Annotated in this window: 49 protein-coding genes, 1 other RNA gene and 1 riboswitch; of the genes, 23 read left to right on the top strand and 27 right to left on the bottom strand. The window is 55.4% G+C overall.

From position 1 onward, the window contains the following. Positions 1 to 97: 97 nt before the first annotated feature. The 3 genes from GGR28_RS17300 (at position 98) to GGR28_RS17290 (ending at position 1,856) form a co-directional block, all read left to right on the top strand. Positions 98 to 898, top strand: coding sequence for a class I SAM-dependent methyltransferase (locus GGR28_RS17300; RefSeq protein ID WP_183497089.1), 801 nt, complete (start codon positions 98 to 100; stop codon positions 896 to 898). A gap of 52 nt (positions 899 to 950) precedes the next feature. Continuing rightward, positions 951 to 1,514, top strand: coding sequence for a DUF4256 domain-containing protein (locus GGR28_RS17295; protein WP_183497088.1), 564 nt, complete (start codon positions 951 to 953; stop codon positions 1,512 to 1,514). An 87-nt stretch (positions 1,515 to 1,601) separates the two neighbouring features. After that, on the top strand, positions 1,602 to 1,856 hold the full coding sequence (locus GGR28_RS17290; RefSeq protein ID WP_183497087.1) for a nucleotidyltransferase domain-containing protein: 255 nt from the start codon (positions 1,602 to 1,604) through the stop codon (positions 1,854 to 1,856). A gap of 318 nt (positions 1,857 to 2,174) precedes the next feature. Here GGR28_RS17290 and GGR28_RS17285 read toward each other — a convergent pair whose 3' ends face one another. From GGR28_RS17285 to GGR28_RS17270, 4 genes are all read right to left on the bottom strand, one after another. Then, positions 2,175 to 2,351 carry a DUF1059 domain-containing protein gene (locus tag GGR28_RS17285; RefSeq protein WP_183497086.1) on the bottom strand — a complete coding sequence of 59 codons (177 nt, stop codon included), beginning with the start codon at positions 2,349 to 2,351 and terminating at the stop codon, positions 2,175 to 2,177. Between the two features lie 598 nt (positions 2,352 to 2,949). Continuing rightward, positions 2,950 to 3,870, bottom strand: coding sequence for a hypothetical protein (locus GGR28_RS17280; RefSeq protein WP_183497085.1), 921 nt, complete (start codon positions 3,868 to 3,870; stop codon positions 2,950 to 2,952). 121 nt (positions 3,871 to 3,991) lie between these two features. Beyond that, entirely contained in the window at positions 3,992 to 4,525 is a 534-nt protein-coding gene (locus GGR28_RS17275; RefSeq protein WP_183497084.1) for a hypothetical protein, read from the bottom strand. 361 nt (positions 4,526 to 4,886) lie between these two features. Beyond that, entirely contained in the window at positions 4,887 to 5,768 is an 882-nt protein-coding gene (locus GGR28_RS17270) for an NmrA/HSCARG family protein (RefSeq protein WP_183497083.1), read from the bottom strand. A 453-nt stretch (positions 5,769 to 6,221) separates the two neighbouring features. Between GGR28_RS17270 and GGR28_RS17265 the strand changes: the two genes are divergently transcribed. Continuing rightward, positions 6,222 to 6,980: a CPBP family intramembrane glutamic endopeptidase gene (locus GGR28_RS17265; protein ID WP_183497082.1), complete on the top strand. Its 759-nt coding sequence runs from the start codon at positions 6,222 to 6,224 to the stop codon at positions 6,978 to 6,980. 123 nt (positions 6,981 to 7,103) lie between these two features. On the opposite strand, the gene GGR28_RS17260 is transcribed toward GGR28_RS17265, so the two are convergent. The 3 genes from GGR28_RS17260 to GGR28_RS17250 all read right to left on the bottom strand — a co-directional run bounded on the left by GGR28_RS17260 (position 7,104) and on the right by GGR28_RS17250 (position 9,252). Continuing rightward, positions 7,104 to 7,418 (bottom strand): HepT-like ribonuclease domain-containing protein, encoded by a 315-nt coding sequence (locus tag GGR28_RS17260; RefSeq protein WP_183497081.1) that lies wholly within the window; start codon positions 7,416 to 7,418, stop codon positions 7,104 to 7,106. Continuing rightward, on the bottom strand, positions 7,390 to 7,710 hold the full coding sequence (locus GGR28_RS17255) for a nucleotidyltransferase family protein (protein ID WP_183497080.1): 321 nt from the start codon (positions 7,708 to 7,710) through the stop codon (positions 7,390 to 7,392). Before GGR28_RS17255 ends, GGR28_RS17260 begins: the two co-directional genes overlap by 29 nt. 405 nt (positions 7,711 to 8,115) lie before the next feature. Next, the gene (locus GGR28_RS17250) at positions 8,116 to 9,252 is read right to left on the bottom strand and encodes an ATP-binding protein (RefSeq protein WP_183497079.1); all 1,137 of its coding nucleotides are present in this window, start codon (positions 9,250 to 9,252) and stop codon (positions 8,116 to 8,118) included. 529 nt (positions 9,253 to 9,781) lie between these two features. Between GGR28_RS17250 and GGR28_RS17245 the strand changes: the two genes are divergently transcribed. Then, positions 9,782 to 11,011, top strand: a complete 1,230-nt coding sequence (locus tag GGR28_RS17245; RefSeq protein WP_183497078.1) for an adenylate/guanylate cyclase domain-containing protein — start codon at positions 9,782 to 9,784, stop codon at positions 11,009 to 11,011. 28 nt (positions 11,012 to 11,039) lie between these two features. On the opposite strand, the gene GGR28_RS19530 is transcribed toward GGR28_RS17245, so the two are convergent. The 7 genes from GGR28_RS19530 to GGR28_RS17215 form a co-directional block, all read right to left on the bottom strand. Next, a complete protein-coding gene (locus GGR28_RS19530; protein ID WP_454557395.1) occupies positions 11,040 to 11,156 on the bottom strand; it encodes a transposase-like zinc-binding domain-containing protein in 117 nt (38 codons plus the stop codon). 144 nt (positions 11,157 to 11,300) lie between these two features. After that, positions 11,301 to 11,837, bottom strand: coding sequence for a hypothetical protein (locus tag GGR28_RS17240; protein WP_183497077.1), 537 nt, complete (start codon positions 11,835 to 11,837; stop codon positions 11,301 to 11,303). 110 nt (positions 11,838 to 11,947) lie between these two features. Next, positions 11,948 to 12,199: a DUF6364 family protein gene (locus GGR28_RS17235; RefSeq protein ID WP_183497076.1), complete on the bottom strand. Its 252-nt coding sequence runs from the start codon at positions 12,197 to 12,199 to the stop codon at positions 11,948 to 11,950. Between the two features lie 365 nt (positions 12,200 to 12,564). Next, on the bottom strand, positions 12,565 to 12,888 hold the full coding sequence (locus tag GGR28_RS17230; protein ID WP_183497075.1) for an HNH endonuclease: 324 nt from the start codon (positions 12,886 to 12,888) through the stop codon (positions 12,565 to 12,567). A 17-nt stretch (positions 12,889 to 12,905) separates the two neighbouring features. Next, positions 12,906 to 13,802 (bottom strand): restriction endonuclease, encoded by an 897-nt coding sequence (locus tag GGR28_RS17225; protein ID WP_183497074.1) that lies wholly within the window; start codon positions 13,800 to 13,802, stop codon positions 12,906 to 12,908. 118 nt (positions 13,803 to 13,920) lie between these two features. Next, the gene (locus tag GGR28_RS17220) at positions 13,921 to 14,874 is read right to left on the bottom strand and encodes an MrcB family domain-containing protein (protein WP_183497073.1); all 954 of its coding nucleotides are present in this window, start codon (positions 14,872 to 14,874) and stop codon (positions 13,921 to 13,923) included. Between the two features lie 239 nt (positions 14,875 to 15,113). Further along, on the bottom strand, positions 15,114 to 16,355 hold the full coding sequence (locus GGR28_RS17215; RefSeq protein ID WP_183497072.1) for a hypothetical protein: 1,242 nt from the start codon (positions 16,353 to 16,355) through the stop codon (positions 15,114 to 15,116). Positions 16,356 to 16,876: 521 nt separating this feature from the next. On the opposite strand from GGR28_RS17215, the gene ahr reads away from it, so the two are divergent. From ahr to GGR28_RS17180, 7 genes are all read left to right on the top strand, one after another. Continuing rightward, a complete protein-coding gene (gene ahr, locus GGR28_RS17210; RefSeq protein ID WP_183497071.1) occupies positions 16,877 to 17,902 on the top strand; it encodes an NADPH-dependent aldehyde reductase Ahr in 1,026 nt (341 codons plus the stop codon). Between the two features lie 170 nt (positions 17,903 to 18,072). Further along, complete coding sequence (locus GGR28_RS17205) at positions 18,073 to 18,795, top strand: DUF2490 domain-containing protein (protein ID WP_183497070.1); 723 nt, start codon at positions 18,073 to 18,075, stop codon at positions 18,793 to 18,795. 12 nt (positions 18,796 to 18,807) lie between these two features. After that, positions 18,808 to 19,827: an inorganic phosphate transporter gene (locus GGR28_RS17200; protein ID WP_183497069.1), complete on the top strand. Its 1,020-nt coding sequence runs from the start codon at positions 18,808 to 18,810 to the stop codon at positions 19,825 to 19,827. Positions 19,828 to 20,033: 206 nt separating this feature from the next. Then, entirely contained in the window at positions 20,034 to 22,835 is a 2,802-nt protein-coding gene (locus tag GGR28_RS17195) for an ATP-binding protein (RefSeq protein ID WP_183497068.1), read from the top strand. A gap of 157 nt (positions 22,836 to 22,992) precedes the next feature. After that, a complete protein-coding gene (locus GGR28_RS17190; RefSeq protein ID WP_183497067.1) occupies positions 22,993 to 24,606 on the top strand; it encodes a nuclear transport factor 2 family protein in 1,614 nt (537 codons plus the stop codon). Between the two features lie 194 nt (positions 24,607 to 24,800). Then, the gene (locus GGR28_RS17185; protein WP_183497066.1) at positions 24,801 to 29,918 is read left to right on the top strand and encodes a thrombospondin type 3 repeat-containing protein; all 5,118 of its coding nucleotides are present in this window, start codon (positions 24,801 to 24,803) and stop codon (positions 29,916 to 29,918) included. A 171-nt stretch (positions 29,919 to 30,089) separates the two neighbouring features. Further along, positions 30,090 to 30,671 (top strand): YdeI/OmpD-associated family protein, encoded by a 582-nt coding sequence (locus GGR28_RS17180; RefSeq protein WP_183497065.1) that lies wholly within the window; start codon positions 30,090 to 30,092, stop codon positions 30,669 to 30,671. Between the two features lie 6 nt (positions 30,672 to 30,677). Here GGR28_RS17180 and GGR28_RS17175 read toward each other — a convergent pair whose 3' ends face one another. Continuing rightward, positions 30,678 to 31,826: a 5-(carboxyamino)imidazole ribonucleotide synthase gene (locus GGR28_RS17175; protein ID WP_183497064.1), complete on the bottom strand. Its 1,149-nt coding sequence runs from the start codon at positions 31,824 to 31,826 to the stop codon at positions 30,678 to 30,680. A gap of 71 nt (positions 31,827 to 31,897) precedes the next feature. On the opposite strand from GGR28_RS17175, the gene GGR28_RS17170 reads away from it, so the two are divergent. Both GGR28_RS17170 and GGR28_RS17165 read left to right on the top strand, forming a co-directional pair. Continuing rightward, on the top strand, positions 31,898 to 32,494 hold the full coding sequence (locus GGR28_RS17170; protein WP_183497063.1) for a Uma2 family endonuclease: 597 nt from the start codon (positions 31,898 to 31,900) through the stop codon (positions 32,492 to 32,494). Between the two features lie 200 nt (positions 32,495 to 32,694). Further along, on the top strand, positions 32,695 to 33,294 hold the full coding sequence (locus GGR28_RS17165; RefSeq protein ID WP_183497062.1) for a Uma2 family endonuclease: 600 nt from the start codon (positions 32,695 to 32,697) through the stop codon (positions 33,292 to 33,294). 144 nt (positions 33,295 to 33,438) lie between these two features. On the opposite strand, the gene GGR28_RS17160 is transcribed toward GGR28_RS17165, so the two are convergent. From GGR28_RS17160 to GGR28_RS17145, 4 genes are all read right to left on the bottom strand, one after another. After that, positions 33,439 to 35,700, bottom strand: coding sequence for a sodium-translocating pyrophosphatase (locus tag GGR28_RS17160; protein ID WP_183497061.1), 2,262 nt, complete (start codon positions 35,698 to 35,700; stop codon positions 33,439 to 33,441). Between the two features lie 161 nt (positions 35,701 to 35,861). Beyond that, a complete protein-coding gene (locus GGR28_RS17155) occupies positions 35,862 to 37,937 on the bottom strand; it encodes an alkaline phosphatase D family protein (protein ID WP_183497060.1) in 2,076 nt (691 codons plus the stop codon). Between the two features lie 31 nt (positions 37,938 to 37,968). After that, positions 37,969 to 40,005 (bottom strand): alkaline phosphatase D family protein, encoded by a 2,037-nt coding sequence (locus tag GGR28_RS17150; protein ID WP_183497059.1) that lies wholly within the window; start codon positions 40,003 to 40,005, stop codon positions 37,969 to 37,971. A gap of 292 nt (positions 40,006 to 40,297) precedes the next feature. Continuing rightward, a complete protein-coding gene (locus tag GGR28_RS17145) occupies positions 40,298 to 40,927 on the bottom strand; it encodes a transposase (protein WP_183497058.1) in 630 nt (209 codons plus the stop codon). 283 nt (positions 40,928 to 41,210) lie between these two features. After that, positions 41,211 to 41,325, top strand: a riboswitch (SAM riboswitch). Between the two features lie 9 nt (positions 41,326 to 41,334). Here GGR28_RS17145 and GGR28_RS17140 point away from each other — a divergent pair. The 3 genes from GGR28_RS17140 to GGR28_RS17130 all read left to right on the top strand — a co-directional run bounded on the left by GGR28_RS17140 (position 41,335) and on the right by GGR28_RS17130 (position 45,419). After that, positions 41,335 to 42,873, top strand: a complete 1,539-nt coding sequence (locus GGR28_RS17140; RefSeq protein WP_183497057.1) for a pyridoxal phosphate-dependent decarboxylase family protein — start codon at positions 41,335 to 41,337, stop codon at positions 42,871 to 42,873. A 71-nt stretch (positions 42,874 to 42,944) separates the two neighbouring features. Beyond that, the gene (locus tag GGR28_RS17135) at positions 42,945 to 44,234 is read left to right on the top strand and encodes an O-acetylhomoserine aminocarboxypropyltransferase/cysteine synthase family protein (RefSeq protein ID WP_183497056.1); all 1,290 of its coding nucleotides are present in this window, start codon (positions 42,945 to 42,947) and stop codon (positions 44,232 to 44,234) included. A gap of 84 nt (positions 44,235 to 44,318) precedes the next feature. After that, positions 44,319 to 45,419 (top strand): homoserine O-acetyltransferase family protein, encoded by a 1,101-nt coding sequence (locus GGR28_RS17130; RefSeq protein ID WP_183497055.1) that lies wholly within the window; start codon positions 44,319 to 44,321, stop codon positions 45,417 to 45,419. Between the two features lie 3 nt (positions 45,420 to 45,422). Here the strand turns inward: GGR28_RS17130 and GGR28_RS17125 are convergent, their stop codons facing one another. Together GGR28_RS17125 and GGR28_RS17120 are read right to left on the bottom strand one after the other, a co-directional pair. Next, a complete protein-coding gene (locus GGR28_RS17125) occupies positions 45,423 to 46,142 on the bottom strand; it encodes a glycoside hydrolase family 25 protein (protein WP_183497054.1) in 720 nt (239 codons plus the stop codon). 58 nt (positions 46,143 to 46,200) lie between these two features. Then, positions 46,201 to 46,776, bottom strand: a complete 576-nt coding sequence (locus tag GGR28_RS17120; RefSeq protein ID WP_183497053.1) for a hypothetical protein — start codon at positions 46,774 to 46,776, stop codon at positions 46,201 to 46,203. Positions 46,777 to 46,942: 166 nt separating this feature from the next. On the opposite strand from GGR28_RS17120, the gene GGR28_RS17115 reads away from it, so the two are divergent. Together GGR28_RS17115 and gatA are read left to right on the top strand one after the other, a co-directional pair. Next, positions 46,943 to 48,265: an MATE family efflux transporter gene (locus GGR28_RS17115; protein ID WP_183497052.1), complete on the top strand. Its 1,323-nt coding sequence runs from the start codon at positions 46,943 to 46,945 to the stop codon at positions 48,263 to 48,265. A gap of 143 nt (positions 48,266 to 48,408) precedes the next feature. Then, positions 48,409 to 49,827 carry an Asp-tRNA(Asn)/Glu-tRNA(Gln) amidotransferase subunit GatA gene (gene gatA / locus GGR28_RS17110; protein WP_183497051.1) on the top strand — a complete coding sequence of 473 codons (1,419 nt, stop codon included), beginning with the start codon at positions 48,409 to 48,411 and terminating at the stop codon, positions 49,825 to 49,827. A 48-nt stretch (positions 49,828 to 49,875) separates the two neighbouring features. Here the strand turns inward: gatA and GGR28_RS17105 are convergent, their stop codons facing one another. Beyond that, positions 49,876 to 50,586, bottom strand: a complete 711-nt coding sequence (locus GGR28_RS17105) for an OmpA family protein (protein ID WP_183497050.1) — start codon at positions 50,584 to 50,586, stop codon at positions 49,876 to 49,878. Positions 50,587 to 50,658: 72 nt separating this feature from the next. Beyond that, positions 50,659 to 52,155, bottom strand: a complete 1,497-nt coding sequence (crtD, locus tag GGR28_RS17100) for a 1-hydroxycarotenoid 3,4-desaturase CrtD (RefSeq protein WP_183497049.1) — start codon at positions 52,153 to 52,155, stop codon at positions 50,659 to 50,661. 43 nt (positions 52,156 to 52,198) lie between these two features. On the opposite strand from crtD, the gene rnpB reads away from it, so the two are divergent. After that, positions 52,199 to 52,594, top strand: an RNA gene (rnpB, locus tag GGR28_RS17095) — RNase P RNA component class A. A 147-nt stretch (positions 52,595 to 52,741) separates the two neighbouring features. On the opposite strand, the gene GGR28_RS17090 is transcribed toward rnpB, so the two are convergent. Continuing rightward, positions 52,742 to 52,942 (bottom strand): hypothetical protein, encoded by a 201-nt coding sequence (locus GGR28_RS17090; RefSeq protein ID WP_183497048.1) that lies wholly within the window; start codon positions 52,940 to 52,942, stop codon positions 52,742 to 52,744. On the opposite strand from GGR28_RS17090, the gene GGR28_RS17085 reads away from it, so the two are divergent. Then, positions 52,941 to 54,533 (top strand): sulfatase, encoded by a 1,593-nt coding sequence (locus GGR28_RS17085; RefSeq protein ID WP_183497047.1) that lies wholly within the window; start codon positions 52,941 to 52,943, stop codon positions 54,531 to 54,533. The two genes, GGR28_RS17090 and GGR28_RS17085, sit on opposite strands and share 2 nt — an antisense overlap. Positions 54,534 to 54,564: 31 nt before the next feature. Here the strand turns inward: GGR28_RS17085 and GGR28_RS17080 are convergent, their stop codons facing one another. From GGR28_RS17080 to GGR28_RS17070, 3 genes are all read right to left on the bottom strand, one after another. Beyond that, positions 54,565 to 54,972: a cupin domain-containing protein gene (locus GGR28_RS17080; RefSeq protein ID WP_183497046.1), complete on the bottom strand. Its 408-nt coding sequence runs from the start codon at positions 54,970 to 54,972 to the stop codon at positions 54,565 to 54,567. A gap of 97 nt (positions 54,973 to 55,069) precedes the next feature. Continuing rightward, positions 55,070 to 55,960: an ROK family protein gene (locus GGR28_RS17075; protein WP_183497045.1), complete on the bottom strand. Its 891-nt coding sequence runs from the start codon at positions 55,958 to 55,960 to the stop codon at positions 55,070 to 55,072. Between the two features lie 52 nt (positions 55,961 to 56,012). Then, the gene (locus GGR28_RS17070; protein ID WP_183497044.1) at positions 56,013 to 56,222 is read right to left on the bottom strand and encodes a hypothetical protein; all 210 of its coding nucleotides are present in this window, start codon (positions 56,220 to 56,222) and stop codon (positions 56,013 to 56,015) included. Between the two features lie 53 nt (positions 56,223 to 56,275). Here GGR28_RS17070 and bcp point away from each other — a divergent pair, with 53 nt between their 5' ends. Both bcp and GGR28_RS17060 read left to right on the top strand, forming a co-directional pair. After that, positions 56,276 to 56,734: a thioredoxin-dependent thiol peroxidase gene (gene bcp, locus GGR28_RS17065; protein WP_183497043.1), complete on the top strand. Its 459-nt coding sequence runs from the start codon at positions 56,276 to 56,278 to the stop codon at positions 56,732 to 56,734. A 1-nt stretch (position 56,735) separates the two neighbouring features. Next, positions 56,736 to 57,362, top strand: a complete 627-nt coding sequence (locus GGR28_RS17060; protein ID WP_183497042.1) for a LysE family translocator — start codon at positions 56,736 to 56,738, stop codon at positions 57,360 to 57,362. Positions 57,363 to 57,671 lie beyond the last annotated feature (309 nt).

Here is a 57,671-nt window from a genome sequence, read left to right as displayed (position 1 = left end):
CATTAGCATATTCGCCCAGCAAAAGTATATAAGTCACCAGGAGTTATTAGAGAGATTAGCGATTTATCGGAGTGAACTACTACGTACAAACAGTGAATTGGTCAGTGACCTAAAGCAGGTTGAAAGAGAATGGGCGGGGATTGGGATTGGCCCAAGAAAATTCGCTATACTAGCCAGGGATATTGTACGCATGAAGCAGACCCACGATTTGCCTAACTCCTTGGTGCTCAAAAATATAACAAAAGTATACGGGAATTATATACCCGCCGAGGAGATCACCGAAAATGACGTGGAGGTCATTGCAGCCAACTATCAGCTAATAGACCTGATCACCGTAGACGTATTAGGCGAAAAGCCGCCGTACGTACTAAATAAAAATACGCAACTATTCAAAGAATTGGACTTTTACGGGATTGAGTCTTCCGATAGAATAGCGGAAATTGGGGCGGGAGATGGGACATTCAGCCTAATCCTGGCAATACTCAACAAAGATTTACGGATAGCGGTAAATGAGCTGGATAAGAAGTACCTGGAGTACATAAACCGCAAACTATCGGCATCACAGGCGTCGCTCGACGGGGAGAAGATATCCGTAGTCAGGGGGTCAAAGAAATCAGTCGAGTTGACGGAAGGATCCTACGACAAAATAATCGTCCGAAATTCATTCCACCACTTCAAGCGACAAGATGCGATGTTGCAGTCGATACAGGATGCGCTGACGCCAGAGGGCATACTCTACGTAAACGAACCGGTGCAGGAGACGGATCCGTACGAAGAAGTGTGTAATGAATTGATGAAGCGGCGCGATGTTATAGCGGCCATAGAAGCAAACGGCTTTAAATTGGCCGGCGAAGAGCGGGTTGGGGACAGGGTGTTGATGAAGTATACAAAGTCGTAGAAAACACCCCGTACTTTGGAGCTATCGAGATCACCAGACTAAAAACCGGCACATGGCAACTAACTTTCAGCTATCCTCCGATGAGAAAGCTGCCCTACTCAGCAGTCTCGAGCAGCGTTTCGGGGAAAACCTTAGCCGACATGAAGAATTGCAGTGGTCCGAGGTGAGAGACCGCCTCGAAGCGAACCCTAAAAAACTGTGGTCGTTGCACGAAATGGAGCAGACGGGGGGAGAACCGGACGTCGTGGGCCGGGATACGGAGACGGGGGAATATATCTTTTGTGACTGTGCGGCGGAAAGCCCGGTGGGCCGCCGGAGCTGTTGCTACGACCGGGCCGCCCTGGAATCGCGCAGAGCCAATCCACCGGACACCACAGCCGTCGATCTGGCCACCGCCATGGGCATCGAACTGCTGACCGAAGACCAGTACCGGGAGCTCCAGCAACACGGTCCCTTCGACACTAAGACCTCCAGCTGGCTGAAGACCCCCGACGCCGTCAGAAAGCTTGGCGGTGCCCTCTTCGGCGATCACCGTTTCGGGCGGGAATTCGTGTACCACAACGGCGCGCAGTCGTACTACGCGGCGCGGGGGTTTCGGGGGATGCTGCGGGTGTGAATGCGTAGCGTCGACTTCAGTCGACTGGCTGTTGTACTGCACCTTATTATCAGCTTAGATCAACGAAGATTCCGTAAATTGTGAGAGATGGAAAGCCAGTTTAGCATAAGGGACAAGATCAAAGCGTGCATCAATCAGCTTGAGCCAAGGGCGGAGATAATCCTCTATGGCTCAAGGGCCAGGGGGCAGGAAGGGGAAGAATCCGACTGGGATCTTCTGATAATCGTCCCCCACGATGCCGACTTGAACGAAGAGCAGCGGTTTTGGCACAAGCTGTTTGATTTAGAAGTTGAGCATGGATTGGCAATTTCTACACTGGTAAAGTCGAAGGAGGAATGGTAAGGTCAGTTTCGGGCTACGCCGCTCTACGAAAGTATTGTCAGTGAAGGCGTGATTTTATGAACAGCTCCGATAGAGAAGCCTATACCAGGTACAGATTGGAGAAAGCTCGGGAGACAATTGAAGTTGCGGAACTCCTGATTGAAAACGAGATTGGTATTATATAGAATTGAGGCAGGGACGCTAGACGCCTACGCTTTAACGTACATCCTTTATCACCTCCTTGGAACAAAAGCTATTTCAACTTCAGGCCGAAAGGGGCTACATCTCTGTAACCAGCCTTGGGATATAACTATTGGACATTCATGAGGAGACTCCGCCTCACTCTTCCGTCATTACCGCTTTTATCTTCTCTACCACTTCGGGGGTGATCTCTTCCAGCCCATGCACTTCCTTTGCATGGGCAGCGGCTTGTCGCAGGGCTTCGGATTCTGTTCTGGCTTTGATTACTCCGTCGCAGTCAAATCCTACATCTCGACAACGAATTACTTTTTCCATTATTGATGTATTGAGGGTGGTGAATCAGGGGGTCAGCGGGGCAGAACAGCCCTATTGGTGGTTCAAGAACCAATAAAAAGCCGAGTTTGTGTCCTGCTGAACTAAGCCGTTATTGTTCATCTGCATGTTACCAGTGTGCTCAGATAAATGACACTACTGCAATATAAGAGTTAAAACTTACACTTGGAACTATCAGCACCATGCTTTCCGGATCCTGATTAAGTTTTGGACCAAAATCCCCATGTTCGTCGCTAATTCCGCTACCACGTCAGGGAATAGTATTATCGGGAAGCGGAGGAGACCGTTATAGAAAGTGTAGCAACGGTCCTTAACGTTTCTTCCGATATACTGGGATAACGTTCAATTATATCACTTTCAGACCATCGTCCGCCAACCGTTCCACAATAAATTCTACCGATAATTGTGACCCCTTGATGATTGGATTACCCAGTAAGCTTTTAGGATTTGATTCGAGGTATTCCTTCCAGTCTACCGTGCGTCTACTCATTTGTAGAAAAAAGCCTTTGGCTTCAAAGTTGATTGGAGTAGCGTCGACTTCAGTCGACCAGTTGTGGGGGGCGTCATATTTCGCCCGCACTTAGTAGTATTCTATCGCTCTGACGACCTTATAGAATCTTTTATCATTATAGTTTATGTACTGTTCTACCCAGTTTCCATAGTCGTCGTAGGTGTATTTAATACTTTCTTTGAATTGAATACTTCCGTCTGCGTTATATTCAATGGTCTGCGTCTCGTTTCCCTGCTCGAACAGCGTAACAATCATGCCGGTAACTACGCCTTGTTCCAGAGATTGCCAGGTCTCTTTGACCTTGATGATGGATTCATCGTTGTATTCAGTAACCGTAACCTCACCCGAATCATTAAAGTCGAATTCACCAAGATACAGTGGCAGTCCGTAGTCGTTACGTACGGACACTTCGACGCCTAAGGTATCATGTCCTGCCTGAACCACCTGGTACACCGTATCCTCTACAGTATAGTACCTTCCGACATATATGGTATCTCCGTCTTCTATTTCTAGTCTGGAGATCAAGTAGTCATCCTCGTAGTTGTAAATTTCGTGTGAGTAGGGATTGCCTTCGAATACCAGTTGATTATCCGCATTGTATTTGTACACTATGTATTTAGTGGCACTACTGTCTAACAAGGGTTCGCCATACTCGTCAAATTTAAACAAATGCTTACTTCGTACACCATTATCGCTCAATACGATGTCATCTTCTACGAGTTGACCATCGTAGGCAAATGTCCTGGTATAATCCTTGTGCCAAGAATATTTGTGCCCCGGCTGCTGAATGGTGTAGTCTTGATCCGTCTGATATGATTTGTAGACAATCGTTTTAACCGGGCCCTTTAAGTTTTCATCAATGTGCAACGATGTATATCCGTACTCCTCGTTCGTTAAGTTGCCCACGCCAGATCGTTCATCCTGACAGGCAGTAGCTCCAATTACGGATAGGAGTATAAGGAGAGTAAAGGTGTTCTTGAGGCTGGTCATTAAGTGGGTTAGGGTTCGTTAGGTGGATTAGAGTTGGTGGCATGGGCGGTAGGCCGATATAAAGTCGTTCCTGGTTACGGGTCTGAACAATACTTGATACTCACACGACGTAATCTACAGCTTACTTTTTATTGACTTCAAAGTGATTCAGCCACATCTTCTCCGAACTGAACGATCCGTCTTCGTTTCTGTCGAGGAATATGGCATTCTCCGCCTTATTTAGATACATGGTGTCCGGAATGAAGTCATTGTCATATGGAACTTGTGAAAAAATGATGGTGTCCCCCCTGAAGCTATACTTCCCGTGGTGTGTTTGGCTAAATCCGGCAAATCCATTGATGTGGTTCTCGACCCTACCATTCTCCCGAAATATCAGTTGATAATGGAACAGGTCATCTTTGAGGGTCGCGGAGAGAACGGCCTTAGACTTGAAGGTTTCCGAATTTAGTGCATACAGCGCTACCATGGCAAAGCCGACTGCCAGATGGCTGTATTTTTTTATTTTGCTCGTTTTCGTTTTTCGTTTGCACAGGGTCACGCAAAAATCTAGTAATGAAATAATGTATCCGATAGCGATCGGTAGTAGAGCGAAGCCAGATAGAAAAAGGTAGAAAAGCATTCCGCCGAACAGGCTCGTTGTCATCCAGGCTATCATGGTTACAGATGTTACGATGGCGAGTCCTTCGGAGAATGTGATTAGTCTTAAGTTGATGAGTGAAGGGGTTTTTATTTATCTCGTCTGGGGTACGCATTTGAGATCGTTGAAGGACGGATACTTAACGTACTTGATGCAACGGTCACGGTGCAAATTGTCCGGTACAGTTGAACTATGGGACAAAAACACGCTTTTGGGTACACATAGTCGGAGTTAAGTGTCAAAACTATTGGATCAACGCTTAGTACACGAGCAATAACGGATATCAGCTACGACTCAGAAATATTGTATTTAATGAATTTAAATAGAGGTCAACCTGCATGGCCACACCGGCTAAAACTGCAGCTTTTACCCCTTTATTCTAACGTACGTTCTGTTTAATCCAGGCATCCAGGGACGTAAATTCTCCAGTGGCCACCTCCTTTGCTGATTGGATACGACTATCCGAATTCGGCCCCATATAGGTATGCGCCTCGAAATAGGCTAACATTTGCTCAAATTCTCTCGCCCCTTCAAAGTAGGATGCGAATTCTTCTCCCGGCACCTTATTGAAGGTATAGTCCTTCCCGTTGGCCCGAAAGGCATCCAGCACATCGTTGAAGCTGTTGCGCTCCGCAGCCAGCGATAAGTAGCTGCCCTTACCCACTTTTTCGGGGTTAAGGAACGCACCCGCGACCACTTTGCCCAGATCGCTGACATCTCCCATGTGGATGACTCGCTTGGTTGGGTCGATGGGTAGCGTCCACCCGGTAGAGCCATCCGGTTGTGGTTGTGGGCTCATCATCCCGGTCAGGTTCTGATAGTAGAAGGGCGCCTCCACGAAAGTGTAGTATTCGAACCCGGCAGCCTTGACGTGCTCGTCTACCTCGGCCTTGCCGGTGAAGTGCGGGACCTCAAATTTCCCGGAGCTTATTTCTTCAACGTTGGGTAGCGTAGACCAAACAAAATGGCTCACTCCCGCCTCCTTGGCCGCCCGAACGGCTGTCTTGCCCTCAGCCGGTTCGTCCGCCCCTTCCCAGAAGTTGGTGACCACGAAAACACCGTGCGCATCCCTAAAGGCGCTGGTTAACGACTCCCGGTCAGTTAAATCCCCGTGTACGACTTCATCGGCTTGGCCCTCATATTCATCCGGGTGTCGGGTAATGGCCCTTACTCGAAAGGTGCCATCCTTAACCAGAGCGTCTACTACGCCCTTTCCCTGTTGGCCGGTCGCACCGACCACTGCGATTGTTTTCTTGTCCACGTTTATTTTGATTTATGGTTCACGGCATAACAAAAACAAACAAGATGAACGGCAGTCACCTATAAGCTTCCCCTTAATTTACGGCTTTTCAACCATTGATTGGCGAAAAAATGGCTGTGTATTGGCCATGAGTGGGGGACCATCTGGCTTGGTTTATCGGGTTGGCTGTGTTTGAGTTCGATGCCGTGGACACCCGCCCCGTGCTGCAGTTGGTGACTGATCAACTCCGGCCCGTTCTCGCTCCGGTAGTGCTCCTGCCCTGGCTCCCTACGGCATCGCCCTCAGTCAGGGCGAAGACCACTGGGTGGCCCTGGGGAGTTCCTTTGAGGGTAATAATGTCCATGTGGTTATTGGGCGCGCATTCAGCAGTGGATAGTGGCGTTTCGCCACGGCAGCTAGGGTAGCGGAGGTTCATTTTTCAGCTTGTAACTTGTATTACCCATCACTGCCGCCATGAACCACGACCTTTCCATCATCAGGCCGCCGTGGAGCAGTCTGTTCGGATCGGCCTGGGCTTTCGGTATCGTTTTGATCTTCGCATTTGGAATCCCCCGGTTCGGCCTCGTCTTGTCCGCCAACGTGACGGGGCAGTACGGACTGGTCTCCCTGTTTTTCGTCGCCATGTGGTGTACGCCCTGGGTGTTCCTTACTCGGTCGGGGCGGGACAGGATGGAGATGAAGTGGCCCGCCCGCCCCGCATGGCTGCTATCCGGCTTCGTCCTCGGGGGCGGGATGTGTTTTCTGGCGTACCTGGTGGCGACCCTGCTATACGGCGACTCGGTGGAAAACTGGTTTGTATACATTTCGGAATCCTACGCGAACGTCCCCTCCGAACTCGCGGCGCCCGATCGGCTCGTCTATTTCCTGATCTACGCGGTAGTGGGTATGACGTTCAGTCCGATTGGAGAGGAATTCTTCTACCGGGGGGTGGTGCACGAGTGCATCGCCAGCCAGTGGACCGATACGTCGGCCGCCCTGGTCGACAGCCTGGCGTTCTCCGTCACCCACCTGGCGCACTTCGGCCTTCTCTACACCGCCGGGCAGTGGCGGTTCGCGTGGCTGCCCGCCGCCGTCTGGATGGGGTTGCTCTTCCTTACCTGCCTGTTGTTCTTCGCCGTGCGACGGAAGGCCGGCAGCATATTCGGCGCCGTTGCCTGCCACGCCGGCTTCAACCTCGCGATGGCCTATTTCATCTTCTTTCACGTGCTGTAGGCTCCGTTTTCTGCTGTACGGTATGCGTCCGAGCAACCTTACGTAGTTGTCCCTAAAAAAGTATGGCCATCCCCTGCTACTAAGTCCGCGCGGCGTCTTAATCAGTTTTATTTTTTATACTTTCTATTTCCCTCTTTGTATCGGCAAATATTTTTGCACAATCGTCCAACTGATTTCATCTGATACAGCATCATAGCCGTGAATTATACGGTTTCTGGTATCGACAATTTGCCTGCTATTGCTAATTTTTACGTTGGGATTTAACCTAAGGATACGACTCATTGCCTCCCCGATTATCTCAATATTCCGTTCTACTGCCCGCTTGGTTTTTATGTCTTTCTGAAATTCGGTAAAGGATAAACCGACCGGCACAAATTCATTCACCTCCGCAATGGCTTTGCCAATGTCATCAAGCCACACGTTTATTCTCTTTTGCATAGACCACCCTTTTTTCTTGGTTGACTACCTTTTCGAATAGCGGATTCTTCACGGCTTTCGCCTCTAATAGATCAATTCCACGATCCAAAATCCGTTCAATTTCAAATTTAAGCTCGAAATAATGTTCCGCATAATCCATGGGATCATTAGCCTCGATAGAGACGATTAAGTCTACATCACTCTCATCCGTAAACTTATCCGTAAGTATGGAGCCGAACGCGTATAGTTCCTCCACTTGGTGTGCCCTGCACGCTTGAGTCAGTTGGTTTATGTGAGTTTGCAGCAGTTGCATGGTGGTGCAGTTTATACTTCGCGCGGCCACAGAAAGTGAATTCTGACTTGCCCTTTTACCGCCTTGCCACGTTGCGAAGCCTCGCCGACACTACGGTGTCGCCTGCGTTTCGCGCCTCGCCAGCCAAAAAAATTGCTGCGTCAGCTTTTCACTCCTAGTGACCGCGTGAAGTATAGATGAAGATAGGGCTTTTTGCTCTTGGAGATTGGGGGTGGGTTATGGGAACGGGTTGAACTTACGTTGCCGGCAACTGGAGACCGTTGAAAAAAGTGTGGCAGAAAACATTGCCATTTAACATAGCACCTTTTCAAAACGACCACACCCCGGACATCAATGGCTTTCACCAACCCTAAATTCACCAGCCCCGGTTGACGCTATGCGCGGTGTTGTGCACATTTTCTTGCCCTATGTTAACCAGTCCAAATAATTTCCTGGGGTGATTACCTCAAACGCTGAATCTGGATAGTTTTTCTCCCATCCCCCAGGAATCCTTACTTTCTTTCTGGTGTTCCACTTAAACTCATAGGCATGCAACTTTCCCCCTCGATCCTCTATCCAATCAATCTCCTGCTGATCGTAAGTGCGCCAGAAATAATTGTATACTAGCATATTTGTATAATTCTGATGCTTAACCCGTTCACTCACCATGTAATTCTCCCATAATATTCCGAGATCATTCCTGAGATTTACAGAATTCAGGTTGCCGATCAGAACGTTCCTAACTCCATTGTCTAAAAAGTAATAGCGACTGCTCTTAGTGACTTCTTTTCTTAGGTTTCTGCTGAATCCGCTGACCTTATAAATGATGAAAACCTTAGTCAGTAGATCTAAGTACTTGTCGACCGTATTTCGGCTTACTTGCAGAGAATTTGACAATTCCGGTATGCTTACTTCACTACCGACCTGAAATCCAATCAATCGAAGTAAATCAATAATTTTATTTGAGTTCCGTATTGTTTCAAACGTCAGTATGTCTTTGAGTAAATAGGAATTCAGCAATTCCTTTAAATACCTAATCTTGTCTTCCTCATTCTGAATTTGTAGCAGCTCCGGATAGTTTCCGTAGACCAGCCTGGTGTGGAGGTTATCTTTCTTTTCGAGAATTGACTCTTGATTTAATAGCTCACCTTCCGATATACCAAACAACTTGAAGGTGGTCTTTCTTCCGGTCAGTGGCTCTCCCGTGTAATTCTCGACATCGAACGCTGATGACCCCGTAATCATAACTTTCAATCCGGGAATCTCGTCAACCATCAACTTGAGAGCATTTCCGATATCCGGAATCTTCTGGGCCTCGTCGATGATTAGAAAGCGCTTATCCCCGATAATTCTTGATAGGGCCTTTACACTTCTGCGTTGAAACAACTCCCGAGTAGCGATGTCTTCCCCATTCAATAAAACATAGTCTTCAGTGGTCTGCGATAACAATGTTCGGATGAGCACCGTCTTACCCACTCGACGGGGTCCTAGAATCACAACCACTTTGTTTGGTTTCAAGTATGCTTTAATCTGATCTTCGATCAAGCGGGGGATGAGGTCCATTATTCTTTTGGACCAAATTTACGTTATTTCGTTCACGTAGTTGAACGAATTTACGTTAAATCCTTCATCCTAGTATCCGTTTTCCTGTTGCACAGAGCAGGGGCGTTAAGGGAACCGGGGCATTCAATAGTAGAACTGGACAAGCACAACCATATGGGCGAGGGGGCGGCGGCGTGGCATGGACCGAAACCGACCAACCAAAGGGCGGGAGCTTTCGGGACATTTTCGCTGCACTAATCATTTGCTGAGTTTCCATTTTACCCTAACTTAATCAACTATACGCATTGCACATTAGCCCAAGTTGACGCAGTCAAACATCTTATACTTCGCGCGGCCACAGAAAGTGAATTCTGACTTGCCCTTTTACCGCCTTGCCACGTTGCGAAGCCTCGCCGACACTACGGTGTCGCCTGCGTTTCGCGCCTCGCCAGCTAAAAAAATTGCTGCGCCAGCTTTTCACTCCTAGTGACCGCGTGAAGTATAGCCCCAATTGATATGCAATCAATAATCTAAAAAAAGGAGAATTAAAATGTCAATTGATGATAAAAATGAGGCTCAATTCTTTTACAGAATGGTTGATATGGGCACTAATGAAAACCTTTCTATTACTGAAATCAGGTATCTCCGAGTAACGAATATAGCATCGATTTTAGGTGCAATATTTAATGCAATTTGGATGCTTATTTCATTTAACCTCACTGAGGCTCCGATAATTTACGGAAGCAATGCATTATTGGGATTGATGTTTCTAATTGTGTTAATCTTCAACAATAATGGTTGGCGGATTCTGGCTACCGTATGGCTTACTATTACATCATATATATCGGTTCTCTTATTTCTTTTTTTGTTGGGATATTCATCTGGTGTTGCGTTCATTTGTTTCTTAATCATCATCCTGCCCTACATGACTTTCCCCCGAAAGGCAAGGAAATTGGCCCATGGTTTTAGTGTACTGGCTTGTTTAACGTTGATTGTTACTGTATTACTTCAATCAAATATTAATGCTCATTATGACGAAGTAGATCCCTATTTATCACAAGTAGTCAATATCAGTATAACTGGATTCATTTGCCTCGCACTTATTTGGAGTATGTCTGTACTAATTGATAGATCGGAGGAGTCCTTAATGGTTGAACAGAAAAAAACGGACGACCTTCTACATAATATTCTTCCAGTAAATGTAGCGAAGGATTTAAAAGAAACCGGCAGAACCATTCCCCAAAGGCACGAGAATGTAACTATTCTATTCACTGACTTCAAAGACTTTACGGAGTTAGTAGCATCCATTTCGGAGATTACTCTGGTCAATGAGCTTAATGACATTTTTGGACGCTTCGATGAAATCGTTGAAGCGGCAGGGGTTGAAAAAATTGAAACAATTGGTGATGCATATCTGGCTGCATGTGGCCTTGGGGAAGGAATAACTGAAGAAAATGCTATTAATTGCATTACCGCTGCACAAGAGATGATTCACTACCTTGAGGAAAGAAATTCGAACCATGAAATAAAGTGGAGGATGCGAGTTGGGATACATTCCGGACCTATTGTGGCTGGAGTAGTAGGAAAGAAGAAATTCAGGTATGACCTCTTTGGCGATACAATCAATACGGCAAGTAGGATGGAGTCATCAGGAGAACCTGGCGAAATAAATATTTCTGGACTGACGTATCAACTTGTCAAAAATGACATTGATTGCGAATACAGAGGAAAAATTCATGCCAAGGGAAAAGGAGAAATGGAAATGTACTTTGTAAAATAGGGAGTGTATCAGATGTAAGAATGGTTGCCTAGTTTCGATGCCAGAAGAAGTAGCCAATGGCCGTGCATTTGTGGTTCTGTCTGCCGTAGAGGGTTCGTCCGTTCTTGACTATCTTCCCACCCTGGCAGTCCGGGCAGATGAGCATTCTTTTAGTGTTTCGTCACCTATCAAGATAGTGACTCGGCTCGGCTGTCTTTTTCAGCTTACCCCATCCTTAATGGTGCACTCCCTTTTGTTTTTGCAATACTCCCGTTGACCCTAAAACTATGTTGTGGCTAACATTTATTGGTTATCTGTCCCATCCATCTATAAAATAGGACTTTTCCGTCAACTTCTTTTCTGTTTCATCATCTGACGACTTGAACCAAAGTTCAAATCTTGCTGGATAATATTTCTCAAAGGTTCCTTCGTCGACAACCGTGTTACCCGTGAATAATTTAAAGTCCTCAGATGGTCCTGTTACTATGTTCCTAGTTCTATTTGTCAGTTTCCATTCCGAAAGCCTCCGGTTTTCCGTAACTTCGAAAGCCTTAATGTAAATTTCTCCTTTCTCCGTCGGCTTATGCCACATATAAAAATCATACCCACTATATCCAGTTCCGATAATTTCAATTTTGGCTGATTCAACTTTTATGGTTTTGAGCGAGTCAATCTCTTTATTACTGAGATACTCAGTCGGCTTTTGATAGTCTTCGTCTTCTGAAAAGTCAATGTTATAAAGCTTACTGTCCTGCCCTTCATAATACGAATTAGAACCCCAAAAGAGCCCAATGACAAGGAGGACTAAGAGCCCTACTGATATCGATATTATTTTTAGGATTTTCATTATTTCAGCTTAGCCACAACGACTGGGGCAGTCACGCAACCGGGGCGTCAGTAATGCGGAGTGATCAGGTCAACGGTCAAGCACCACATTCGTATCTACGAAGAGCTGGGTCATCGATACTTCTTCGACAGGTAGTCCCCGTATTGCTCCTTGTGATTATAGTCTTCGGGCAAATCAAGTATTCCGCTAAGTTCATTGACTAGCGGTGTCAACCCATCCTTTTGCTTTTTCCCCGCTGGGGTAGTCACCAAACTGAGGTACCGCTCGATCATTTTTGACAGACTGATGTCTCTGTCTCGCGCGTATGCTTTGGCACGCTCTATCATGGAGCCCTCTAGACTTAGCGTTAGCTTCTTATCCATGATCGGTTAGTTTACGTAGAGAACTACAACTTCTTTAGTTGTGCAGTTCACACGTTATTGGATGCTGCCGCGCTTGCTCACCTACGGTTCTGCGGTTTTTTTTGGAATGCCTTTACTATCGGGCGGTCGGCCAACAATGGGGGCGCCACGGTAGGCCGACTACCACCAGCCAAACGGATCAAGGGCTTTCCTTTTCGGCCGATCAAGCGCCCTCGACACCCATCAGCCTCGACGCCGGCGGAGACGAGACCGTTGCAAAAAGTGTGGTATAAAACATTGCTGCTTTTTATAGCACCTTTATGCAATACTCCCGTATATACCAAGTTTAGAAAAGCTGCATTACAAAATTTTTGAAACCCTCCAATCTACCTCTCATAAGGTGGATTCATGATTGCCCTTTTTACCACACCAGCAACAGAATCCTCCGTAATCCCTCTTTTCCTGCAGTAGTCACTTTTTAGCCAATCTTCCAAGCGTTTTGCTCCTTTACTAGCATTACATGATATACAGCATAAAGCTATATTATCTATTCCATTTAGTCTAATATCATTCAAAATGTGCTCCCATGATGGTTGCATTTTTCTAGATATTTCGTCCTGAGTAAAGGATACACCACAATAAACACAATTTACATCTCTTTCTATTACCCTATTTTCGACTTCTATTGAAATGCCCCATCGATTTGCCATATTACTTAATTGCTAACTTACTCCCCCTCGAAGAAATCATTATCGAGTTCCTTTACTTCGTACACCGTTTTAATTTGCACCCCTACATTATATTGATGCATAAGATCTACCAGTTTGGCTCCGTCAATTAAAATGATTGTATGGTGAGCTTCTCGTGCTTTTTTGACGGCATAATCGTCAAAAGTTGACGTGGTAATAAAGACACCTTTGCTCGTATCTCCACTCATCGCTCCAATGAAATTTCTGATATCCTTTTCTCGAACCTTATTTTCATTGTACCGCTTTGCCTGAGTATAAATTTTTTCAAGCCCTAGTTTGTCTTCATTTATTATGCCATCAATTCCACCATCACCTGACTTTGAGGTTTCAATAAAATCGCCATATCCCATTCTTTTCAGAAGGATAAGAATTACTTTTTCAAAGTAATAAGGATCAATTTCTTTCAGCTTTTCTAAGAGCTCAGTTTTAACTTCCGTTTCAATATCTGAAAATCCAGAATCAATTAAATCTTGGGGTGACGCGTTCTCAACATTTACTTTCTCAAGTACGAGTTCATCCTCCTTTTTGCTTTTTACAGATTCTCTATGCTTGATGAAATCTAGGTCGTTTTGGAGTTCCTCTAATGATAATTTACCTTTAATCAGAACTACCTTTCCTTTCTCCGTAATTTGCACCATCCCCCGTTGAGGGTAGGTAACAAATTTGGCCATTTTCAAGTATGATTTGCCCCAGAGAATTCTATCCAGCAAAACATTAGCACCCGAGCTTGTCTTTTGATTGAGCAACTCTTGGGATAAATCTGAATAATAATTATCACGGATTTGCAAAGCTAGCTCTCTACTTTTCAGAGACTCTACCCTACTAAGGGTTTCCAGTATAGGGATGAATGTTTCATGGTATTTGGGTAATTGCATATTGTTTTTTCTAATGAAAAACTCGGGGTCGCCACCGCAGGACGGCTGCACAAGCCAATCTCTGCATTTTTGACCAATCCAAAATCCCTTTTTGAGTCTTTACCGACACCCACCAGTCTCACCGCCGGTTTGACGATGGCGTAATGTTTGCCGCACAACTGATAATGTCACTTAGAGCGCTAATCACGCTTGGATTTTGAGTTCGGTGTATCATTCGGTGACAATTTGAGCAAAGCACAGAGAAATCAAAATTGGGATCTAGTAAGATTTTCTCACCCTCAAGATCACTAATTGGAATTAGGTGATGGGCCTCAATAAAATCCTTGCCTAGTTGTCCATATTTTTCCTCAAAATTAAAATGACAGGCTTCACACGTATATCCTTTAACTTTTTTGACCTCCTGAACTAACTTTTGATTTCGCTCAATTCTGAAGTGCAACCTTAGATTGCCAGCGTCCTCCGTATAATTTTTTTCCTCATCTTGATCTGTAGATGTTGTATCACTGTATACTAGGTATTCGTACATTTCTAACATTTCAAACAGGTCCACTTTGATTTCATTTAGCGATACCTTTCTATTTGCATCATAGTATTTGGCACATATATTGCCATGCTCATAATTTTTTACAGTTGAAGTTTCTCCATATAATTCTATATCTGTTATGCCAAATTTTTCTGGTAATTCGCCCAACTGTTTTCTAAAATCCTCGGCTCGCCATCTGAGTTCATCACTAGCCGTAAGGTTATGGTATGCCATGACGTTTGTCATACCCTGATTTAAGGAGAGGTAAAAGCCAGACATGTCTCTACGGAATAAGAAAACGGGATAGTACCCCTTTTGGGGCGTTTCGGTAATAATTCGGTCTAATATTGCTATCCAAGGGCAGTGAGTCCAATTCCCTTTTCCTGATGAGCCTTTGACAACATACCTGTCATTAAAATCAATTAGCTCATGCAATACTTCGGGGTAAACTGATCTAAATTTCTTAGCCAGCCAATGGCCCGAAAACCTTTGATTAGCGGACGACTCATAGTTGTATAAAATTTCTTCAAAGAATGGGAGCGTAGCCATATAGCATCGTTTATTTTAAAAATGGTGGGCAATCTAGCACATGGCATGAATCTACGCATTGTAATCTGCCATTTGCTTTTGTTATTATTAGCGTTATTTCATCGAACGGGGGCGCCACCGTAGGCCGGCTTCAACAACAAGCATCCGGATCTCGACAAACTTCAGGTCACCTTTTAAAGGCTTCATCGACACCCAAAAGCATCACCGCCGGCTTGAGGATGGCGCAGTGTTGGGCGATTTTAATATATTTCAATGGTTTCGTAATAATCTGTAAGCACGATTGAAAATTTTACCTTAAGCCTTGCCTCTCTTATAAAATACCTTTCCCAAACCGTCCTAGATTCACTAATTGATTGCCCTAAAACGAATAAAAGTATTTCATCACAATCTTGATACTTTGCTAGGAAAAGTTCGCTATCGCGAATCAGTTTTTTCATACATTCAACATTTAAATTCATTTCTGTCTTGATTCCATACCTGCAAATACCATCAGTTCCGAAATAATCTAATATATCATTCTCTATCACTTTACAACCAGGTAAGTGATCTAGGAGAATGTCGACTATCTCGTGTTTAAGCGTCTCATTAATGTCGCTCGAAGTTATCATTGAAGTGGATCGATAATCATGAAAACCTTTAATATTCATTTGAGCACTTAGCTCCATAAAGTATTTGACAATCCGGTCTTTAGCACTAACAATTCTCTTATATGTCTCAAAACTAACATACACGTTGTGAGCTATATCATTTCTATACTGCTTGAAATTTTCTAATTCTTTTCGAACTTTTAATTGGCTTGAAGAATTGATATTCGCAAATCGTTCTAGATTCGAAAGTTCTAAAAAAATATCAAGCTCGCTTGCTGGAATTGACATCAATTTATTCTTAGTCAATTGTTTAATAAATTTTTTTACATCTTCATTCGTCCTAACAGATACATCCCTAAAAGTGGTGAATAAAATCTCTATAAGGTCGTTGAAAAATGCTAAGTGCAAGAATTCTTCATGGTTCTTGTATTCACCATTTACACTTTGAGGCAAAAAGTTATCCATCCAATTATAGCCAGCTTTTTCTAACATGAAAATATGAATGAATTTTCTAAGGAAGTTTTCAACATCATATACATGCTGGTAACACTCGACGCTATAACTCTTAGATAAATCATCGCCAACTTTTATAATTTTTGCCTTCGCCGTAAGCTTTTGAAGGCAACCCACTACATCATTTGAGAAATTTTTGTACTCATTTCTATCTATACCTTTTCCGCGAAAACTAATCAATGAAAGTGTTTTGCTTACCTCAACGTAATCTATGATTACTAAAGTTGACCTCACCTTTTTTCCATAGTAGAGTGCAGAGTAATCTTTAGTCACAAAGAACTTAGGGTGCATGTTTAGCATATCGCACAATATTCTCTTCTTTAGTTCTAAATCAACAGTACTATCAACAGATACTAGGAATTGACTGTGGTAACTCATCATATATAATTAAAATTTGAATAGTGAAGAAGGTTACCAGATATGACTATTATTGAAATTGTGTGTCTCCAGGCGAATGGTGCCTTCTGATTCTAAAGATGCACTCCAATTTACAAGATTGCAATATTAGTAAGACTTATATTTATCTGTATGGGAACTTTCTTTTCGGACCGCCCTCATCGCGGCATTTCGCCCAACAATAGCACAAATGAATTTCGTATTTCTACCCTATATCCGATCCGCCCATTGATGTATATAATCCCACCGCCCGCCAAAACTACGCAATTCCCCCACACATGCAAACCCAAACCATATGTTCCCCCCGCTCCTTGCCGTGGATACCCTGTTATCTCCCCAAATTAGGAGCCTGAATTTGCCCCAACCCATCAACCCAAAACTGGATCGCCGAACAACCAACACCGACTACACCAACCGCCCCGCAAATCCTAGCCCACCCCCACCCCCACTACCCCAAAAACGTAGGAACATCTTTCCACCCCTCCCGTTTCCCCAATAAAACACCTATGTCAAAAGTAAAAGCCTGGGCCGCCAGTGCGCCCAAGGGAAAACTGGAACCGTTTGAGTACGATGCCGGCCCCCTCGGTCCGGAGGAAGTAGAAGTGGAGATTGAGTACTGTGGCGTATGCCACTCCGACCTGTCCATGCTCGACAACGAGTGGGGCATCACCACTTACCCCTTCGTTCCCGGTCACGAGGCCATCGGCAAGGTGGTCGCGATGGGGGATATTGCCAGGGAAAAAGGACTGAAGATGGGCCAGCGCGTCGGCGTGGGCTGGACGGTCAGCAGCTGCCTCCACTGCGAATACTGCCTGCAAGGTGATCAGCAGATGTGTACTTCGGTACAACCCACCATCGTGGGCCACCACGGCGCCTTCGCCCAGTCCGTACGCACCCACTGGGTATGGGCGGTACCCATTCCGGAGGGCGTTGAACCCGATTCGGCCGGTCCGCTCCTGTGCGGCGGCATCACCGTGTTCGCTCCCCTGCTGGACAACGCCATTTCACCGACCGATAAGGTGGGGGTCTTCGGCATCGGTGGCTTAGGACATATGGCCCTGAAGTTCCTGAAAGCCTGGGGGTGCGAAACCACGGCCTTCACCTCCTCCCCCTCCAAGCACGAGGAGGCCCGCTCGTTCGGGGCCAGCCACGTCGCGTCCAGCGTCGACTCGGAGGAAATGAAAAAACATGCGGCCAAATTCGACTTCATCGTCATTTCCGCCAACGCCTCCCTCGACTGGGACGCCATCATCGCCATGCTGAAGCCCGGGGGCAAGTTGCACATCGTGGGTGCCGTACTCGAGCCCATTCCGGTGCACGTGATGTCCCTCATGTTGAGCAAACGGTCCATTTCCAGTTCCCCCACCGGCAACCGGAGCCAGATGGACAAGATGATGCAGTTCGCCGCCCACCACCAGGTCGCTCCCCAGGTAGAGCATTTCCCGATGAGCAAGGTGAACGAAGCCATGGAGCACCTGCGGGCCGGCAAGGCCAGCTACCGCATCGTACTGGAGGCGGACTACCAGAAGTAGGCCACCGTTACTCCGACTTGAACTTACGTAAGGGTCTCTCGCAGGGGAGGCCCTTTTCTTTTGTTGGTATAGCCGGTTCTTGCCGTTGGATGGGACGCACAAAGGATGCCGATTAATTTTTCCGCAGCGGGGATTTCCCCCCTCAGTATCTTTGCGCACCAATTTCTGATATGCCCCTACTCCGGCTGTTGTTGCTGCTGCTTTTATTACTGAACACGCACCCGGCCCACTCCCAGAAAAACGTCGATTCCCAGCACCTACTCTGGCTCCGCTACAACCTCCGCGTCCCACTGAACGAGACCCATGCCCTCCGACAGGAAGTCGAGGAACGCACCTACTGGTTTCCCTGGCGACAGCACCAGCTGATCTCCCGCACGGTGGTGGAGCGCAAGCTCGGTAAGGGCTGGAACGCGGGACTCGGCCTCACCGCTTTCCGCCAATCCCTTCCCCACGATCCGCTGGTGCCGGTGGCTAGCGTACGCAACGAACTGCGGCCCATGGTTGAAATAGCCGGCTACCAGGCCTTTTCGGAGAAGGTCGGCCTCCACCACCGCTACTGGGGCGAACTGCGCTACTTCGAAGCCCCTGAGGGTGGTTTCGCCTTTTCGAACTACCGCTTCCGCTACCGGGCGGAATTGCGCTACCTGCCCACGACCAAGCTGCAGGTCCGCGCCTTCGAGGAGATCCTGCTGAATGCCGGCAAGCAGATCGCGCTCAACGTCTTCGACCAGAACCGCTACGGGGCAAGCGTGCAGTATTTCCCCACCAAGCGGGTAGGTTTCGAGCTGGGCTACCTCAACTGGTTCCAGCAGCGGCCGTCGGGACAGGAGTTCTACGACCGCCACATCGTCCGCTTCACCGTTCACCACCAATTGCCCCAGAAGGGCGCTTAATGCGCGCGCTTTATGTCTGAGCTGTTCACCGGACTGACCATCCCCTTCCTCCTCGCCATGTTCCTGGCCGTCAACATGGGCGGCAGCGGCACGGCCCCGGCCTTCTCCGCCGCCTACGGGGCCAACGTGATCAAGCGATCGGTCATTCCCGGCCTCTTCGGCGTGATGGTGCTGGCCGGTGCCCTCCTGGCCGGGGAGGAAGTATCCCTCACCCTCGGCAAGGGGCTGCTGGAGCAGCAGTTCTTCACCCCCTTCATCACCTCCCTGATTCTGTTCTCGATCGGCATTACGCTGCTGGTATCCAACCTGATCGGGGTACCGCAGTCGACGAGCCAGTCGACAGTGCTCGCGATCGCCGGGGCCGCCACCGCCCTCGAAGGACTGAACACCCGCAAGCTTTTCTACGAGATCATTCCCATGTGGATTGTCCTGCCCATCGTCGCATTCGCCGTCATGCTGGTCTTTTCGCTGTTCGTCTTTCCGGTGCTGAAGCGGCGGGTGTTTACGGACGACTACGCCCACCTCCGCAACCACCCCGTCCTGAAGGCCTGCCTGATCTTCGCGTCCCTCTACGTGGCCTTCTCCATCGGCGCCAACAACGTAGCCAACGCCGCCGCCCCCATCGCCTCCCTCACGGCCAACGAGATCGGCGCGGAGGCCATCGGCAATTTCCTGCCCATCATCATCCTCTCGGTGCTCATCGTGGCACCCTGTTTCGCCATCGGCAGCTCCCTCCTCGGCCACAAGGTGACCCAGTCTACCGGTAAGGAGATCGTGGACGTCGGCCCCTTTTCCGCTACCGTCATCGCCCTCGTGGTGGCCAGTCTGCTGCTGTACGCCTCCGTCACCCGGGGCATTCCCACTTCGCTGGTCCAGTTGAACGGAGCCGCCTTCATCGCCCTCAGCATCAGCAAGAAGGGCACCCGGGCCACCTTTTCCAACCGCACGGTAAAGCTGTTCTTCACCGTTTGGTGCGTAGCACCGGTCATCGCCTTCGCCCTCACCTACCTGCTGGTCAGCGTGTTGGGGTAGTCGTTCGGGTGGGAGCCTACGTTCCCTGCTTTTTGAGAATTAACTCTGCACCCGCGCACCCGCCCAAATCAGCTCAGCCTTTGCCTTTTGGCGGCGGCGCGCGGGAGCAATGCAAACCCGGAAGAGCAAACGCCCCGTTACGACCATACATGTTTTAACAAGACATTTACGCGGAAATGATCGGCCCGTGCCTATATTAAACGCCGATGTGCACTTACGCCGGTCGCCGGTACCTGATCACCATACTGTGCTGCGTAATTTCCCTCACCGTTAATGGGCGGGGGGGCACCGGGAGCGACGGCCCCGACCGCGTCTGCGTGCTCACCGACGAGCAACATAACTACCGCCTGATCGACTACGTGGGAGTGCTGCCCGACCCCGACGGGGAACTGACGATCGACGGGGTAAGACAAAGCTCCTTCGCGCCCGCCGCCGACTTCCCCTCCCCGGAGGCAAACCACTACTACTGGGGCAAGCTGCGCGTCAGCAACCGCCTCCCCCGGGCCGAACGGCAGACCGAGTGGGTGCTGTACTTCTCGGGCACCTGGACCGAACTGGAAGTGTACACCGCCGACGCCGACGGCAACTGGTCGGTGGAGCGCAACGGCACCTTCCTGCCCCCGGCGGAAAAGCCCTTCGTACCCACCACGAAGGGCAACCTGGTCAAACTCACCCTGCCCCCCGGGGAGGTGACGACCGTCTACTTCCGGGGACGGAGCGAGCGGGTGTCGCTGGCCCCGTCGTTCCACCTCTACCTGCAGACCACCGAGGTATTCTACGACAAGCTCCTGAAGCGCAAGGCCGCGGATGCCCTCTTCATCGGCTTTCTGGGCATGATGTTTCTGTACAACCTGATGCTGTACTTCTTCGGACGCGACCGCAGTTTCGTGTACTACTCGGGCTACATCCTGATGATGATCGTGTACGGCGGTTACTTCAGCGACGACCTGTCGGACTGGTTCGGCCAGTACCTGTTTCCCGGACGGCCGCAGAATTACAGCTTCTTTAAGCTATCGATCTTTCTGGGGCTGATGTGTTACCTGATGTTCATCCGCACCTTCGTTCACCTGCCCCGGTTGCTTCCCCGCTGGGATCGCTACTTCCGGGGGCTGATCTGGCTGGGCGCCGTTATGATGGGGGTGTACGTGTGGGTGTCCATTGCCTCCAACCACAGTTACGCGATTGAGGACCGCATTACGGTCGCCTACATTGCCATCGTCATCGGATCGTGCGTCGGACTGTTGTTCCCCCTTTACCGGAGGTGGAACAAGCAGGGGGCTTTCATTTTCTACGGAATCGCGGCGCTCAGCTTGGGTTGCCTGCTCAGCCTGCTTACGCGGGTGGCCGTACCTCCCTTTTCCCTTTTCTGGCTGAAGGCCGGGGTCATTGTGGAGGTGGCCATATTTTCCCTCGGACTGGCCTACCGGCAGCGCAAGCAGGTGCAGGCGCGCGAGCAGGCCGTGTTTGCGCTCCGCGAGAGCAAGCTGCTCCAGGAAAAGCAGCAGCTGGAGGCAAGCCGGCTGCAGGAGCTGACTGACTTCAAGACCCGCTTTTACACCAACATCACCCACGAATTTCGCACCCCGCTGACCGTCATCATGGGCATGAGCGACCAGATCAGCGGACAAGAGAAGATTAAAGACCTGATCCAGCGCAACGGCCGGAACCTGCTGAACCTCGTCAACCGCCTGCTCGAGCTTTCCCGCCTGGAGATGGGCGCCACGCCCGTAAACTGGGTGCACGACGACATCATCGCCTACCTGAATTACCTGACGGAGTCCTTCTACTCGGCGGCGGAGCAGAAGAACATCCGCTTCGTCTTCTACAGCGAAGTGCGGGAGCTGATGATGGACTTTGACGAGGAAAAGGTGCTACAGATCGTCAACAACCTCATCTCCAATGCCCTGAAGTTCACCCCCCCGCGGGGAAAGATCATCGTACACGCCAGCACCACGGTCACCGACACAGGGACCCAACTGAAACTGATCGTTCGGGACACCGGAATCGGCATCAGTGCGGAGGACGCCGAGCACATTTTCGATCGCTACTTCCAGGTGACGCCGACGGAACCCTCCCCCGCAGCGGGCAGCGGGGTGGGCCTGGCCCTCACCCGTGAACTGGTGGGCCTGCTGGGCGGAACGATCGGGGTGGATAGCGAGCCGGGCAAGGGCACTGAGTTCACGGTGCTTCTACCCGTCGGCGATGCACACCGCTCACTACCCGCTGAGTCCGTCGCCGAATTGCCCGACCCGGACCGGCCCGTCCTGTTGATCATCGAAGACAATCGCGACATCGTCACCTACCTGGAGACCATTCTGGGCGACCGCTACGGCTGCCACTACGCCGCCGACGGGGAGGCCGGCATCGAGCTGGCCCTGCAGTTGGTACCCGACGTGATCGTTTCCGATGTCATGATGCCCAAAAAAGACGGCTACGAAGTGTGCGAAACGCTGAAGGCCGACGAGCGCACGAGCCACATCCCGATCATCCTCCTCACCGCTAAGACCACGCCGGACGCCCGGATCCAGGGCCTCAAATTCGGTGCCGATGCCTACCTCACCAAACCCTTCGACAAGGAAGAGCTGAACGTACGGATCGAAAAACTCATCGAATCCCGCCGTCGCCTGCGGACCCGCTACGCCGGCGCGGGCAACGCTACGGTAGAGGCAAACGGTACCCCCGAATCGCGGGAAGACGCCTTCGTCCGCAAACTGCACGATCTCATCGGTGCCCAGTTGGACGACGCGAATTTCGGCGTCGCCGAACTGGCCGCCGCCGCCGGGCTCAGTCAGATGCAGCTGTACCGCAAGGTAAAGGCGATCACCGGCAAGACCCCCTCGCGCTTTATCCGCAGTTACCGCCTGGCGGAAGGGATGCAACTGCTGCGCACCGGCGGGTATACGGTTTCGGAGATCGCCTACCGCGTCGGTTTCAGCGATCCGAGCTACTTCTCGCGTACCTTTCAGCAGGAGTACCGCCACCCGCCGAGTCACTTTGTAACGGACTGAAAGATAGATACTTAGCACATATCCTTCACCCTATTTGTAAGATAAGTACACGGTTTTTTTAGTGTCATAACAATTATGTCCTAGCCTTTGTCCGATGCGTCAACGGGCCGCGGCGGGCGTGGTGGCAGTTTTGTAGCGAATCAAAACGACAGACGCTATGAACTACACAATACGCATTCTTCTTTACCTCCTCTTTCTGGGCGCCGCTGCGCCGGTGATCGGCCAGGATTTCTTCCTCCCGGTCTCCACTACCTCCACCACGGCCAAGGAGGCTTACCGGACCGCTTCCTACCAGGCTTCCAACATTCACTTTGCGACCGCACGGGAGACACTGGCCGAAGCACTCGCGGCGGATCCCGATTACTTCATGGCGCTCGTGTACTCCATCCAGGTGCTGGCCCCCAAGGACGACAAGCCGGCCCTGATCGAGCGGGCGCTGGCCATCGACCCCGCCGGCTTCACGCCGGCCGAACGGATCATGCGCGAGTACCTGGTCGCACTCCGGGACGATCCGGACGCCAGTCCCGCCAAGACCATGGAAAAGCTGACGAAGGAGTACCCCGCGGTACCCGAAGCCTACGAATGGACCTACCTCCACGCCGCCTATACGGATAAGGATGCGGAAGCCGCCGAACGCTACGCCCTGCGCCTCACCGAACTGGCGCCCGACTTCGCCCCGGTGTACAACGGGCTCGGCTACCTCAAAATGGGACAGGGCCTTATGGCGGAGGCAAAAACCTACTTCGACAAGTACCTCGCCCTGGCTCCGGATGAGGCAAACGCCTACGACAGCATGGCCGAGTACTACGCCGAAAACAAGGACTACGCCGCGTCCGTCCGCTACTACAACCAGGCGGCGGCCATGGGGATGACGGCGTCCTACGACCGGGTGCAGCAGGTGTTTACCGACTGGTGTCAGGCCACCGGAGAAGCCGACAAGCCGGAAGCGACCGCCGACCCCGCCCTCGCACAGAAGCTCGAACACGTGGAGTCGGTCTGGGACCGCATCATCAACCAGCGGCAAATCGGCGAGATCAATGCGGCCAACTTCGCCTCCGACATCCGTATGGTGAGCGAAGCGGGGGACGTCACCGGCATCGAAGACTTCCGCGCCCACTACCAGCACTACCTAACCGGCTTCTCGGACATCGACTTTACAGTGGAGAGCGTCTTCGGCCAGGGCGACCGGCTCGTCAAGCACTGGCGGTTCGCCGGCAAGCACACGGGTGAGTTCTTCGGTATTCCCGCCACGGGCAAGTCGGTCGACGTGCAGGGCGTGACCCTGATCCGCATGCAGAACGGCAAGATCGCCCAGGAGCAGGACTTCATGAACGACCTGGTCTTCTACGAGCAGCTCGGCCTGCTCCCACAAACCGGCGACGTAACGGTGATCCAGAACATCTACGATGCCTTCTCCACGGGCGACATCCCCGCCGTGCTTGCCGCCATGGATCCCAAGATCGTCTGGAATGAGGCCGAAGGCAATGCGATGGCCGACGGCAATCCCTACATCGGTCCCGACGCCGTCCTCAACGGCGTCTTCGCCCGCCTCGGTGCCGAGCACGATTACTTCAAGCTGAAGGACATCGAGCTCCACGCCGTCGACGGCAACCGCGTGCTGGCCACCCTCCGCTACGATGCCCGCCGCAAGGGCAGCGGCAAGGTGATCGACGCCCAGGTTGCCCACCTCTGGACGATGAAGGACGGGAAGGTGACCGCCTTCCAGCAATATGCCGATACCCACCAGCTGGCGGAAGCCGCTAAGAAGTAAGGCGCGTTACTCCCTGCATTCAGTTTTCACACTATGAATTTTTGGAAAGGGCCCGGTGACCGACCGGTCGCCGGGCTATTCCTATACTCCCAACACTATAGATCATGCACCCAAAATTTACTCAACCCGTCCTTGCGCTTGTTGCGATCATCGCACTTTGCTTGCTTCATGTCCCGGCTATTCTTGCACAGCCAATGCCCGGACCCGCCACCGAGGCGGGTGATGAAGTCACCATTTACCCCGATGTAAACTTCGGCGGCACCAAAATGACGCTACTCCCACAATCCGATCCCCAGTCACTAAACATGAGTGGAATCAACTATCAGAATAACGTGGCTTCCATCGTCATCCCACTTGGACTAATGGTGACGTTGTACGACGGGAATTCAGCTCATAGCCCCGCCTATGACCTCAAGTTGTTTCCTGGCAACTATCCGGACCTCGGCAACTGGCGTGATCGGGCGGAATTCATGAAGGTCGAACGGATTGCCGTTGATACGCCCATCGTTTATCTCTTTGACGAAGAAGGGGAGGTCGGCCGTCCCTACATTTTCCAGGGCTTTGGACCGGGCGACTACGACGCCGGACCCAACAAACAGCAGCTGATCAAGTTTGACGGATACGAATACATTATCGTAAAGGGCTTAGTTGAGGCTGTTGTCTTTAACGCCAATGGCCTGAACGGGCAAAGTGAGACGTACATCGACAACGACGGACTGGGCACCGGTGCAAAGCTTGAGCCGGCCTGGTTCGATCGGGTACGGGGTGTTCGGGTAACTTCACGCAGTGAAAAGCCGGCTCAGGTCGCGGCCGGGGGGCAGTCTGCCAGTAGCGACTACTATGCTGGGGTTAATTTTACCGTAACGCCACCGAACGCCTCGCTGTGTGGTTGCGGAAATGAAAGCATAAAACCTCCTCAGTCCGTAACCATCACCCGCGAGGGTAAGGAACTGGCCCAACGCAAGGAGGGGACGCGCACCACCACGCCGTGGACCGGTGAACTGTCCGTTCCGGTAGGGCCCGGTCGCAAAGATTACGAGGCGACACTGAACTACGATGCCGGCAGTTATGCTTCGGATTGTACCACACGCTGTGGCTACACCTACGCCTCCCAGTCGATCAAGCTCAGCACCGCCGACTTGCGTGCCCCGGTCCTGGACTCCTTCGCCGTCACCCCCGACGGGGGCTTCGAACTGCACTGGAAGATGCGCACCGACGTACCCGACGACCAGATCGTGACCCGCGTGAAGCGTGATGGCCGATTGATCGCCACGCTGATTGACACGGCTCGGGCCCGCACTTACACTACGAAGGATTTTCCCGGTTTCGGCCCCTATGAATACACCATTGAGATTGAGGCCTTCGGCCAGCGGGCCACTTCCAAGCCCCTGGAACTTTACCCCCCGGTGGGCCTGATAGAGGGTACGGTAGCTACGAAACCCGGGGTTTCCGGTAGTTCCGCCGGCGTAGAGGGGGTGACCGTATGTGCAACCCTTGAGAACAACCTGCCGGGCCGGGCGAGCGGTGCCCGCAACTGTGCAACTACCGAAGCAGACGGGCGGTACCGGATCGACAATCTATACTACGGAGAGGAAGCCAAGTTTCGCATTGAACCCTCCAAGGAGGGGCACGGCTTCGATCCGAATTTCATCACTCGCACCCTCACCCCCCGGATTACCGTAGAGCGCAACGTCAACTTCACCGATACCACCTCCTTCGTGGTTTCAGGTCGCGTCGTACAGGTTGATGGTCTGGATACCTGCGGGGTCGCGGGTGCAGAGTTGCTCATTAATGGCAACAATTTAGGCAACGTCACTAGCCACGACGGCACCTTTGATCTGGTGATGCCCCAGGCCGGGAAGTACACCATCACTCCCCAACTGGGCGATCACGTCTTTTCGCCGGCCCGTCAGGAGCTGACGGTCGCCGCGGATGTTATGGGACTGATTATAGAGGACGAAACACGGCGAACCCTCTCCGGCTACGTTCGCGCCGGCTGCGAGCAGTATCTCGGTACGGCAACGGTGCGGGTATTTACCGCCGATAAGTGCCTCGTTCGGGAGACGACCACGAGCGCCGATTCGGGTTACTACGCCTTCGAACTGCCGGCTAGGCCCTTTCGGGTGGAGATCAGCAACGTAGTCGCCGCCCCGGGCTACGATGGGGGAGAGATCGAAGGCTTTTTCGGTGAAGCGCGCGACATCGATCTCTCCGACCAAGATTCTGTCCTGCTTTTCACCTACCGCAACCCTCCCACCATCGTAATCAGCGACCTGGAGTCTTCCTGCTACCAAGACCTACCGATCCTCGAGCAGCATACCGCCTATAATCTGGACATCACCGTCTGGGAAGAAGTAAACGTTTGCCCCGTGGACACCGGGGTGCTGATCATTACCGATGCCATCAGCGACCGAGCGGAGCCCATTCGTTTACCCATTCAGAACGGTCGCGTGAGGTACTCCATCGAAGCCGGCGAACCGAACATCGTAGGCCCCTACACCAAAGGAATCACGTTCACGGCCGAGGTGGAGGGCCGAGAAGCTACCGTAACCCAGCAGGCCATCGTGACCGGGGTTCGGGCTCGGGAAAAAACGTTTGCCACCGTTTCTCCCGAACTTCCGCTCCTGATCTTACGTGACCCCCCGGGCGACGCGAGCTACAGCTACCTGGGTAGCGACGCTACGATCCAGTCGGCGATGTCCTTCTCCGCTAAACGGGAAAACACGACAAACGTCTGGACAAAATTGAAAGTCGGAGCCAAGTTCGAAGTGGGCTTTGGCTACGTAACCGAGTTCTCGGTCTGGGGCGATCTGAAGGCCTCCATGAGCATCGGGGCCAGTTCTAACCGTAACGAGGAACTACTGACGGAAATAACCACCACGGAGCGTTTCTCCACCTCCAACAACGAGGCCGTGACCGGCGCGGAGGGCGACGTGTTCATCGGGGCGGCCATGAACATCATTTATGCCCTGGCCGACGAGCTGATCTTTGATCCGAACGGCTGTACCCTGGAAACCGACGTGAACCTGATCATGGGCAACGACGGCTTCGCCACCACCTACATATACACCGAGGATCATATTCGCAACGTCCTCATCCCGGAGCTGAACCGCTTGATCGTCCTCAATCAAACGGCGAACCCGGATACGGTGGCGCACTACCAGAACCAAGTCTCGGTATGGCAACAGACCCTGCAACGCAACAACCAGCTTAAGGCCGACGCCAACTTCGTGGAGAACAAATCCTTCAGCGCGCTGGCACCCTACGATGCCTCCACTTCCGCGACGAGCACCCACGCCATGACCATCGAATTTATGGAAACCATTGACGCTGAGGTCGCCGCTGAAACCGGCATGGAGGTGGCCGGCGTAGGATTTTCCGGGGGCGTACAGACAACCTTCCGGATGCAAATGGGACAGTCCCAGAGCAACTCCGTCACCAAAAGCACGGTCACCGGATTCCACCTTAGCGACGACGATCAGGGCGATTACTTTTCCGTCGACATCAAAACGGACCCCGTCTACAGCACCCCCGTATTCGACCTGGTGAGCGGACGGTCCAGTTGCCCCCACGAGCCGGGAACCCAGCCCCGGGATGACCTGCGTCTGCTGGTAGAAGAACCGGTAGCCACGGATGTAGATCCCAACGGGCAGGCCGTCTTCAAGCTCCGGATACTCAACGTTAGCCAGAGTGAGGAGACGCGTACCTATCGATTGTCCTTTAACCAGGCTAGCAATCCCGACGGAGCGCGCGTCCGCCTTGGAGGAAGTGAAATACAGGGGTCTATCCCCTACACAGTCCCCTATAACAACCAGGCCGAGGCAACCGTCACCATTGAACGGGGTCCCAACGCATTTACCTACCGCGACCTGGAATTTAGACTGAGCTCGGACTGCGATAATTCAATCTACCGTACCGTAAAATTGTCCGCTTACTTCCAGAACGACTGTAGCCCGATCAATCTCACCACGCCCGAAACCGAGTGGGTAGTCAGCACCGCAGACGCGGACCTACAGACCGTACGGCTCACGAACTACGAAAAGGACAAACTGAACCGGGTAATCATTCAGTACGCCGCTACCGGAACGAACGTTTGGGAAACCATTCGCACCCTGCAACCCGGCGACCTGTCCGACTTGCCGGGAGGGACCGAAGTTTCCCTGGACCTGGGAGAACTGCCTGACGGGAATTACCAACTGCGCGCCCGCCTGAACTGCGATCAGGGCTACGTCTTTTCCGAATCCGTGGCCGGCCGCGTCGACCGTACCGGTCCGAAGCTCTTCGGCGTACCAGAACCCGCCGATGGAGAGTACTCCCGCGGTGACGTGCTCTCGGCCGCCTTCAACGAAGCCATCAACTGCATGGTGATCTCGGCGGAAGACGTGACCCTCACCCGCACCTCGGACGGCACCATCATTCCCACCTCCGTTGGTTGCTCGGATCGTCAACTGCTCTTCCGCCCGGACCAGAACCTGTTCGATCAGAACGGTGAGCGGTTCACTCTAACCGTCCGGGACGTGCAGGATCTCTACGGCAATCCCCTCGCCGAACCGCTCGAATGGTCGTTTACCATCGGGAGCGACAACACCGGGGAAGAAAGTACCGACGATGACGGCGATGGGGTCCTCAACACCGTCGATAACTGTAGCCTGGCCGCAAACCCCGAACAGGGGGACCTGGACAAGGACGGCATCGGCGACGCCTGCGACGACGACATCGACGGCGACGGAGTGGCCAATGAGGTCGACAATGCCCCCTACTACAAGAACCCCGACCAGACCGACTCCGACAACAACGGCGTCGGCGACGTGGCCGAACCCGACGGCGACGGCGACGGCGACGGGGTGGCAAACGCCACCGATAACTGCGCCAGCATCAGCAATGCCGACCAGAACGACCTCGACAAGGACGGTATCGGCGATGCCTGCGACGAAGACCGCGACGGAGACGGAGTACGCAACGATCTGGACATTTGCCCGGACGTCGCCAATCCCCTGCAGGACAGCAGCACCGTCGTTAACTCGACGTCCTGCCTCGTAGCGGTGGCGGAGATCGAACTGTTCGACTTCCTCCACGTCTACCCCAACCCGGCTTCGGACCAGCTCTTCGTCGAATTGCTGCCCGCCCGCCCTGGCCGACTTGCCGTTGAATTGTACGATCCCACCGGTAAGCGCCTGTACCGGACGGAAGTGGAAGCCACGCGCCAGGCAATGACCCTGCGCCTCCCGGTGGACCACCTGCCGCGCGGAGTATACTACCTGCGACTGGCCGACGGGCAACGAAGTATCGGCCGTAAAGTCGTGATTCACTAGCATAGCCTTACTACTGGGGAAGCACCCATTAGGATGAAGCCGCCGCTCCACTGGTTCAACCGGTTGGAGCGGCCTTCATTTGCCCCCGTGGCTGCCGCCCAAAGCCCGGTACGCCCGCGGATTGACTGGTTTTAGCTACTTTGCTCACTCACGCACGACAAGCAAATCAGTATGAACCCGAAGGTGGACGCTTACCTCGGCAAAGCCAAAAAGTGGCAGCCGGAAATGGAGAAACTCCGCGGCATTCTCCTGGCCGCCGGACTGGAGGAAGAATTCAAGTGGGGCAAGCCCTGCTATGCCTACGAAGGAAGTAACGTAGTCGTGATCGCCGGATTCAAACCCCACTGTGCCCTCATGTTTTTCAAGGGCGCGCTGCTGAAGGATCCCCACGGTCTGCTTGTCCAGCCGGGGGAACACACCCAGGCTATGCGGCAACTGCGCTTTACTGGCCTCGAAGAGATCCGGGAGCGACAACCGATCCTCGAAGGCTACCTCAAACAGGCTAAGGCGGTAGAAAAAGCCGGCCTGAAGGTGAAGCTGAAAAAGACCTCGGAGCTGGAGGTGCCGGAGGAGTTTCAGCGAAAACTAACCGCCTCACCCGAGCTGAAAACTGCCTTCGAAGCCCTCACACCGGGGCGTCAGCGCGCCTACCTGATCCACTTCGGCTCCGCCAAGCAGTCCAAAACGCGGGTGTCGCGGGTAGAACGCTACGTGGCCCACATCCTGAGCGGAAAGGGGGTCGACGACCGGTAATTTTCCCTACTCGGTCACGATGTGCAGCAGCTCCTTCGCCTTCGCCGCGCGCTCCCGGGCCATGGCCACCGTATCGCCCAGGGCGGTCAGGTGACCCATTTTGCGGAAGGGCCGCGTCTCCGCCTTTCCGTACAGGTGGGGGTACACTTCGGGGATGGCCAGCACGTCCATCCAGCCGGCGTAGTGGGTGGGACCCGTGTGGCCCGCTTCCCCCAGCAGGTTGATCATGGCGGCGGGGCGCAGGAGCTGTGGATCTCCTAAGGGCAAGCCGAGAATGGCACGCAGGTGTTGGGCGTACTGGCTCGTGGCGCAGGCCTCGATCGTATGGTGACCGCTGTTGTGGGGCCGGGGGGCAACTTCGTTCACCAGGATCTGACCGTCTTTGGTAAGGAAAAGCTCCACGGCCAACAGTCCCACGATCTCCATTTTTTGCACCACGTCCACGGCCAGTTTGCTGGCGCGGCCGTCGGTATCGCCGTCGAGGGCGGCGGGGCAGACCACGAACTCCACCAGGTTGGCGGTGGGGTGAAACTCCATTTCCACGGTGTTGAACACCTTTACTTCGCCAGTAGCGGAGCGGGCCACGATGACGGCCAGTTCCTTGTCGATGTCGGCGAGTTGCTCAACGAGGCAGGCCCCGTCCAGTAGCTTTTCTTCCACTTCTTCGCGGTAGCGGATGATGCTTACCCCCTGTCCGTCGTAGCCTCCGGTGCGGGATTTTTGCACGAAGGGTGGTTTCACTGCTCCTGCGTTCACCGCCCGAATGACCTCCTCCTTACTGGCAAACAACTGGAAGTCGGTAGTGGGAATGTCGTGGTCGGCGTAGAACTGCTTTTGCAGTCCCTTGTCCTTTATGAGGTCAATGACGGCGGGTTGGGGGTACACCTTCACTCCCGCCTTTTCCAGTTCGTGCAGCGCCCGGGTGTCGATGTGCTCGATCTCGATGGTCACCACGTCGAGGCCGCGGGCGAAGGCCATCACGTCGTCGTAATCGCGGAAGTTGCCCCGCTGAAATACGGTGGCGTAGGGGGCTGCCGGGAAGTCGTCGGACCGGTCGAGCACGTACACCGGCAGGTGCCAGTCGGCCGCCGCCTGACAGAGCATTTTTCCGAGCTGGCCGCCGCCGAGGATACCGAGTTTGGGGAAGTTGGACATGGGGCGAAGGTAATTGCCGTGCCGGAAACCCGATATCCGGTTGTTCGTTATCTTTAGTGTATACACCCGTCATGACGCGAATACTCACCGAGGCCGAAACGATCACCAAGCTGCCGGACTTTCACTGGACGCTGGAACGGTACCACGCGGCCATTGCGGCGGGAGTTTTCAGCGATGACGACAAGGTTGAACTCCTCTTTGGAAAAATAGTCCCGACGTCGCCGATTGGTGTACTGCACGGAAAAGCAGTCAAGCACTTAGCCCGCTACTTCATCGAACGTTTTCCACAGGAAAATTATACCATTGGGGTACAGGACCCCGTCACCCTGGTCGACGACTCCGAGCCGAAACCGGACCTGTTCGTTGCTCAAGGTCCCCTAGTCAATTACGACCACCACCCCCATCCGGAGGATCTGTTGCTCGTGGTGGAAGTGTCCGACAGCACCCTGTTGCGAGATCGAACCGCCAAAAAATTCAGCTACGCCGTGGCCGGTGTTGTCGAATACTGGATCGTCACCGTCTACGAAAAACAGGTCGAGCGCTTTACCGATCCCCGGCCGGCGGAGGGCACTTACACAAAGCAGGAAATCATTAAAGCGGGCGAGACCTTTACCAGCCTGCACCTGGGTAATTTTACGGTAGATGATTTATTAGTAGCGTCGGCTTGAGCCGACACGCTGTCAGCCCGTCGGAAACAGCTTGACGGCTGAAGGCTGTAAAGTAGCGTCGGCTTGAGCCGACACGCTGCCGGTAGGTAAGAAACAGCTTGACGGCTGAAGGCCGTCGCTACTTACGTAAAGCAGCTTTGCGCCAGTAAGAAAACCTCAGGCACGCCCCATTGCGTTAACTTAGTACCAAGTTACCTGCCATGACTGAGTTACTTACCGCCGCCGAGACCATCGCCCAGCTGCCCACCATGCGCTGGACCGTCGACCGTTACCATAAGATGGTGGAGGCGGGGTTTTTGGATGAAAATGACCGGGTGGAATTGTTATTTGGTAAATTAATAGATATGTCTCCGGTCGGAATAGATCACCGCAGGGTAGTAAATAAGATAATGCGGCTATTTACTCAGCGGTTTCCTGCATCAGCTTATTACGTTGACGTACAAAACCCGGTTACCCTCTTAGACGATTCTGAGCCGGAGCCTGATGTATATGTTGCAATTGGGCCAGCGGATAGGTATAAAGATCACCACCCATTCCCGCAAGACCTCCTTCTAGTAATTGAAGTTTCCGACTCTACCATAAGATTCGACCGTACCGCTAAAATGCTGGTGTACGCCATGGCCGCAATCCAGGAGTACTGGATCGTCAACATCTACGAAAAACAGATCGAGCGGTTCACCGAGCCCCGACCGGCGGAGGGTAACTACGCGAAACAGGAAATCTTTAAGGCGGGCGAGACCTTTACCAGTCTGCACCTGGGTGACTTCGCGGTGGATGATTTATTAGTAGCGTCGGCTTGAGCCGACACGCTGCCGGTACGTCGGAAACAGCTTGACGGCTGAAGGCCGTCGCTACACGAAACGCCCCCACCGAAAGAATCAGCGGGGGCGTTTCGTGTTTCCTAATACTAGTCGGCGGACGAGCTTAGGCTCGGCCAACGACGGTTACAGCAGCGGCGCGATCACCAGGGCGACCACACTCATCAACTTCAGGAGGATATTGAGGGAAGGACCAGAGGTATCCTTAAAGGGATCGCCGACGGTATCACCGACAACGGCAGCCTTGTGGGGCTCAGAACCCTTGTAGTAGAGGGTACCCTGTACAGAAGCACCTTCCTCGAACATCTTCTTGGCGTTGTCCCAGGCGCCACCGGCGTTGGACTGGAAGATCGCCATCATGACACCCGCACTGGTAACCCCGGCAAGGAGGCCACCCAGCATCTCGGCACCTACGTCGGAGCCGAACAAGCGGGGAGCAAAACCGACCACCACGGGGGCGAGTACGGCAATCAGACCGGGCATCACCATCTCGCGGATGGAAGCTTCGGTGGAGATCTCTACACACTTGGCGTAGTCGGCCTTTCCGTCGGCGGCATCGAAGGTGAGCTTGTCGGCGGGGGACCACTTGGTCTCATCGTGACCGGCACGGCGCATCACTTCGAGAGCGGCCTTGAGCTCGGGGATATCCCGGAACTGGCGACGTACCTCCTGAATCATGTCGTTAGCGGCGCGTCCTACGGCCTCCATGGAGAAGGCACTGAAGAGGAAGGGCAGCATGGCTCCCAGGAAGAGACCGGCCATGACGTAGGGGTTGGAAATGTCGATGGTCGTGATCCCGGCCGTCTGCATAAAGGCGGCAAAGAGGGCCAGGGCGGTCAGGGCGGCGGAACCGATGGCAAATCCCTTACCGATGGCGGCCGTGGTATTACCTACGGCGTCGAGTTTATCGGTACGCTCGCGGACTTCACTGGGCAGATTAGCCATTTCGGCAATACCCCCGGCGTTGTCGGAGATCGGTCCGTAAGCATCGACGGCCAGCTGAATGCCGGTGTTGGAGAGCATACCCACCGCAGCAATGGCGATGCCGTAGAGACCGGCGAAGTAGTACGCACCGATGATGGCGGCGCTCAGCACGAGGATTGGCAGGGCGGTAGAACGCATACCGACGGCGAGTCCGGCAATGATGTTGGTGGCAGCACCGGTGGCGGACTGGTCCACGATTCCCTGTACGGGCTTGGTACCCGTACCGGTGTAGTACTCGGTGATGTAGCCGATGCCCAGACCCGCTACGAGGCCGAGGATGATGGCGTAGAAAACACCCATGTTGGTGTAAGTGAAGACTACCGGATTGCCCTTGGCGTCCACCAGTTGCTTGCCGAGCCCGTCCATTCCGATCGTCCACTCCGCGGGAAGCATGGTGGTTACAGCGAAAAAGGTCAGGACCAGCATGATGGCGGCGGCGATGAGCTCACCGGTATTCAGGGCCTTCTGGGGGTCTCCACCCTCGCTCACCCGCACGAAGAAGGTGCCGATGATGGACGCGAGAATACCGATGCCGGCCACAACCAGCGGAAGCAGTACGGCATTGAGTCCGCCGATCTCACTACCGGCGAATTCAGGAAGAATGATAAATGCCGCACCGATGACCATGGTACCGATGATCGAGCCTACGTAAGACTCAAACAGGTCGGCACCCATACCGGCCACGTCACCCACGTTGTCGCCTACGTTATCGGCGATGGTGGCGGGGTTCAGGGGGTGGTCTTCGGGGATGCCGGCTTCCACCTTACCGACGAGGTCGGCACCAACGTCAGCGGCTTTGGTGTAGATACCGCCGCCCACGCGGGCGAAAAGGGCGATGGAGGAGGCGCCGAAGCTGAAGCCGGTCAGTACCGTGATCACGCGAACGATGGCAAACTGCGCCTCGGCGGTACCGGCTACCGTGCCCTCGGGTACGAACATACCCTGAAAGAGGACAAACAGGGAGCCCAGTCCGAGCAGGCCCAGACCGACTACGCCGAGTCCCATTACGGAACCACCGGCGAAGGCCACACCCAGGGCCTTACCCAGGCTCTCCCGGGCGGCGTTGGTGGTACGCACGTTGGCCTTGGTGGCCACCCGCATGCCGATAAATCCGGCCAGGGCCGAACAGATCGCACCCAGAATGAAGCTTACCCCGATCATGTAACTCGAGGTGGCGGCATCGGCGGTAAAGATCAGGATGGCCGCTACGACCACTACGAAGATGGCCAGTACCCGGTACTCGGCCCGGAGAAAAGCCATGGCGCCGTCGGCAATATTATTCCCGATGCGCACCATGCGCTCGTTGCCGGGATCTTGCTTGCTCACCCAGCTGAACCGGATGGCCATAAAAATGAGGGCTAGGATACCCAACGCGGGTACTGCCGTAAGTATAGTTGAAACCATAAATGTGGAAGATTAACTTGTTGTAGAAGAGAGAGGGGTTCCGTCTCCGATGACAAGCGATCTAGATGGCCGCAGGGGAAAAAACGATTAGGCTTCCCTGCGCTTCAAAAGTTCGATGATCGAAATGTGACGCGAAAATAGCAATTCTCCACACACATTTCCTATTGGCCGACCTGCCGCACGAAGGGCTGCACCACCCGACCGCCAGCCCCACTGATCTCGAGAAAGTAGGTTCCGGCCGGCAGGGCACTCACTTCCACGTCGTAAGTATACAGCCCGGCCCCCTGCCGCTCCACCCGGGGAACACCAAGCGTACGGCCACTTGCATCCAGTATGCGGAGCCGCGTTTCACCACCTACCCTCAGTCCGTACTGCACGTACAACCGATGAGCAACGGGATTGGGATAGATCGACAGCAAGCGGATTCCAGATCCTTGAACCACACTAGTCGACAAGCGCGGTGGCTCGGCGGGCGCGGGTGTATCCTGCGTTCGTTTAGCCGCGGCCGGCGCGGTGGCCGTCACCAACTGATGGGTACCGTGGGTACTGGTCAGCCCCGTATCGAACCGCTCCGCTGCCCCCTCCTCAAGAATATCACTGTAGAAGTAATCGGCCTGTACCCGATCCGGCCCAACGTCTAACAGGAAATATCCGTGGCTCAGCAGATCGGCGTACTTCATGTGCGGGTTGGGGTTGCCGAGGTCGACTCCCGGAAGGGGCTCAAGGGGTTTATTCACCTGATTGGAAAGCTGGGTCGCGGCACTTAGTCCCACCGTCTCGTCGAAATTGGCTGAGGTAATGCTTGGCGTAAGAAACTCTACGGCTACCGCACCGGCGGCCGTGGTGGCATCGTAGCTGGGGTCCGGCCGGTAGCGGGGAATGCTGTCGTACCCCAGCATACTGCGAAACGTTACCGATACTGGCTTTTCGGTCACCTCGTACGCTACGCTGGAGTGAAAACTCCCGGTAAGGATCACCACGTTATCGATCCTTTCTTCCTCGATAAAGTCGATCATTTCCGCCCGCTCGGCCGGGTATCCGGCCCAGGTATCGAGGAACATGCTTTCCGTTTCGTTATACGATCGGTCGATGGCCAGGCCCGCCCAGCCAATGTTAAAGGGAGAAAACATCACCTGCTGTCCGATGATTTTCCAGCGGGCGGTCGATTGCCGCAACTGATCCTTCAGCCATGTCTTTTGGGGGGTGCCCAGTAGGGTACGGTCCGCCGACTGTAGGGCCGGGTCGAGGACGTTGTAGATCTGTTGTTCGCGGGCTTCGATGCGTGTATCGAGCATGATGAGGTCGACGAGGTCGCCGTACCGGAGGCTCCGGTAGATGCTACCACCCTGGGGGTCGCGGATCGGCAACCATTCGAAGTAGGCTTTCTTTGCGGCGGCCTTCCGCGCCTGCCAGTCGCCCTCGTTTTGCTGGTGCCCGTGGGCGCCGTCCTTGTAGCTGTTGTTGGCGTACTCGTGATCGTCCCAGACGGCAATAAGGGGGTGTTGCTGATGGACATGCATCAGCTGCGTATCGAGACGATAGGTGCTGTAGCGCGCCCGGTACTCGAACAGGTTCACGACCTCGATGGCCGGGTCGATGGGCCGCTCGTTAATGATGGAATCTTTTTCCACCCCCGGATTGGCCGATTCGTAGATGTAATCGCCCAGGTGAAGAATGGCGTCAATATCGTTCCGTGCGGCCAGGTGACCGTATGCGTTGAAGTAGCCCGCCTGGTAGTTGCTACAGCTCACTACCCCGAACTTGAGTTGGTCGACGCCGTCGCCGGTCGGAGTGGTCTTGGTACGGCCGGTAAGTGAATTTGCCCCCAGGGCCGTAAATCCGTAGTAGTAAGTGGTGCCCGGTGTCAGTCCGGTCACGTCCACCTTCACCGTGTAGTCGCGCGCGGCGGAGGTGGTGAAGGTGCCCGATTGAACCACCTTTTTAAGCCCGGTATCGGTAGCCACTACCCACTTCACGTCGACGCTCTGATCGTCCAGCACTTCCGGGGTCACGCGGGTCCAGATGATTACTCGATCGGCCAGCGGGTCTCCCGATGCTACCCCGTGGTAAAAGGGTTTGAGGCGCTCCTGCAAACCATCGTTGTCCGCTAGTTCGGCGGGCCGGCTGTTGCGGTAAAGGGTCGACCCGAACTCGAAATCCAGTCCTCCGCCATCCTGCGCGCGCAGGTCGATCGCTTGAAAAAGCAGCAGGAAGCAGAGAAGTAGCTTGAACGGCATAGGATTAAGTTGAGGTGCATTCGTCGGGCGGTCAACGCCGCACAAACGGCAGGAGGGTCGCGCCGCCCGGAGTTACGATGCGTAGAAAGTAAGTTCCCGCCGCAAGATCATCCAAATTGGCTACCAGGGTGTACAGTCCGGCGCCCTGTTGCATTTGCCGCAGTTGGCGAACGTAGCGGCCGGAAGCGTCGACCAAAGATACGGCGACGCGGCCCGGTGCCCGCAGCGCGTAGTTCAAATTGATGGGCCCGGTGGTGGGATTCGGCGATAGGGACAAGACCGTCAGGTCAGACGGTTCCCGGGTGGTACTCGTCAACCCCGGTGGATCGGCCGGTGCGGGAGTATCCTGTCGGGCTTTCGGGCTCGCGGCAGTTGCGGTCCGCTCTAGACGGTGGCTACCGACGGCACTGGTGAAGCCGGCCCCGTAAGATTCTTCGGTGCTGGGCTCCAGTATCGGACTGTAGTAATAATCCGCCTGTACCGCTTGCTCACTAACGTCCAGCAAATAGTAGCCGTGTTGGATCAGGTCGGCGTACTTCATGTGCGGATTCGGGTTGCCGAGGTCGAGGGTGTCGTTAGGGCGCAGGGGCCGGTTGATCTGAGCCTGCAGGGAGAGGGCCAGGGGTAGAAAGGCGTTCTCATCGAAATTGGCCGCACTAATGCTGGGGGTGCCAAATTCCACGGCTACTGCACCGACACCGGTTTCGGGATCATACGCCGTAGGAGTATACACGGGCACTCGCCCCAGTCCGTCCACTTCCCGAAAGCTCAGTTCGTTGGGCGGGTCGGCCACTTCGAAGGCCAGGCTGATGTGGAAATCGCCCGTCAGCAGCACCACGTTGTCGATCGCCTCCCCGGTGATGAAGTCGGTGAGTTGTCGCCGCTCGGCCGGGTAGCCGTCCCAGATGTCCAGAAATCCGCTTTCCACGAACTCGTACGTCTGCCCAACCAGCGGCCCGGACCACCCCACGTTAAATTCCGAAAACATAACCTGGCTGCCCACGAGTTTCCAACGGGCGGAAGAATTCATGAGCTGGTCGCGCAGCCACGCCTTCTGGGTGCTTCCAAGTATCGTCCGGTCCGCGGCGTATAGGGCGGGGTCGGTCACATCGAGGATCTGCTGGTCGCGTCCCTCCAACCGGGTATCGAGCATGATCAGGTCGGCGATGTTTCCGTAGGATACCTTCCGGTAGATGCTTCGATTTCCCGTATCCCGGATCGGCATCCACTCGAAGTAGGCCTGCCGCGATCGGTCCTTGCGTTCTTCCCAGCTGCCCTCTCCCCCGCCCTGGTGGTTGCTGGCGCCGTCGGCGTAGCTGTCGTTGGCCGATTCATGGTCGTCCCACACCGCAATGATGGGGTGTTGCTGGTGCAGCCGGCGCAGGTCGGCATCGAGGCGGTAAGTGCCGTAGCGGGTGCGGTAGTCAAAGAGGCTTACGATTTCCCGATCCGGTGCTACCGTGCGCTCGTTCCACACCTCGGAATTGCCGTACACGAAGTTGGCGTACTCGTAAATGTAATCGCCCAGGTGGATCACGGCGTCGAGGTCGTTGCGCTCCGCCAACCGCGCATAGGCATTGAAGTAGCCGGCCTGGTAATTGCTGCAGCTCACCACGCCAAATTTGAGGTGATCCGCGGCGTCGGCGGTGGGAGTGGTTTTGGTGCGGCCGGTGAGGGAGTTGCGGTCCAAGGCCCTGAACCCGTAGTAGTAGGTGGTCCCCTCGGTCAGCCCATCCACGTCGACCTTTACCGTATAGTCCCGATCGTCGGACGTTGTGTATGTTCCCTCCCGCACGATATTTTCGAGTTGAGGGTCGGTTGCCACCTTCCAGTCTACTTCGATGTCGCCTTCCCCGGATTCATCAGGCGTCACCCGCGTCCAGATCACGACCCGGTCCTCCAGGGGATCGCCCGACGCCACGCCGTGGTAAAAGGGCTGCAGGCGTTCGTCCACTCCCTCCGCCACTGCTCCCGTCAGCTGCCGCCCGTGGGTATAGACGGTTTGGGCGGGCGCGCGGGTGCAGGGTAAAACGGTTAAGAGCAGGGCAATACCCAAGGATAAGCGCATAAGCGGGAGAGCTTTTGGTTGGGTAGCAAGGTACGCCGGTTCGTGGCGTCTCGGTTCGTGGCGTCCCGCCGCGGTATCCCGGTTCGTGGCGTCTCGCCGCGGCAATCCCGGTTCGTGGCGTCCCGCCGCGGTATACTCTCAACCCGAAGTGACCGCGGCGGGACGCCACGAACCAATACGCCGCGACATCCCCTCAACCCGTAATCTCCGCGGCGGGACGCCACGAACCGATACGCCGCGGTATCCTCTCAATCCGCAGTGACCGCGGCGGGACGCCACGAACCAGTACACCTTACTGCTTCGAGCGGCGATACAGTGCATCAAATTCAGGATTCAAATAGGTCCAGGGCCAGTCTTCCCAGTGCGCTACTAAATTACACTTGACGGGATTGTTGAGGACGTACCACATCACGGTATCGAATGTGCCTGCTCGAATGTCCCGGTCAAAGTAGCTGACTTCCCAGAATGGTCCCGATGGCTGTCCCATAATACGATTACATAGTTTGCCGGTAAATGACTTATGCCGCCCCATGATCAGTCCGGCGTCGATGTCTTCACCCGAGGCGCTACGGGCGATTACGTGCACGTGATTGCTCATGACGCAAATGGCGTATATAAACAACCCAAGGCGCTCTGCGATAAAGTGCCAGGAATCAAGCACTGCCGTAGCGATAGCAGGATCGGAAAGGTGGTACGGTCCGTTTGATTCGGTGTGCAAGGCATTATCCAGTAGCACCTCGAACTCCTCCTGCGCTATTTCACTTCCCGCCTTATCGTTCCCCCGGTTGGCATAAAGCCGACTGCGTTCTTGACGCAACCTCTCAATAACGTTAACGGGCAGACTTCCCTTCAGTCGGTAAACAACGTGCATTGGAATGTGACGAAAGGGGCGGTGGGGGAGCTTGCCGGTGTTCTCCTGCATTTGTATCGTGATGGGTTTGGGGCCGAAAAGATATTGATATGAGTAAAAATTGAAAAATTTCCGGTTTTTGAATGGTTCGTCTCGTTGCGGCATTCCGGTTCGTGGCGTCTCGGTTCGTGGCATCTCGCCGCGGCACTCCCGGTTCGTGGCGTCTCGCCGCGGCTAGTCCCTTAACCCGTAATGACCGCGGCGGGACGCCACGAACCGACCCACCCCAGTTGCACATTACCTGCCGCCAACCTATATTTGCGCCCCTAATATCCCCCGCAAGCGTGCGGGGAAGATTTTATACCGAAGGGTGGAGAGATCAGGCTCTGTGAAACCCTGGCAACCACTTTCCCGATGGCTCGGGGAAAAAGGTGCCAAAGCCTGTCCCGTGTTACGGGAACCTATAAAACTACCGCCCCATGCCATCCTTCTCCAACGCGTCCGTTCAGGACCTCCCCCTCCACCAAGACGAAGCCGCCCTGCCGGATATTCTGGCCGCCGTCCTGGAGGAATCTGCCCACTTCCTGGCCACCCTGCCCCAGCGCCGCGCCGGTGCCCAACCGCCCCTCGCCGAGAGCCTACCCCCAAACCACTACCGGGGAGGCTTCGTCCGCGGAACGTCCCTGGCCTATGACCGGGAGTTCGGCGAAGGAAGGGGTGCGCTGGCTACCTTGAAGCACTGCATCCGCCGCTTCGATGAGGTCATTGTGGCATCCTCCTCGCCCCGCTACCTGGGCTACGTGACCGGTGGCGTCACCCCCGCCGCCCTGGCGGGCGACTGGCTGGCGAGTGTGTACGACCAGAATCCGCAGGGACTGCGGTGGTTCGGCGACGCGTCGGGACGCATCGAGTACGAAACGATCGGACTGCTCCGCGACCTGCTCGGCCTGCCCGATACATTTCACGGAGGATTCGTGACGGGAGCCACCATGAGTAATTTCACCTGCTTGGCCACCGCCCGCCAGTGGATCGGCGCACGGGATGGCGCAGACGTGGCCCGGGAAGGCTTACACCGCCCAATTAGGGTATACGCCGCTACCCCCCACTCCTCTGCAGTCAAGGTACTGGGAATGCTCGGCCTGGGTACGAACAGCCTCGTGCGCGTTGCTACCCTCCCCGGCCGGGAGGCAATGGATGTTGAAGACCTAGCCCGTCGCCTGGACGAGCACCCCGGCGAAGCTTCCATCGTAATTGCCAGCGGAGGCACCGTCGACACCGCCGACTTTGATGACTTTCGCGCAATCGCGGCGTTGCGCGAGCGGCACACGTTTTGGCTTCACGTCGATGCGGCCTTCGGGGGCTTTGCTTCTCTACTGCCAGAATCGGCCGATCCGGGTAAGGACCTTTTTCCCGGAGGCAGACTTCGGAACTGGGAGGATGCCGACAGCATCACCGTCGACAACCACAAGTGGCTGAACGTACCCTACGACAGCGGCACCTGGTTTGTCCGCAGAACACACGAAGCCCACCAGGTCGCCAGCTTCCAGAACGGAAATGCCCCCTACCTGGGGAACGCCGGAGACCAGTACAACTACCTCAACCTCGGGCCGGAAAACAGCCGCCGCTTGCGGGCCCTACCGGTATGGTTCACCCTGCGGGCCTACGGTAAGCAAGGGTACCAGGATATCGTCACCCGCTGCGTCGCAGCGGCTTTTTCACTCGGCGAAAAGTTGGCTGCCCACGAGCACTTTGAGCTGCTCGCCCCGGTACGTCTCAACGTAGTTGCCTTTACCGTTAAGGGGGGCAACCAGAAATTGGTGGACGGCTTGCTCCAGCGACTGAACGACAACGGTCGCTATTTCCTTTCCCCTACCTTCCTCAACGGTAAGGCGGGACTCCGGGCGGCATTCGTCAACTGGCGAATATCCGATCGGGACGTGACGTGGCTGTTCTCGGAACTCCAACATGCCCTGCTTTCGGAAACTTCCCCTGCACCTGCGCCCCCGCCCAAACCCTAAATTCTATGGCCGGGTGGCCGAACTGCTCGGTCCGGCGTTTGCCATTCATCAACCTTCAATTTTTTCATTCCATGCACTACGAGACACTCCAACTACACGCCGGCCAGGAAGTCGACGAACACTCCCGCAGCCGCGCCCTGCCGCTGTACCAGACGTCCAGCTTCACCTTTAAGGACAGCGAGCACGGCGCCAAACTCTTCGGCCTCCAGGAGTTTGGGAACATCTACACCCGGATCATGAATCCCACGACCGACGCCTTTGAAAAGCGCATCGCGGCACTGGAGGGTGGAGCAATGGGACTGGCTACCGCCTCCGGACAGAGCGCCCAGTTCCTGGCCATCAACAACCTGGCTTCGGCGGGCGACAACATCGTCAGCAGCGCCTACCTCTATGGGGGCACCTACAACCAGTTTAAGGTGGCCTTCAAGCGCATCGGCATCGAGGTGCGCTTCGCGGAAAGCACCGACCCGGCCGACTTCGAAAAGCTGATCGACGACAAGACCAAAGCGATCTACACCGAGACGCTCCCTAATCCCAGCTTTCTCGTGCCCGACTTCGCAGGGCTCGGAGCCCTGGCTGAAAAGCACGACCTCCCGCTGGTAGTAGACAATACGTTTGGCGCGGCCGGCTACCTCTGCCGCCCCATCGAGCACGGCGCCCACATCGTGGTACAGTCCGCAACCAAGTGGATCGGCGGCCACGGCACCAGCATCGGCGGGGTGATCGTAGACAGCGGCAAGTTCGACTTCGGTAACGGCAAGTACCCCCAGTTTACCGATCCCAGTCCGAGCTACCACGGCATGGTCTTCAACGACGTATTCGGAAAGGACGGTCCCTTCGGCAACATCGCCTTCGCCATTCGCGCCCGGGTGGAAGGACTGCGCGACTTCGGTCCGGCCGTCTCCCCCTTCAACTCCTGGATGTTCGTGCAGGGCCTCGAGACCCTCAGTCTGCGGGTGCAGCGCCACTGCGAAAATGCCCAGGCCCTGGCCGAGTGGCTGCAGGATCACGACAAGGTGGAAAGCGTGAGCTACGTCGGACTGCCCGACCACCCCGGTCACGCCAACGCCAAGAAGTACCTGCGCGAGGGCTGCTTTGGTGGCGTACTGAACTTCAACGTGAGGGGCAGCAAGGACGACGCAACCAAGGTGGTCGACAGCCTCAAGCTCATCAGCCACCTCGCCAACGTCGGCGACGCGAAGACCCTGATCATTCATCCTGCCGCTACGACCCACCAGCAACTGAACGAGCACGAACAGCGTGCCGCCGGAGTGGAGCCCAATGCCCTGCGCATCAGCGTCGGCATCGAGCACATCGACGACATTAAGGCGGACCTGGAGCAGGCGCTCGGCCTTATTTGAGTGGATGCTTTGATGAGTGGATGAGTGCATCAACCCACTCATTCACTCATCAATTAATTCACTCATTGACCCCATACCCCGACCATGACCAAATACCTTTACATAGATCACCCCTTTGAGTTGGAGTCCGGTCAGGTGCTGCCCCGGGTTACCGCGGCGTATCACACCTTCGGTGAGCTGAACGCGGCACGGGACAACGTCATCTGGATCTGTCACGCGCTGACGGCCAACAGCGACTGCCAGGACTGGTGGCCGGGGCTCGTCGGACCGGGATGCACCATCGACCCGGAGAAGTATTTCGTGGTGTGCGTCAATATGTTGGGGAGCAGTTATGGAAGCACCAGTCCGCTGAGCTATAATCCGGAAACGGGGAGAACGTATGGTCTCGATTTTCCCTTGATCACGACCAAGGACAACGCTCGCTTTTTCTCCCTCATCGCCGGTCACCTCGGAATCGGTAAAATTCGACTTCTGATGGGGGGCAGCATGGGCGGACAACACTGCCTGGAATGGGCCTGTGCCGAGCCGGATCGCTTCGGTCTCCTGTGCGTACTGGCTACCAACGCCCGTCATTCCGCGTGGGGCATTGCCTTCAACGAGAGTCAGCGTATGGCCCTGCGCGCGGATACTACCCTCGGTACGGACGCGCCGGATGCGGGCAAGCTGGGCCTGGAAGCAGCCCGTGCGATTGCAATGCTCAGTTATCGCCACTACCGCACCTACGTAAGCTCGCAGTCCAATTCCGACGAAGAGGTATTCGACGATTTTCGCGCCAGCAGCTACCAGCGGTACCAGGGATACAAGTTGTGGAAACGCTTCGACCCGGTGTGCTACTACGGCCTGTCGCGCGGTATGGATACCCACAATGTCGGGCGGGGCCGTGGAGGAGTTGCCGCAGCCCTGAGTAGAATCAGCTCCCCCACCCTGGTGATCAGCATCGATACCGATCTGCTCTTCCCGATCGAGGAGCAGGGCATTCTGAGTCGCTACATTCCCAACAGCCGGCTGGAGGTGATGCATTCCGATTACGGTCACGACGGCTTCCTCACCGAATCGGTCAAGATCGGGGAATTTTTAGCGGATTTCCTCAGCGATCAATTACGGATCGATTCCACCACCAAGCGGGCGTTTACGGACGGACTCACGGGCCGCAAGTTCGCGGTACCCGGTTCCGAGGAGGTGTAGCGGTTATTTCTTGGCGACCAGCGTATCCTCGTGGAGCGACGGCCAGGGCATACACAGTGCATCGAGCTGGGCGATGGTGCCCAAAAAAACATTTTGATCTACCCTGCCTACGATTCCGGGGGACTGCGCGCCGTCGGTAAACTGCCAGAACTGAAATTCCCGACCGCATACGGTCACTGGTTCCCGATCGTCGTAGCGGGCCAGCCAGAGGGGATAATCGTCGAATTGGCCGGCGAGGTTGCGGTTGTAGAAATTGAGGCCGGTATAAAGGATGGGTTTGACGCTGTAGTGGGCTTCGGCCAGCTCGAGCCAACCCCGAACGTGAGTAACTAGCTCGGGCCCGGTAAGGTCTCCGCGGCTTTCGACGTCCAGTACGGGGGGCAGATCGCCGGGTTGCAGCTTGACCAGATCGATGTAATTGCTCAGCTGCCGCTCGATGCTGGTGTGGGGCAGAAAGAAGTGGTAGGCTCCCCGGCGCATTCCTACGCGGCCGGCCTCCATCCAGTTGGCACGGAAGGCGAGGTCGCGGTGGTTCCAGCCCTCGGACGCCTTGATGAAGGCAAAATCGTGTCCTGCCGTGGCGACGCTATCCCAGTCGATTACCCCCTGGTAGCGGCTTACGTCGATGCCGCTGATCTCGTAGCGCTCACTAACGCCCGCGCGTTCGCACGAAGCGAGCACTAGGGTGGCTAATAGGGGCAATATGGTGATGAGGCGGTGCAAAACAGGTTTGAGACGAAGTGCTAAATATCTAATTTACGGAAAAAACCGCAAAGCCGGTTTACTCCTCGGCGAGTACCCCCCGGATGTTCCAATTGACCCGCTCGCCGTTGAGATCGCGAAAGCCGGTCCACTGGGTAGCGGTAGAGAGCAGTAGAAGGTCTCCGTTAGGATCGTACGTCCGGCCGGCATCACAGCCGACGGAGAAGGGTTGACCGTCAGCCAGTTCAACCTCGACGGCAAGCCAGAGCCCTTCGCCGGTAATTTCGATACCGGGGATGAGGCGATCCTCGATCCACTCCGTAGTGTTGATGCGAGCGGTAAGGTTCTTGCGGTACAGCTCGGCGCCGGGGGTGCGGTCGTCGGGCCCCTCGGCGAACACCACTACGCTGGTGGCCTCCGGGATCTGGGTGAGATAGAAGGTGATGCGGTCCATGGTGCGCCCTATGTACGGCTGGGTCTCCGCGGGGGGAAAGTAGGCGGCAAACAGATTCTTTCCGGGCGGAAGTTGGGGGGCAGTGACGTTGGGGCCGTCGTAGTTCAGGGTGGTGAGGACGGTGGCGTCGTCTTCCTTACAGCCCGTCCAGAGAAACAGGACAAATGCCAGGAAGAAATACGGGAGTACGGTGGGTTTCATGGGGCGAGGATTTAACCAGTAAGATCGGAGATAAGACGCGATGGAGAAAGCTCCGGTTGCTTAAGGGTAGGTTAAACACCCTCGGTGGTAGGATAACGCATTGTTCTCATCCACATTGTAAGTTTCGTTCCAGTTCCCGGCGGGTAGCGACCTTCGCGGAGTGAAAATGAACCGGGAGATCCTCCGCCTTGCCGTCCCCAACATCCTCAGCAACGTATCCGTACCGCTGATCTCCAGCTTCGATACGGCCCTGATGGGCAGTCTCGGCGGCACCCACATCGCGGCGGTGGGACTGGGCAGCATGGCCTTCAACTTCGTATACTGGAACTTCGGCTTTCTGCGGATGGGCACCACGGGCCTTACCGCCCAGGCGTACGGGCGCGGGAGTGGACCCGAGCAATCCCAGGCCCTCGTACGTGGAGCCCTGCTCGCCCTGGCAATCGGCGTGACCCTGATGGCGCTGCAGGTTCCCCTGGTCAAATTCACCGAGTGGCTGCTCAATATTCGCGCCGATCAGATCGCGCTGGTGGAGGAGTACTTCTTCATCCGCATCCTCGCCGCGCCGGCGGCCCTACTGCAAATGGTGCTGCTGGGCTGGTTCTTCGGGCGCCAGAATGCCGTGTGGCCGCTGGTGCTTACCCTCGTCGTCAACGCCGCCAATCTGGCCCTGAGCTACTACCTCGTGGCCGTCGCCGGCTGGGGCATTGCGGGGGTAGCGTGGGGTACGGTGGCCGCTCAGTATCTGGGGTTGCTACTGGGTTTCGGCTTCCTGGTTTACGGCGGGTACCGTACCAAAGATTGGCCGCTGCACTGGTCTGCCTTGCACCTGCGTTCCCGCCAAGCAAGTAGCGTAAGCCTGGGGGCGTTCTTCCGCATCAACCGCGACATCTTCATCCGGACGGTCTTCCTCACCCTCAGTTTCGCCTTTTTCTACAATCGGGCCAATGCCCTAGACGTAGGCACGGCTACCGTAGCGGCCAACGTCATCCTGCTGCAACTGGTCAACTGGCTCAGCTACGGCATCGATGGATTCGCCTTCGCCGCGGAAAGCCTGGTAGGAAAGTACGCCGGTGCCAAGCAACCCGAACACCTTCGCCGGGTGATCCGCCTGCTCTTCGGATGGGGCATGGGACTGGCGTGCGTTTATGCGGCAACCTACTGGATCGGGGGCTACAAGCTCCTCTCCCTGTTCGCCCCTGAAGCCAGCGCCGGCGACACCCTCGCTGCGGCGTACTACTATCTTCCGATCGTCGTCCTATTCTGCATCCTGGCGACTCCCTGCTACCTCTTCGACGGCATCTACGTCGGCCTCACCGCAGCCCGCGCCATGCGACAGACCATGCTCCTGGCCTTCGCCGGCTACCTGCTCAGCTACTACCTTATCGGACAACACTTCGGTAACTGGGGCCTGTGGGGAAGTCTGCTGTTCTTCATGATGCTCCGGGCGGGGATGCAGTGGGTGTGGTGGAGGAGGGGGTTAGTACGGTAGTACGGTAGTACGGTAGTCGGGTAGTACGGTAGTCGGGTAGTACGGTAGTCGATTAGTACGGTAGTCGATTAGTACGGTAGTTGCTGATGGAGTACTACTGTACTACCGTACTATTCTACTACCGTACTAATTACCTTACACCCATGTTCTACCCTTCCATCGCCACTACCCAGTCTGCCCTCGATGCCGGAGAGGTCACTACCGTACAACTCGTGGAGCGTTATCTGGCGAGTATCGGAGACCAGCGTTACCTGAATATTTATGTGGAGGTCTTTGCGGACGAAGCGCTCGATCGGGCAAGGGAGCAGGACGGGCGGCGGCGCGCGGGAGCAAAGCTGGGGCGACTGGCCGGCATTGTACTGAGCATCAAGGACGTGATCTGCTATGCGGGCCACGGCGTGAGTGCGGGATCGGCGATGCTGGAGGACTTCGTTTCCCCCTATACGGCTACGGCCCTGCAGCGCCTGTTGGATGAGGATGCCATCGTTATCGGGCGGACCAACTGCGATGAATTTGCCATGGGCAGCGGCAACGAGAACAGCCACTACGGCCCCACCCGCAATGCGGCCGATCCGGCCCGGGTGCCGGGGGGAAGCAGCGGCGGAGCGGCGGTTTCGGTGCAGGCGAACACCTGTCTGATGGCGGTGGGTTCGAGTACGGGGGGATCGGTACGGCAGCCGGCCTCTTTCTGCGGACTGTACGGCTTCAAACCCACCTACGGCCGCATCAGCCGGTACGGCCTTATCGCTTACGGGAGCAGCTTCGACCAGATCGGTTTGCTGGCCCGCGACCCCACCGATATTGCGCTCGGACTGGAGCTAATGGCCGGGGCGGACAACTTCGACGCTACCGCTCCCAACCGACCCGTCCCCCTCTACAGCAAGGCGACAAGCGAAGGTCCCAAACGCATCGCCTATTTCGCCGATATCCTGAAAAACGAAAAAGTGGACGGCGTGATCCGCCAAACCACCGAGTCCGCCCTCAAAGAGCTGCGCGATGCGGGCCATACCGTGGAGCCGGTCACTTTTGATTACTTCGATTACGTGGTGCCGACCTATTACGTCCTTACCACCGCGGAAGCCAGTAGTAATCTGAGTCGTTACGATGGCATGCGCTACGGTTACCGCAGTGCGGAGGCGGAGACGTTGGAGGAAACCTATAAGCAGAGTCGCTCGGAGGGATTCGGCACTGAAGTCCAACGGCGCATTTTGCTCGGCACCTTCGTACTCAGTAGCGGCTACTACGACGCTTTCTACGGGAAGGCGCAGCGGGCCCGCCGCGTGATTCAGGAGCAACTAAGGGGTATTCTGGCCGATTACGATTTCATCCTCATGCCCGTCTCGCCCAGTCAACCCTGGCCCGTGGGCGAGCAGATCGATGACCCGGTCGCCAATTATCTCGCTGACATCTACACCGTACTGGCTAACCTCGCCGGCTTACCCGCCATCGCCATTCCCGCCGGCAATGATCCGGAAGACCACCTGCCCGTAGGCTACCAGCTTATGGCCGACCTCTGGCAGGAAGAGGAGCTGCTTTCGTTTGTATGCCGGACAAAAAAATAGCGACGTACCGCTTGAGTACGCCGCTACTAATAGTAAGGTTTTAAAAGTCTACTCCGGAACGGTGAGGGTTCCTTCTTCCGCTTTTTGCTGAAGTTGCTCGGTCGGGGTGATGGCAACTTCTACGCGACGGTTGGCCTGGCGGCCGGCGTCGGTATCGTTGGTTTCTACGGGGCGGGTTTCACCGAATCCTTCGGTGGTCATGCGGGTACGGTCGATGCCCAAGCTGGTCAGGTAGTCGGCTACGCTAGCGGCGCGTTGCTCACTGAGGCGCTGGTTGCTGTTGTCACTGCCTACGTTGTCGGTATGGCCGTCGATCTTGATGTTGGTATCGGGGTATTTCTTGAATACGTCGGCCATCTTTTGCAGCTCGATGCGGCTTGCGTCCGTGAGGGAGTACTTACCGAAAGCGAAGAGCACGCCGCTATCGAAGGTTATGGTGTAGCCGCTGGTTACGGTTTCTCCGTCTTCCGTGGTGGTTTCTACGCGGGCTACTTCGGCACCTTCGATCTGCTCGACCTCCTTGGCCTGCTTATCCATGTAGTCGCCAATGACGGCACCTGCGGCACCGCCGATGACCGAGCCAATGATGGCACCCTTCGTGCCGCTGCCGTTGTTCTTGCCGATGGCACCACCGATCACGCCGCCTACGGCACCGCCGGCAGCACCGCCCTTAACGGCTCTGCTGGTGTTACAGCCAGTAGCAAAAACCAGCATGAGAGCCAGTAGAAAGAGGGGAAAAGATTTTATTATTGTTTTCATATCAAGTGTGGTTAGGGGTTCTAATCATACCCTAAAACACTGTGCGATTGCTCCATGTTTGGTCACCTTTCCTTAAGGGGATGTTATCGTATCCCGGCGACCGACCAGATCGGCTACAATACGGGCCGAAAGCAAACAAAGGGGTAGCCCGCCCCCCGGATGAACGCTGCCGCCGAGGAAATAGAGCCCACTGATCTCCCGACTGAAGTTGGGATGCCGCAGGAAGGCCGCCATTCGATTGTTGCTGCTGGTGCCATACAGCGCGCCCTGGTGACTGCCCGTGAGCCGCTCGATGTCGGGGGGGCCTACCGTGCGTTCCGCCGTAATGTGTCGTTCAAGCCATTCGGGCGGGGACGCGGGTACAAGGTATTTTCCTAAAGCAGTGACTACGCGACTCCGCAGTCGGGCCGTCAGGGCATTCCAGTCCTGGCCGGTATCCGCGGGTGCGTTCACCATGACGAACCAGTTTTCGTGACCGGGGGGGGCGTCTGCGGGGACCAGTTTGCTGCTGACGTTGACGTAGATGGTGACGTCGTCGCTCAGATCGCCACGCTCTAGCTTGGCAAATTCGCTGGCGTAGTCTTGGCTGAAAAAGATGTTATGCAGCCCCAGCTCCGGAAACTCCCGGTCGATGCCCCAGTAAAAGATGACGGCGCTGGTGCTTTTTTGCTGGTGGAGGGTGAGTTTGGGTCGCTTTGCTTCGGGGAGTAGGCGTTCGTAGGCGAGCCAGACGTCCATGTTGCAGACGACGGTGTCGTACCGGATTAGCTTGCTATTTACCCGGATACCCTGCACCTGCGCCCCCGCCCGTTCTATTTTGTCTACCCGTTGGTTGAAGTGGTAGCGGACGCCCAGGCGTTGCCCCAGTTCGTAGATGCTCGTCGCGATATCGTACATCCCCCCCGCGGGTAGGTAGGCGCCGAAGTGGTGTTCGAAGTGGGGGATCATCGACAGCAGGCCGGGTGCTTTGTAGGGATTGCTGCCGTTGTAGGTCGCGAAGCGATCGAAAAGCTGGACGAGGCGGGGATCCTTTAGTGCCGCTTCGTGTACCTCGTGCATGCTTTTGAAGAGGTCGAGGCCCGGAATTTTGAGCATGGCATAGGCGACCTGGGGATCCAGCCAGGTGCTCGCTTTGTGGAGGCTTTTTTCCAGGAAGGTGCGGCCGGTGAGTTCGTACTTGCGGGCGGCGGTGTCCATGAAATCTTGCATGGCTTGTTCCGGCACGTCGAAGGTCTTTGCGGCGGAACGTACCAGGTCGGCGGTGGACGCGGGAGCAGTGAATCGGGTGCCGTCGGGCCACCAGTAGCGACAGACCTCGGGCAGACGGGTGTAATTGAAGTGGTCGCGGGGGTTCTCGCCGGCGAGTGCGAAGAGCTCGTCGACGTACTGCGGCATCGTAAACAGGGAGGGGCCGAAATCGAAGCGGTAGCCGCCCGGCAGGGAGAATTCGGTGAGCTTGCCTCCGGGACCGTCGTTGGCTTCGTATACATCGACGGTATGGCCCACGGCGGCCAGTCTGACGGCGGCGGCGAGTCCGGCAATGCCTGCTCCGATTACGGCGGTTTTCATGGTGGGGGAAACCGTAGGGGGCGTAAAGGGTTTATCTTTCTTGCAGTGCGTCCACTCCACCGCTTGTTCGTTTACGGTCAAGAGGAAAGTCCGGGCAACGTAGGGCACCACGCCGGCTAACGGCCGGGGCTTCTTCCTCGGAAGGGGTACGGAATAGTGCCACAGAAAGTATACCGCCACTCCCGGTTCGCCGGGAAGGTAAGGGTGAAATCGTGGGGTAAGAGCCCACGCCGTCGGGCAGCAATGTCCGGTGGAGGTAAACCCCGTGGGTTGAAATACCAAACAGCGTTCTATGGCCGGCCCGGTCTCCCGATAGCTATCGGGAAGGAACGCGGGTAGGTAGATCGAGCCGGTGAGCAATTGCCGGCCTAGATAAATGGTGGAGCGTCCCGACTCAGTCGGGACCGACAGAACCCGGCTTATCGGAACGTACTGCACCGACGGCTCTCTTCTTCGGAGGGGGGCCGTTGGTTTTTTCCTGAGGGCAAGTGGCCTCTGGTCTGAGACTTTTTCAACGCAGATTCAAGCAGATTTTGTTCGCAGATTTTCGCGGATTTAAGGTCGGGGCGTTGCACGCCGAGTAATGTCAAGCGGCCTCCGGTACGAGATAGGGTTGCTGCGCAACGGGGGGAGGTTCACCACGGATGGCGCGGATTTGCACGGATTCGAGGTCGAGGCGTTGCACGCCGAGTAGCTTGTCGTCGGCCGACCGAGGCACGAGGCTCGTCCGCCGACTTGACGGTTCTGCACCGTCTCCGTATGTTAGTCCTCCAATAATTAGCAGCATGAACAAGCTTTTGTGGATAGGGGTAGCCCTGTTCCTCGGGTGCGGCAGTGAAGCCACCCAAACTGAAACTACCGAGGAGCGGCCCCCGAACGTGGTCTTTATTCTGGCCGACGACCTGGGCTTCCACGATTTGGGCGCAACGGGATCGGAATATTACGAGACGCCGAACCTGGATCGCCTGGCGGCGAGCAGTGTGCGCTTCGAGCGGGCTTATGCGGGTAGCCGGGTGTGCAGCCCTTCCCGCGCAACCATCATGCTGGGGCAGTATACCGCCACTCACGGCATCACCGACTGGATCGGCGCACGATCCGGAGCGGACTGGCGCAACAACAACCGCTTTACGACCCACCTGCCCCCCGATTATGTGCGGGAATTGCCGGCGGAGGCGACCTCTCTGGCGGAGGCGTTTAAGCAAAATGGGTACCGTACTTTCTTTAGCGGCAAGTGGCACCTCGGTGGGGAGGGCAGCACGCCTACCGATCACGGCTTCGACATCAACGTAGGGGGCAACCATACGGGGTCTCCGGGGGGTGGATACTTCGATCCGTTTGATAATCCGCAGTTGCCTAACCGGCGGCCGGGGGAGAACCTGTCTATGCGGCTGGCGGATGAAACCAAAGACTTCATCGTAGCCGAACGGGATACGCCCTTCTTCGCGATGCTCAGCTTTTATGCCGTCCACGCTCCGATCCAGACCACGGAGGCCTACTGGCGTCACTACCGCGACAAGGCCGTGGAGGGGAGCGTAGCCGATCACGGATTTGAGATGGAGCGGCGGTTACCCATCCGGATCGAGCAGGACAACCCGGTCTACGCCGGGCTGGTTGCGCAGATGGATGCGGCGGTCGGGCTGGTGCTCGATGCGCTGGATAGCCTCGGCATTGCCGATAACACCATCGTGGTTTTCACTTCCGACAACGGCGGGGTATCCAGCGGAGATTCCTATTCTACCAGCAATTTACCTCTGCGTGGCGGCAAGGGCTACCAGTGGGAGGGGGGCACGCGGGAACCGCTTTTCGTACGGGCCGGTGACCGGTACGCTGCACGTTCCGTCGAAACCCGGGTGACCGGAGCGGACCTCTACCCTACCCTGGTGTCACTGGCGGGCCTTTCGGTTCAGCCTACCCAGGAATTCGATGGCAGCGACCTTACGCCACTGATGAACGGGGAGGACCTGCCGGAACGATCGCTGTACTGGCACTATCCGCACTACGGCAACCAGGGCGGCGATCCCAGCAGCGTGATCGTTGCCGGCGACTGGAAGCTGATCCATTACTGGGAAGACGGAAGTAATGAGCTTTACAACCTAGCCAGCGACCCTGAGGAACAGGAGAATGTGCTCGAAAACAATCAGGCGAAAGCAGACTCCCTGTACGCCTCCCTCAATGACTTTCTCACCGAGCGGGGTGCCCGGTTTCCGGAAGTAGACCCCGAGTTCGATCAGCAACGAGCGGATGAAAAGGACCGTTTCTGGCGCGTCACTAAGATGCAGCAACTCGAAGCCGGACGGACGGAAATGTTGCAGGCGGACTATCAGCCCAACGCAGATTGGTGGGGCAGCCAGCCCGATGCTGCCTCCCGGCAGCGGTAACGCCCCGGCAGGATGCCGGGAACCACCACCATCACCCCTTCTTCTGCACGATCATCATGCGGCAGGGCTGTTTATCGAGCACCCCGGATTTATGCCCCTTTCCCCCATTCGTCCCCTGATCCTCCCCCAGGCTGATCTCCCCCGCGCGCATTTCCACACGAGTGCCGTCCATCGTTTCCACCCACCAGCCGCCGGAGAGGGGGATGATCCACTGGGGGGCGGGGTTTTCGTGCCAGTCGCCGTTGAAGTCGGCGGGTAGCTCGCTGAAGATGACCTGCATTTCGCCCTTTTCCAGTTTGTTGTTCCACTGCTCGCCGGAGCTGCCGCCCATGCTTTCGAGGTCGAAATCGGTGAGGTGTTCCTGCTTTTGTCTGCTGATGCCGTCGGCGTCGGTGTAGACGTGCCAGTAGGGGATGGAGGGTTTTTGGGGGTTGGGCATGGTTGGGTTGTTTGGCTGTCGGAGATTGGGGGTTATCGCCCCGATAGCTATCGGGGGAGGCAGCATTGTACTGTCGCTGCCGGGAGCCAGCGTTGTACTAGAGGAGGGCGGCGCCGAAAACGCCGGCGGAATCGCCGAGTTTGGGGCGGAGGAAGCGGGTGTCCATGCGGGGGTTGAAGAGGTGGTCGACCACCTGGGGGACGCCGTGGGTGTAGAGCTCGTCGATGTTGCCGAGGCCGCCGCCGAGTACGATCGCGTCGGGGTCGAGGACGTTGATGATGTTGGCGATGCCCTTGGCGAAGTAGTGGAAGAAGCGTTCCAACGTACGGGTGGCGGCGGGGTCGTTTCCGGAACGGTAGCGGGGAACGATCTCCCGCATCGATAGAGACCGGCCGCTCATCCGCAGGTAGTAGCGCTCTAGGGACGGACCGGCGAGGATCTGCTCGGTGCAGCCCACGCGGCCGCAGTAGCAGTAGCCCCCGGAGTGGTCAAGAAAGGTGTGTCCCCACTCCCCACCGATGCCCTGGGCACCGCCGATGATCTTGCCGTTGACGACAACGCCGCCGCCGGTGCCGGTACCTAAAATAACGCCGAAAACTACCCTGGCATCCGGCACTTGTTCGGGTACGCAGCCCATCAGGGTTTCGGCCACGGCGAAACAGTTGGCGTCGTTGGCCAGGGTGAGGGGTTTGCCGATGAGGCGTTCCAGGTCGCGGCCGATGGGTCGGTCATTGAGTACGACGGTGTTGCTGTTCTTCATCAGTCCGGTGGGCGGATCGATGGTACCGGGGGTGCCGATGCCGACGGATTCGGCGATGACGCCGGTGGCTGTTTCCATCTCCGTGACCACGCGGGCGATGCGGGAGAGGATGTGGTCATAGCCCCCCTCGCGCTCCGTAGGGATGCGGCGGCGCTCCACTACGTTGCCCTGCTCGTCGAGGACGACCCCTTCGATTTTTGTTCCTCCGAGGTCAATTCCAAATTTCATTGCGCTTGATTTTTGACTATCGCACCCCCGATAGCTTTCCGAGGTCCCGCCCCTATGCTTTGGGCAGGAAGCCTTTGCGGACGAGGAGGTAAAGTAAGGGCCCGACGATGGGAAAAAGTAATACCGCGTACACGACACTGTTTCCCAGTCCGGCCTGCTTGCGGGTGACCATATCCTCGCGGGCGATCCGGAGGATGGGGCGGTAGATGAGTACTGCGAGCAGGATAACGGCGAGGGCGACGAGGAGGGTCTTGACGGGCACGGCGGAGGGTTTGGCTATCTGAACCCCAGGGAGGAGTGCTTGTTTCAAGTGCCATGACTACACTTAAAGCGGGCGATGTCGCCCCTTCCTTTACCGGGATCATTCAGGATGGTTCGACGGTTTCTCTGGCTGATTTCGCGGGCAAGCGTCTGGTGATCTTTTTTTACCCAAAAGACGATACGCCGGGATGTACGGCGGCGGCCTGCAGTCTGCGGGATAACTATTCCGAGCTCCGGGAACAGGGCTTCGAACTGCTTGGTGTGAGCCCCGACCCCGTGAAGAAACACCAAAAATTTGCCGACAAGTACGACCTTCCGATGCCGTTACTTGCCGACGAAGATCACTCCATTATGGACGCTTACGGGGTGTGGGGGCCGAAGAAATTCATGGGCCGGGAGTACGATGGCGTGCACCGCACTACCTTCGTGGTCGGCGGAGACGGTAAGATCGAACGGGTTATTGCCAAGGTCGATACCAAATCTCACGCCGCTCAGTTAATGGAAACCGCTTAATTTGATCTGGTTCGTTTGGGAAGGTGTAAGGGCCGGCTTGCTGCTCTCGCTGCTGGTGGGACCGCTCGTGGTGCTGCTGATTCAGTTGAGTCTGCGGCGGGGCACCCTGGCGAGTTTTGCTGCGGCACTGGGGATCTGGACCAGCGACCTGGCCTTCATCTCCGCTTCCCATTTCGGACTGGGCCGCCTGGAGCGCCTGCTAGACTACCAGTACCTCAACGAGATCATCGGCACGGTGGGCTCGGTACTCCTGCTCGGCGTCGGACTCATCATGTGGTACCGAAAACCACCGAGCATCAAGGGTAAGAAAATACTGCCTACGCGGCGGGGACTGCTGAGCGCCTGGGCCCAGGGGTTCGCGGTGAATTCCCTCAACCCCTTCACGGCATTTTTCTGGTCGACCTTCGTGGTGACGCAAGTGCACAACCGCGATCTGCTATCTACGGAGGCCCTGGCGATATACGGCGGCATTATGGTGACCATCGTCATCGCTGATTCCTGCAAGGTGCTGGGCGCGCGTAAGCTGCGTGCTTTCCTGAAACCGGCGATGATGTTGCGGGCGCAGCGGGCCGGGGCGGTGGCGCTGGGGCTGTTTGGGGTGTTGCTGGCGGCGCGGGTGTGGTTTTAGAATTTTTCTAGGCAGATTTTTTCCAACGCAGATTTAAGCAGATTTTGGTCGCAGATTTCGCAGACTTTGTTTTAACGCAGATTCGAACGGATTCGGTCGCAGATTTGCGCAGATTTTTTAGCGGCTACTCCAGTAGATGTCAGCTGGGCGGAAGGCCGCAGGCAATCCGAGAAAATCTGTGATCGAGCGCAGCGAATCTGTGTCTGCCGCAGGCAATCTGTTTACTATTGTCTACGCAAGTCCTGCATGGACTTTTTTGTCATACGTAACGTCTTTCTTCAGGCACGTGTACAGGACCCGGATCATCTT

This window comes from Neolewinella aquimaris (genome assembly GCF_014197245.1).
Lineage (GTDB): Bacteria > Bacteroidota > Bacteroidia > Chitinophagales > Saprospiraceae > Neolewinella > Neolewinella aquimaris.
The sequence above is the reverse complement of the archived record's forward strand: the minus strand, read 5'-3'. Positions and strand labels throughout refer to the sequence as shown.

Excerpts from the sequence above, each read along its gene's own strand:
- GGR28_RS17295 (WP_183497088.1), top strand. The coding sequence starts at position 951 with ATGGCAACTAACTTTCAGCTATCCTCCGATGAGAAAGCTGCCCTACTC.
- GGR28_RS17290 (WP_183497087.1), top strand. The coding sequence starts at position 1,602 with ATGGAAAGCCAGTTTAGCATAAGGGACAAGATCAAAGCGTGCATCAAT.
- GGR28_RS17285 (WP_183497086.1), bottom strand. The coding sequence starts at position 2,351 with ATGGAAAAAGTAATTCGTTGTCGAGATGTAGGATTTGACTGCGACGGA.
- GGR28_RS17280 (WP_183497085.1), bottom strand. The coding sequence starts at position 3,870 with ATGACCAGCCTCAAGAACACCTTTACTCTCCTTATACTCCTATCCGTA.
- GGR28_RS17275 (WP_183497084.1), bottom strand. The coding sequence starts at position 4,525 with ATGATAGCCTGGATGACAACGAGCCTGTTCGGCGGAATGCTTTTCTAC.
- GGR28_RS17265 (WP_183497082.1), top strand. The coding sequence starts at position 6,222 with ATGAACCACGACCTTTCCATCATCAGGCCGCCGTGGAGCAGTCTGTTC.
- GGR28_RS17260 (WP_183497081.1), bottom strand. The coding sequence starts at position 7,418 with ATGCAAAAGAGAATAAACGTGTGGCTTGATGACATTGGCAAAGCCATT.
- GGR28_RS17255 (WP_183497080.1), bottom strand. The coding sequence starts at position 7,710 with ATGCAACTGCTGCAAACTCACATAAACCAACTGACTCAAGCGTGCAGG.
- GGR28_RS17250 (WP_183497079.1), bottom strand. The coding sequence starts at position 9,252 with ATGGACCTCATCCCCCGCTTGATCGAAGATCAGATTAAAGCATACTTG.
- GGR28_RS17245 (WP_183497078.1), top strand. The coding sequence starts at position 9,782 with ATGTCAATTGATGATAAAAATGAGGCTCAATTCTTTTACAGAATGGTT.
- GGR28_RS19530 (WP_454557395.1), bottom strand. The coding sequence starts at position 11,156 with ATGCTCATCTGCCCGGACTGCCAGGGTGGGAAGATAGTCAAGAACGGA.
- GGR28_RS17240 (WP_183497077.1), bottom strand. The coding sequence starts at position 11,837 with ATGAAAATCCTAAAAATAATATCGATATCAGTAGGGCTCTTAGTCCTC.
- GGR28_RS17235 (WP_183497076.1), bottom strand. The coding sequence starts at position 12,199 with ATGGATAAGAAGCTAACGCTAAGTCTAGAGGGCTCCATGATAGAGCGT.
- GGR28_RS17230 (WP_183497075.1), bottom strand. The coding sequence starts at position 12,888 with ATGGCAAATCGATGGGGCATTTCAATAGAAGTCGAAAATAGGGTAATA.
- GGR28_RS17225 (WP_183497074.1), bottom strand. The coding sequence starts at position 13,802 with ATGCAATTACCCAAATACCATGAAACATTCATCCCTATACTGGAAACC.
- GGR28_RS17220 (WP_183497073.1), bottom strand. The coding sequence starts at position 14,874 with ATGGCTACGCTCCCATTCTTTGAAGAAATTTTATACAACTATGAGTCG.
- GGR28_RS17215 (WP_183497072.1), bottom strand. The coding sequence starts at position 16,355 with ATGATGAGTTACCACAGTCAATTCCTAGTATCTGTTGATAGTACTGTT.
- ahr (WP_183497071.1), top strand. The coding sequence starts at position 16,877 with ATGTCAAAAGTAAAAGCCTGGGCCGCCAGTGCGCCCAAGGGAAAACTG.
- GGR28_RS17205 (WP_183497070.1), top strand. The coding sequence starts at position 18,073 with ATGCCCCTACTCCGGCTGTTGTTGCTGCTGCTTTTATTACTGAACACG.
- GGR28_RS17200 (WP_183497069.1), top strand. The coding sequence starts at position 18,808 with ATGTCTGAGCTGTTCACCGGACTGACCATCCCCTTCCTCCTCGCCATG.
- GGR28_RS17195 (WP_183497068.1), top strand. The coding sequence starts at position 20,034 with ATGTGCACTTACGCCGGTCGCCGGTACCTGATCACCATACTGTGCTGC.
- GGR28_RS17190 (WP_183497067.1), top strand. The coding sequence starts at position 22,993 with ATGAACTACACAATACGCATTCTTCTTTACCTCCTCTTTCTGGGCGCC.
- GGR28_RS17185 (WP_183497066.1), top strand. The coding sequence starts at position 24,801 with ATGCCCGGACCCGCCACCGAGGCGGGTGATGAAGTCACCATTTACCCC.
- GGR28_RS17180 (WP_183497065.1), top strand. The coding sequence starts at position 30,090 with ATGAACCCGAAGGTGGACGCTTACCTCGGCAAAGCCAAAAAGTGGCAG.
- GGR28_RS17175 (WP_183497064.1), bottom strand. The coding sequence starts at position 31,826 with ATGTCCAACTTCCCCAAACTCGGTATCCTCGGCGGCGGCCAGCTCGGA.
- GGR28_RS17170 (WP_183497063.1), top strand. The coding sequence starts at position 31,898 with ATGACGCGAATACTCACCGAGGCCGAAACGATCACCAAGCTGCCGGAC.
- GGR28_RS17165 (WP_183497062.1), top strand. The coding sequence starts at position 32,695 with ATGACTGAGTTACTTACCGCCGCCGAGACCATCGCCCAGCTGCCCACC.
- GGR28_RS17160 (WP_183497061.1), bottom strand. The coding sequence starts at position 35,700 with ATGGTTTCAACTATACTTACGGCAGTACCCGCGTTGGGTATCCTAGCC.
- GGR28_RS17155 (WP_183497060.1), bottom strand. The coding sequence starts at position 37,937 with ATGCCGTTCAAGCTACTTCTCTGCTTCCTGCTGCTTTTTCAAGCGATC.
- GGR28_RS17150 (WP_183497059.1), bottom strand. The coding sequence starts at position 40,005 with ATGCGCTTATCCTTGGGTATTGCCCTGCTCTTAACCGTTTTACCCTGC.
- GGR28_RS17145 (WP_183497058.1), bottom strand. The coding sequence starts at position 40,927 with ATGCAGGAGAACACCGGCAAGCTCCCCCACCGCCCCTTTCGTCACATT.
- GGR28_RS17140 (WP_183497057.1), top strand. The coding sequence starts at position 41,335 with ATGCCATCCTTCTCCAACGCGTCCGTTCAGGACCTCCCCCTCCACCAA.
- GGR28_RS17135 (WP_183497056.1), top strand. The coding sequence starts at position 42,945 with ATGCACTACGAGACACTCCAACTACACGCCGGCCAGGAAGTCGACGAA.
- GGR28_RS17130 (WP_183497055.1), top strand. The coding sequence starts at position 44,319 with ATGACCAAATACCTTTACATAGATCACCCCTTTGAGTTGGAGTCCGGT.
- GGR28_RS17120 (WP_183497053.1), bottom strand. The coding sequence starts at position 46,776 with ATGAAACCCACCGTACTCCCGTATTTCTTCCTGGCATTTGTCCTGTTT.
- GGR28_RS17115 (WP_183497052.1), top strand. The coding sequence starts at position 46,943 with ATGAACCGGGAGATCCTCCGCCTTGCCGTCCCCAACATCCTCAGCAAC.
- gatA (WP_183497051.1), top strand. The coding sequence starts at position 48,409 with ATGTTCTACCCTTCCATCGCCACTACCCAGTCTGCCCTCGATGCCGGA.
- GGR28_RS17105 (WP_183497050.1), bottom strand. The coding sequence starts at position 50,586 with ATGAAAACAATAATAAAATCTTTTCCCCTCTTTCTACTGGCTCTCATG.
- crtD (WP_183497049.1), bottom strand. The coding sequence starts at position 52,155 with ATGAAAACCGCCGTAATCGGAGCAGGCATTGCCGGACTCGCCGCCGCC.
- GGR28_RS17085 (WP_183497047.1), top strand. The coding sequence starts at position 52,941 with ATGAACAAGCTTTTGTGGATAGGGGTAGCCCTGTTCCTCGGGTGCGGC.
- GGR28_RS17090 (WP_183497048.1), bottom strand. The coding sequence starts at position 52,942 with ATGCTGCTAATTATTGGAGGACTAACATACGGAGACGGTGCAGAACCG.
- GGR28_RS17080 (WP_183497046.1), bottom strand. The coding sequence starts at position 54,972 with ATGCCCAACCCCCAAAAACCCTCCATCCCCTACTGGCACGTCTACACC.
- GGR28_RS17075 (WP_183497045.1), bottom strand. The coding sequence starts at position 55,960 with ATGAAATTTGGAATTGACCTCGGAGGAACAAAAATCGAAGGGGTCGTC.
- bcp (WP_183497043.1), top strand. The coding sequence starts at position 56,276 with ATGACTACACTTAAAGCGGGCGATGTCGCCCCTTCCTTTACCGGGATC.